This is a genomic window from Novosphingobium gossypii, from assembly GCF_050433305.1.
GTDB classification, from domain to species: domain Bacteria; phylum Pseudomonadota; class Alphaproteobacteria; order Sphingomonadales; family Sphingomonadaceae; genus Novosphingobium; species Novosphingobium gossypii.
On sequence record NZ_JBNPXM010000001.1, the window covers coordinates 834333 to 890977 of the forward strand.

53 protein-coding genes and 1 other RNA gene (2 of these 54 cut by a window edge) are annotated in these 56645 nt (G+C 65.5%); 21 read left to right on the forward strand and 33 right to left on the reverse strand.

Features of this window, described 5'->3' with window-relative positions; all coding sequences use genetic code 11:
- The 4 genes from GGR40_RS04290 to GGR40_RS04305 form a co-directional block, all read left to right on the forward strand.
- Positions 1–888, forward strand: partial view of a BtaA family protein gene (locus GGR40_RS04290; RefSeq protein WP_429274940.1) — the 3' portion only. 327 nt of this gene lie to the left of the window's left edge; the window shows 888 of its 1215 coding nt (coding positions 328–1215); the start codon falls outside the window, past its left edge; its stop codon occupies positions 886–888.
- A 40-nt stretch (positions 889–928) separates the two neighbouring features.
- Positions 929–1534 (forward strand): class I SAM-dependent methyltransferase, encoded by a 606-nt coding sequence (locus GGR40_RS04295; RefSeq protein WP_429275220.1) that lies wholly within the window; start codon positions 929–931, stop codon positions 1532–1534.
- A gap of 93 nt (positions 1535–1627) precedes the next feature.
- Complete coding sequence (locus GGR40_RS04300) at positions 1628–1858, forward strand: hypothetical protein (RefSeq protein WP_429274941.1); 231 nt, start codon at positions 1628–1630, stop codon at positions 1856–1858.
- Between the two features lie 32 nt (positions 1859–1890).
- Positions 1891–2151: a hypothetical protein gene (locus GGR40_RS04305; protein WP_429274942.1), complete on the forward strand. Its 261-nt coding sequence runs from the start codon at positions 1891–1893 to the stop codon at positions 2149–2151.
- On the opposite strand, the gene GGR40_RS04310 is transcribed toward GGR40_RS04305, so the two are convergent.
- From GGR40_RS04310 to GGR40_RS04325, 4 genes are all read right to left on the reverse strand, one after another.
- Entirely contained in the window at positions 2148–3407 is a 1260-nt protein-coding gene (locus GGR40_RS04310) for a class I SAM-dependent RNA methyltransferase (RefSeq protein ID WP_429275221.1), read from the reverse strand. The two genes, GGR40_RS04305 and GGR40_RS04310, sit on opposite strands and share 4 nt — an antisense overlap.
- Positions 3408–3421: 14 nt before the next feature.
- Positions 3422–4843, reverse strand: coding sequence for an NAD(P)H-hydrate epimerase (locus GGR40_RS04315; RefSeq protein WP_429274943.1), 1422 nt, complete (start codon positions 4841–4843; stop codon positions 3422–3424).
- Positions 4830–5195 carry a hypothetical protein gene (locus GGR40_RS04320; protein ID WP_429274944.1) on the reverse strand — a complete coding sequence of 122 codons (366 nt, stop codon included), beginning with the start codon at positions 5193–5195 and terminating at the stop codon, positions 4830–4832. Before GGR40_RS04320 ends, GGR40_RS04315 begins: the two co-directional genes overlap by 14 nt.
- 80 nt (positions 5196–5275) lie before the next feature.
- Positions 5276–6928 carry an electron transfer flavoprotein-ubiquinone oxidoreductase gene (locus GGR40_RS04325; RefSeq protein ID WP_429274945.1) on the reverse strand — a complete coding sequence of 551 codons (1653 nt, stop codon included), beginning with the start codon at positions 6926–6928 and terminating at the stop codon, positions 5276–5278.
- Between GGR40_RS04325 and GGR40_RS04330 the strand changes: the two genes are divergently transcribed.
- The 4 genes from GGR40_RS04330 to malQ all read left to right on the forward strand — a co-directional run bounded on the left by GGR40_RS04330 (position 6927) and on the right by malQ (position 12289).
- Positions 6927–7769 (forward strand): uracil-DNA glycosylase family protein, encoded by an 843-nt coding sequence (locus GGR40_RS04330; protein ID WP_429274946.1) that lies wholly within the window; start codon positions 6927–6929, stop codon positions 7767–7769. The two genes, GGR40_RS04325 and GGR40_RS04330, sit on opposite strands and share 2 nt — an antisense overlap.
- A gap of 59 nt (positions 7770–7828) precedes the next feature.
- A complete protein-coding gene (locus GGR40_RS04335; protein ID WP_429274947.1) occupies positions 7829–9616 on the forward strand; it encodes a lytic transglycosylase domain-containing protein in 1788 nt (595 codons plus the stop codon).
- Entirely contained in the window at positions 9600–10127 is a 528-nt protein-coding gene (gene moaB, locus GGR40_RS04340) for a molybdenum cofactor biosynthesis protein B (protein WP_429274948.1), read from the forward strand. Before GGR40_RS04335 ends, moaB begins: the two co-directional genes overlap by 17 nt.
- A gap of 173 nt (positions 10128–10300) precedes the next feature.
- Positions 10301–12289 carry a 4-alpha-glucanotransferase gene (malQ, locus tag GGR40_RS04345; protein WP_429274949.1) on the forward strand — a complete coding sequence of 663 codons (1989 nt, stop codon included), beginning with the start codon at positions 10301–10303 and terminating at the stop codon, positions 12287–12289.
- 12 nt (positions 12290–12301) lie between these two features.
- Here malQ and GGR40_RS04350 read toward each other — a convergent pair whose 3' ends face one another.
- Positions 12302–12766 carry an Lrp/AsnC family transcriptional regulator gene (locus GGR40_RS04350; RefSeq protein WP_429274950.1) on the reverse strand — a complete coding sequence of 155 codons (465 nt, stop codon included), beginning with the start codon at positions 12764–12766 and terminating at the stop codon, positions 12302–12304.
- Positions 12767–12840: 74 nt separating this feature from the next.
- Between GGR40_RS04350 and GGR40_RS04355 the strand changes: the two genes are divergently transcribed.
- A complete protein-coding gene (locus GGR40_RS04355) occupies positions 12841–13788 on the forward strand; it encodes a DMT family transporter (protein WP_429274951.1) in 948 nt (315 codons plus the stop codon).
- 131 nt (positions 13789–13919) lie between these two features.
- Here GGR40_RS04355 and lon read toward each other — a convergent pair whose 3' ends face one another.
- From lon to hrpB, 6 genes are all read right to left on the reverse strand, one after another.
- Positions 13920–16319 carry an endopeptidase La gene (gene lon / locus GGR40_RS04360; RefSeq protein WP_429274952.1) on the reverse strand — a complete coding sequence of 800 codons (2400 nt, stop codon included), beginning with the start codon at positions 16317–16319 and terminating at the stop codon, positions 13920–13922.
- 387 nt (positions 16320–16706) lie between these two features.
- Positions 16707–17042: a YbaB/EbfC family nucleoid-associated protein gene (locus tag GGR40_RS04365; RefSeq protein WP_008830943.1), complete on the reverse strand. Its 336-nt coding sequence runs from the start codon at positions 17040–17042 to the stop codon at positions 16707–16709.
- 1 nt (position 17043) lies between these two features.
- Positions 17044–18918 carry a DNA polymerase III subunit gamma/tau gene (locus GGR40_RS04370; RefSeq protein WP_429274953.1) on the reverse strand — a complete coding sequence of 625 codons (1875 nt, stop codon included), beginning with the start codon at positions 18916–18918 and terminating at the stop codon, positions 17044–17046.
- 121 nt (positions 18919–19039) lie between these two features.
- An RNA gene (gene ffs, locus GGR40_RS04375) (signal recognition particle sRNA small type) lies at positions 19040–19134 on the reverse strand.
- A gap of 82 nt (positions 19135–19216) precedes the next feature.
- Entirely contained in the window at positions 19217–19495 is a 279-nt protein-coding gene (locus GGR40_RS04380) for an ETC complex I subunit (RefSeq protein WP_429274954.1), read from the reverse strand.
- Positions 19496–19540: 45 nt separating this feature from the next.
- Entirely contained in the window at positions 19541–21997 is a 2457-nt protein-coding gene (gene hrpB / locus GGR40_RS04385) for an ATP-dependent helicase HrpB (protein ID WP_429275222.1), read from the reverse strand.
- 213 nt (positions 21998–22210) lie between these two features.
- On the opposite strand from hrpB, the gene GGR40_RS04390 reads away from it, so the two are divergent.
- Positions 22211–24106 carry a putative bifunctional diguanylate cyclase/phosphodiesterase gene (locus GGR40_RS04390; RefSeq protein WP_429274955.1) on the forward strand — a complete coding sequence of 632 codons (1896 nt, stop codon included), beginning with the start codon at positions 22211–22213 and terminating at the stop codon, positions 24104–24106.
- A gap of 7 nt (positions 24107–24113) precedes the next feature.
- On the opposite strand, the gene GGR40_RS04395 is transcribed toward GGR40_RS04390, so the two are convergent.
- Together GGR40_RS04395 and GGR40_RS04400 are read right to left on the reverse strand one after the other, a co-directional pair.
- Positions 24114–24890 carry an energy transducer TonB family protein gene (locus tag GGR40_RS04395; RefSeq protein WP_429274956.1) on the reverse strand — a complete coding sequence of 259 codons (777 nt, stop codon included), beginning with the start codon at positions 24888–24890 and terminating at the stop codon, positions 24114–24116.
- A 120-nt stretch (positions 24891–25010) separates the two neighbouring features.
- Entirely contained in the window at positions 25011–26027 is a 1017-nt protein-coding gene (locus GGR40_RS04400; protein WP_429274957.1) for a polyprenyl synthetase family protein, read from the reverse strand.
- Between the two features lie 108 nt (positions 26028–26135).
- Between GGR40_RS04400 and GGR40_RS04405 the strand changes: the two genes are divergently transcribed.
- Complete coding sequence (locus GGR40_RS04405) at positions 26136–26450, forward strand: chorismate mutase (RefSeq protein WP_429274958.1); 315 nt, start codon at positions 26136–26138, stop codon at positions 26448–26450.
- 154 nt (positions 26451–26604) lie between these two features.
- Here GGR40_RS04405 and GGR40_RS04410 read toward each other — a convergent pair whose 3' ends face one another.
- The 4 genes from GGR40_RS04410 to GGR40_RS04425 all read right to left on the reverse strand — a co-directional run bounded on the left by GGR40_RS04410 (position 26605) and on the right by GGR40_RS04425 (position 29400).
- Positions 26605–26808: a hypothetical protein gene (locus GGR40_RS04410; protein WP_429274959.1), complete on the reverse strand. Its 204-nt coding sequence runs from the start codon at positions 26806–26808 to the stop codon at positions 26605–26607.
- 117 nt (positions 26809–26925) lie between these two features.
- Positions 26926–28242: a sensor histidine kinase gene (locus GGR40_RS04415; protein WP_429275223.1), complete on the reverse strand. Its 1317-nt coding sequence runs from the start codon at positions 28240–28242 to the stop codon at positions 26926–26928.
- A gap of 61 nt (positions 28243–28303) precedes the next feature.
- Positions 28304–28981, reverse strand: a complete 678-nt coding sequence (locus GGR40_RS04420; RefSeq protein WP_429274960.1) for a response regulator transcription factor — start codon at positions 28979–28981, stop codon at positions 28304–28306.
- A gap of 113 nt (positions 28982–29094) precedes the next feature.
- On the reverse strand, positions 29095–29400 hold the full coding sequence (locus GGR40_RS04425; RefSeq protein ID WP_429274961.1) for a PepSY domain-containing protein: 306 nt from the start codon (positions 29398–29400) through the stop codon (positions 29095–29097).
- Between the two features lie 143 nt (positions 29401–29543).
- Between GGR40_RS04425 and GGR40_RS04430 the strand changes: the two genes are divergently transcribed.
- The 4 genes from GGR40_RS04430 (at position 29544) to GGR40_RS04445 (ending at position 33654) form a co-directional block, all read left to right on the forward strand.
- A complete protein-coding gene (locus GGR40_RS04430; RefSeq protein ID WP_429274962.1) occupies positions 29544–31328 on the forward strand; it encodes an ABC-F family ATP-binding cassette domain-containing protein in 1785 nt (594 codons plus the stop codon).
- Positions 31329–31420: 92 nt separating this feature from the next.
- Positions 31421–31993: a helix-turn-helix domain-containing protein gene (locus tag GGR40_RS04435; RefSeq protein WP_429274963.1), complete on the forward strand. Its 573-nt coding sequence runs from the start codon at positions 31421–31423 to the stop codon at positions 31991–31993.
- A 5-nt stretch (positions 31994–31998) separates the two neighbouring features.
- The gene (locus GGR40_RS04440) at positions 31999–33219 is read left to right on the forward strand and encodes a glycosyltransferase (RefSeq protein ID WP_429274964.1); all 1221 of its coding nucleotides are present in this window, start codon (positions 31999–32001) and stop codon (positions 33217–33219) included.
- A gap of 69 nt (positions 33220–33288) precedes the next feature.
- On the forward strand, positions 33289–33654 hold the full coding sequence (locus tag GGR40_RS04445; protein WP_429274965.1) for a putative quinol monooxygenase: 366 nt from the start codon (positions 33289–33291) through the stop codon (positions 33652–33654).
- Between the two features lie 4 nt (positions 33655–33658).
- Here GGR40_RS04445 and GGR40_RS04450 read toward each other — a convergent pair whose 3' ends face one another.
- The 3 genes from GGR40_RS04450 to GGR40_RS04460 are packed head-to-tail and all read right to left on the reverse strand — an operon-like array spanning position 33659 to position 35912.
- Entirely contained in the window at positions 33659–34075 is a 417-nt protein-coding gene (locus GGR40_RS04450; RefSeq protein ID WP_429274966.1) for a nuclear transport factor 2 family protein, read from the reverse strand.
- On the reverse strand, positions 34072–35397 hold the full coding sequence (locus tag GGR40_RS04455) for an aromatic ring-hydroxylating oxygenase subunit alpha (protein WP_429274967.1): 1326 nt from the start codon (positions 35395–35397) through the stop codon (positions 34072–34074). Before GGR40_RS04455 ends, GGR40_RS04450 begins: the two co-directional genes overlap by 4 nt.
- A 29-nt stretch (positions 35398–35426) precedes the next feature.
- Positions 35427–35912: a nuclear transport factor 2 family protein gene (locus GGR40_RS04460; protein WP_429274968.1), complete on the reverse strand. Its 486-nt coding sequence runs from the start codon at positions 35910–35912 to the stop codon at positions 35427–35429.
- Positions 35913–36211: 299 nt separating this feature from the next.
- Here GGR40_RS04460 and GGR40_RS04465 point away from each other — a divergent pair, with 299 nt between their 5' ends.
- Positions 36212–36904 (forward strand): TetR/AcrR family transcriptional regulator, encoded by a 693-nt coding sequence (locus GGR40_RS04465; RefSeq protein ID WP_429274969.1) that lies wholly within the window; start codon positions 36212–36214, stop codon positions 36902–36904.
- Positions 36905–37006: 102 nt separating this feature from the next.
- Positions 37007–37693: an SDR family NAD(P)-dependent oxidoreductase gene (locus GGR40_RS04470; protein ID WP_429274970.1), complete on the forward strand. Its 687-nt coding sequence runs from the start codon at positions 37007–37009 to the stop codon at positions 37691–37693.
- Positions 37694–37720: 27 nt separating this feature from the next.
- Here GGR40_RS04470 and GGR40_RS04475 read toward each other — a convergent pair whose 3' ends face one another.
- Positions 37721–38491 (reverse strand): SDR family oxidoreductase, encoded by a 771-nt coding sequence (locus tag GGR40_RS04475; protein ID WP_429274971.1) that lies wholly within the window; start codon positions 38489–38491, stop codon positions 37721–37723.
- Between the two features lie 102 nt (positions 38492–38593).
- Here GGR40_RS04475 and GGR40_RS04480 point away from each other — a divergent pair, with 102 nt between their 5' ends.
- Positions 38594–38989 carry a winged helix-turn-helix transcriptional regulator gene (locus GGR40_RS04480; RefSeq protein WP_429274972.1) on the forward strand — a complete coding sequence of 132 codons (396 nt, stop codon included), beginning with the start codon at positions 38594–38596 and terminating at the stop codon, positions 38987–38989.
- Between the two features lie 3 nt (positions 38990–38992).
- On the opposite strand, the gene GGR40_RS04485 is transcribed toward GGR40_RS04480, so the two are convergent.
- Together GGR40_RS04485 and ndk are read right to left on the reverse strand one after the other, a co-directional pair.
- Positions 38993–39127 (reverse strand): hypothetical protein, encoded by a 135-nt coding sequence (locus GGR40_RS04485; RefSeq protein WP_429274973.1) that lies wholly within the window; start codon positions 39125–39127, stop codon positions 38993–38995.
- A gap of 120 nt (positions 39128–39247) precedes the next feature.
- Positions 39248–39670 carry a nucleoside-diphosphate kinase gene (ndk, locus tag GGR40_RS04490; RefSeq protein ID WP_160985741.1) on the reverse strand — a complete coding sequence of 141 codons (423 nt, stop codon included), beginning with the start codon at positions 39668–39670 and terminating at the stop codon, positions 39248–39250.
- A 303-nt stretch (positions 39671–39973) separates the two neighbouring features.
- Here ndk and GGR40_RS04495 point away from each other — a divergent pair, with 303 nt between their 5' ends.
- From GGR40_RS04495 to zapE, 3 genes are read left to right on the forward strand one after another with little or no spacing between them, the layout of a single operon-like run.
- On the forward strand, positions 39974–40756 hold the full coding sequence (locus GGR40_RS04495; protein WP_429274974.1) for a succinate dehydrogenase iron-sulfur subunit: 783 nt from the start codon (positions 39974–39976) through the stop codon (positions 40754–40756).
- A gap of 31 nt (positions 40757–40787) precedes the next feature.
- Positions 40788–41246 carry a PaaI family thioesterase gene (locus GGR40_RS04500; protein ID WP_429274975.1) on the forward strand — a complete coding sequence of 153 codons (459 nt, stop codon included), beginning with the start codon at positions 40788–40790 and terminating at the stop codon, positions 41244–41246.
- On the forward strand, positions 41243–42358 hold the full coding sequence (zapE, locus tag GGR40_RS04505; protein ID WP_429274976.1) for a cell division protein ZapE: 1116 nt from the start codon (positions 41243–41245) through the stop codon (positions 42356–42358). Before GGR40_RS04500 ends, zapE begins: the two co-directional genes overlap by 4 nt.
- 423 nt (positions 42359–42781) lie before the next feature.
- On the opposite strand, the gene GGR40_RS04510 is transcribed toward zapE, so the two are convergent.
- The 10 genes from GGR40_RS04510 to GGR40_RS04555 form a co-directional block, all read right to left on the reverse strand.
- Positions 42782–45085: an EAL domain-containing protein gene (locus tag GGR40_RS04510; protein WP_429274977.1), complete on the reverse strand. Its 2304-nt coding sequence runs from the start codon at positions 45083–45085 to the stop codon at positions 42782–42784.
- A 225-nt stretch (positions 45086–45310) separates the two neighbouring features.
- A complete protein-coding gene (locus GGR40_RS04515) occupies positions 45311–47206 on the reverse strand; it encodes an XrtA/PEP-CTERM system amidotransferase (RefSeq protein ID WP_429274978.1) in 1896 nt (631 codons plus the stop codon).
- Between the two features lie 11 nt (positions 47207–47217).
- Entirely contained in the window at positions 47218–48789 is a 1572-nt protein-coding gene (xrtA, locus tag GGR40_RS04520; RefSeq protein WP_429274979.1) for an exosortase A, read from the reverse strand.
- The gene (locus tag GGR40_RS04525) at positions 48779–50017 is read right to left on the reverse strand and encodes a TIGR03087 family PEP-CTERM/XrtA system glycosyltransferase (RefSeq protein ID WP_429274980.1); all 1239 of its coding nucleotides are present in this window, start codon (positions 50015–50017) and stop codon (positions 48779–48781) included. Before GGR40_RS04525 ends, xrtA begins: the two co-directional genes overlap by 11 nt.
- A gap of 12 nt (positions 50018–50029) precedes the next feature.
- Entirely contained in the window at positions 50030–51106 is a 1077-nt protein-coding gene (locus GGR40_RS04530; RefSeq protein ID WP_429274981.1) for a FemAB family XrtA/PEP-CTERM system-associated protein, read from the reverse strand.
- Positions 51103–51984, reverse strand: coding sequence for an XrtA system polysaccharide deacetylase (locus tag GGR40_RS04535; RefSeq protein WP_429274982.1), 882 nt, complete (start codon positions 51982–51984; stop codon positions 51103–51105). Before GGR40_RS04535 ends, GGR40_RS04530 begins: the two co-directional genes overlap by 4 nt.
- Positions 51985–51999: 15 nt before the next feature.
- On the reverse strand, positions 52000–53304 hold the full coding sequence (locus GGR40_RS04540) for an XrtA/PEP-CTERM system-associated ATPase (protein WP_429274983.1): 1305 nt from the start codon (positions 53302–53304) through the stop codon (positions 52000–52002).
- Between the two features lie 14 nt (positions 53305–53318).
- Entirely contained in the window at positions 53319–55043 is a 1725-nt protein-coding gene (locus GGR40_RS04545; protein ID WP_429274984.1) for a preprotein translocase subunit YajC, read from the reverse strand.
- On the reverse strand, positions 55040–56053 hold the full coding sequence (locus tag GGR40_RS04550; protein WP_429274985.1) for a P-loop NTPase family protein: 1014 nt from the start codon (positions 56051–56053) through the stop codon (positions 55040–55042). Before GGR40_RS04550 ends, GGR40_RS04545 begins: the two co-directional genes overlap by 4 nt.
- Before the next feature lie 11 nt (positions 56054–56064).
- Positions 56065–56645: the end of an XrtA system polysaccharide chain length determinant gene (locus GGR40_RS04555; RefSeq protein ID WP_429274986.1), read on the reverse strand. 943 nt of this gene lie beyond the right edge of the window; 581 of the gene's 1524 nt are visible here — the last part of the coding sequence; the start codon falls outside the window, past its right edge — the gene reads right to left on this strand; its stop codon occupies positions 56065–56067.

Sequence of the window (56645 nt, forward strand, 5' to 3'; positions counted from 1 at the left end):
CGCCGCTTCATCGCCGACGCCGATCGGCCCGAGAACATCGCGCTCTACCGCGAGAAGCTGGCCCCGCATCTGGACGAGGCAACCCGCCGCTACTGGGAAGGCCGCGATCTGGTCGGTCGCCGCCGCATCGGCGCCTTCACGCGCGGCGTCTATCGCCACGGCCTGCTGGGCGGCTTCATCGGCGCGGCCCATGTCATCGCCCGCCTGCACAAGGTGAACCCGGCGGAAATCCTGAACGCCGGCACTATGGAAGACCAGCGCCGCGTGTTCGATGAGCGCATCGCCCCGGTGTTCGAGCGTCCCTTCGTGCGCTGGCTGACGCGCCACCCCGCATCGCTTTTCGGTCTGGGCATTCCTCCGGCACAGTACGACGCGCTGGCCGGCGGCCAGTCCATGGCCGACGTGCTGCGCGGACGGCTCGAGAAACTGGCCTGCCACTTCCCGGTCAACGACAACTACTTTGCCTGGCAGGCGTTTTCGCGCGGGTATGGCAAAGGAGAGGAAGCGCCCCTGCCCCCGTATCTGCAGGAACCCAACCTGCCGCAGGTACGCGCCCGGCTGGACCGGCTGGACCTGCGCCATGCCAACTTCACTCATGTGCTGATGGCAGCGGACGATGCCAGCTATGACCGCTACGTTCTGCTCGATGCGCAGGACTGGATGACCGACGTGCAACTGACCGAACTGTGGACGCAGATCACCCGCACTGCCCGCCCCGGCGCCCGCGTGCTGTTCCGCACCGCTGCCGAACCCTCGCTGCTGCCGGGCCGCGTGCCCGATGCTCTGCTTGACCGCTGGGACTACCGCACCGACGAATCGCGCACGGCCACGCTGGCGGATCGCTCGTCGATCTATGGCGGCGTCCACCTCTACGTGTTCAAGGGCTGACACCGTGGCATCGACCGTGACGGACGGCCACGCCGCGCTGATGGACCGCATCTATCGGTGGCAGCGGCCCATCTACGACCTGACGCGCAAATACTACTTGTTCGGGCGTGACCGGCTGATCGACGAACTCGATGCCCGGCCCGGCATGGCGGTGCTGGAGATCGGCTGCGGCACCGGGCGCAATCTGGCACTGGTGGGCAGGCGATGGCCCGGCGTCAGGCTGTTCGGCCTCGACATCTCGACCGAGATGCTGCGCAGCGCCAGCGCCACGCTGGGCCCGCAGGCCACACTGGCACAGGGTGACGCCACCCGCTTCAACGCCGGCGCGCTGCTGGGCCAGCCGGGTTTCGAGCGGGTGATCCTGTCCTACGCGGTGTCCATGATCCCGGACTGGCAGGGTGCGCTCGAACAGGCCGCAACGACGCTCAAGCCCGGCGGTTCGCTGCATGTTGTCGACTTCGGCGACTGCGCAGGCCTGCCGCTGCCCCTGCGAAAGGCGCTGCTGGGCTGGCTGGCCCGCTTCCACGTCAGCCCTCGCCTCGATCTGGCGATCGCCGCCGCCCGCATCGCCCGCGAACGGGGGCTGCTTATGGAGCACCGGCGCGGCGCTTGCGGCTACTACCAGATGGTGCGCCTGTCCCGCTGAGGGACGGCGCGTACCACGTAAAGTTCCCATGGAACCGGCAACGATTGCAGCGTATATCCCGAGGTAAGAAAAACACATCGGGAGCATCAGATCGTGGCCAAGGGACTCTCTTTCCGCGCCGTCAGACCTTTCAAGGTGCTGTTCGCCGTCGTGGTTCTGGGTGTCGTGACATTGACGCTGGCGGCGCTGGTGGAGGTGCTGCTCGGCGCGAACTGGGGATTGGGGCTAAGCGTCTTCCTGCTTGGTCTGGTGGCCAGCGTCTGGGGCCTGTTCGCCTATCCCATGTGCGGCGGCTGCTGCGGGTGGGACCGCAAGGGCGATTGATCGCCCTGCCCACCGCCTGCTAGAGCCGCGCGATGGATTTCGACGACCAGCTGCGCCGCTACTTCGCCACCGAAGACCTTGCCACCGTCACTCCGTCCGGGCTTGAGGCAGGGCTTGAGCGGATGAAGGTCGACTTCGGCATGGAGCAGGACAAGGGTCGCCGCTTCGCGTTGTGGGCGCTGATGTACATCCTGGGCGCCGCACCCGACCTCGACGTTGCGTTCGAACATGAGGACGAACGCAACGCCGCGCGCGATTTCATGGACATGATGGATCAGGCAGGCGGCGGTTAGTCCCGCACGAAGTAGCTTGCCAGTTCCACATGGGTGGACCAGCGGAACTGGCCGACGGGACGCAGTTCCTCCAGCCGGAAGCCCGCCTCGATCAGGCGCGCTGCATCGCGGGACCAGCTGGACGGGTTGCAGCCGATGTAGACCACGCGGCCGACTGTCGAATCGGCGATGCATTCCACCTGCTCACGCGCTCCGGCGCGGGGCGGGTCGAGCACGACGGCCTCGAACTTGCTCAGTTCGTCCGGCTGCAGCGGATTGCGGAACAGGTCGCGGTGTGCGCTGAACACCGGCAGCTGCGCCCGGTCCGCTCCGGCCTTGCATGCCAGATGGACGTCGCGCGCAGCCTCGGCGGCCAGAACCCGCGTCTGCGGCCCGGCGAGTGCGAAAGCAAAGGTGCCAAGACCGGAAAACAGGTCCGCCACCGTAGACGCGCCGGTCAGCCATTCCTGCGCAGCCCCTACCAGCGCGGCTTCACCATCCAGCGTCGCCTGCAGGAACGTGCCGGGCGGGAACGGCACCTTGGTCTGGCCAAGCGTGACGGTGACCTGCTGCGGCTCCCACACGGTTTCAAAGCCATAGCCGCCGTCCATCGTCAGCCGCGCCAGCTTGTGCTCGCGGGCGAAGTCGAGCATCGCCTCGGTCGCGGCCAGACCTTCTGCGGTCAGGCCCTTGACACCAAGGTCGATGCCCTGATCGGTCAGCGTCATCTCGATATCGGCAGCCATGCGCGGGGCGGACTTGCCGGGCTGTACCTTGCCGTGACGGCCCTTTTTGGCCGGAGCCGCCTTGCCCATGGTGATCAGCAGCTTGCGCAGCGGCCCCAGCAGCGCCACCATTTCCGGGACGAGGACATGGCATTCCTCCAGCTCGACCAGCCGGTGCGATTTCGCTTCGCGAAAGCCGATGACGATGCGCCCGCCCGAACTTTCCGCCCGCAACGAAGCCCGGCGACGCGAGGACGGGGGCGAGAGGTGCGGCGGCGCCAGCCGCTGTGCGCCCAGTCCTTGCGCGGCAGACGCATTGGCCACGCGGCCCTCGACGAATGCGGTCAGGCTTTCCTCGTCAAGCTGCTGCAGCTGGCAGCCGCCGCACTGGCCGAAGTGGCGGCACGGCGGGGTCACGTGATGCGGCCCCCATTCCAGAGTGCCATCGATCCGCAGCTTGTCGCCGGGCGCCGCGCCCCATGCAAAGCGGCCGGATGCAGTTACGCCATCGCCCTTGGACGCGATGCGCAGGATTTCCTCGACGCGGAGAATTTCGGTTTCTTCAGTCACAGGCAGGCCGCTAGCGCAGCGGGCACCATTCGCGCAAGCTGTCCCGCCGTGAAACCGGGCGGGCAGAGCCGCGCCGCCTCTCCATGAAGCCACACGCCCTCGCATGCGGCGGCGAAAGCGTCCTGCCCGGTGTGCGCCGACACGGCAAGGCGGCTGGCGATCGTTCCGGCCAGCACGTCGCCGGTGCCCGCTGTCGACAGCCACGAGGTGGCGCGGGTGGAGAAAGCCAGCCTGCCATCGGGAGCGGCGACCACTGTGTCCGGCCCCTTGGCGACGACGATCATCCCGCTCGACCGTGCCAGAGCCCGCGCCCGGTCCGGCTTCGTCCCCGCCCCGCCGAGATCGAAGGCGCGTTCCAGTGCGCCCAATTCGCCTTCATGCGGGGTGGCGATGGTCGGCGCGGCCCGTTCGCCTAAATTGTGGGGGCTGAGCAGCACCAGCGCATCGGCGTCCAGCACCACCGCGGCGCGATCGACCAGCGCCACCGCCAGCCGCCCGCGCGCGGCGGCATCGCGCCCGAGCCCCGGCCCGACCAGAACCGCCGCGTTGCGATCGTCGTTCAGCACCTCTTTCAACGCGCCGTGATCGACGACCAGATCGGCGGGCACGTTGCCCGTATCTTCCGCGAACAGCTTCACATAGCCTGCGCCTGCGCCTTGCGCGGCGATGGCGGCAAGGACCGCCGCACCCGGCATCGCGCCGCCGACAACCGCCAGCATTCCGCGCCGGTACTTGTGCGCATCCGCAGCGGGCGCGCTCAGCTGGGGCTGGGCGATGACCTGCGCCGCGTCCGGCACCCCGTCGATGCCGATGGGGATCAGGCGCAACCGCCCCATCAGAGCACTTGCGGGGATCAGGAAATGCGCAGGCTTCCACGCGCCCAGCGCCAGGGTGAGGTCGTATGCCACTTCGTCGCCGAGCAGCGCGGCGGAATCTGCGTGGACGAAGCCGGGCACGTCGATGGCGATCCGGCGTGGGTGCGCAGCCGCCAGCCGCGCGAGCAGAGCACCGTCGCCTGCCGACAGGGGGCGGTTCAGGCCGCTGCCGAACAGGCAGTCGACCAGCACTTCGCCGTGAACTTCGGCCTCGCGGGCCAGCACTTTCCCGCCATAAAGCGCGCGGGAATTGCGGCAGGCGCCGCTGGCCGGGGCTGCGGAAGCCACGACGGTGACTTCTCCACCTCGTGCTCGCAATGCCTCGGCAATCACATAACCGTCGCCGCCGTTGTTGCCCGGCCCGCACAACACCGTCACCGGACGGCGACCCGCCATGCGCCAGACCCACTCCGCGGCGCCGCGCCCCGCGACCTGCATCAGCGCATTTACGCTGGACCCGGCATCGATGAGCGCAGCTTCGGCCTCACGCATCTGCGCAACGGCCAGAACCTGTTCAGCCAGTGCCTGATCAACGCGAGGCATCGGGCGTGACCGTTACGGGAAACAGATAGCGGTCCGCGCCGACGGTCACCTCCAGCCGGTGATCGACCAGCCTTGAGCGGCTCGGCTCTGCGCCCTTCTGCGGAACGAGGCCGGTGCCGTCAGTCCTCACCACGAAGCGGCGTTTAACCCCGTCGGGGTGGTGGACCACCAGCGTCAGCCCGCCCTCACCCTCGAGCCGCTCCACCGAGCAGGCGGGTTTCAGTTCACTCGAACCGCCAAGCGCGCAGTCGATGTGTTCCCGGGCGATGTCGACGGGGCCGGGTTCCTTGTCCCCGGAGCAGGCGCTCAGACCAAGGACAGCGAATACGGCGGGAAGAAAGAATTGTCGCATGCCCTTTTGATAGGGCCTGCCCCGCCATGATGAAAGGGCGCGAAGCTCGCCTGCGCCCTTTCCGTCAAAAGTATGGCCGGTCACATGTTCGGATAATTCGGCCCGCCGCCGCCTTCGGGCGTTACCCAGGTGATGTTCTGGTTGGGGTCCTTGATGTCGCAGGTCTTGCAGTGGACGCAGTTCTGCGCGTTGATCTGGTAACGCGGCTGGCCGGTGGCATCGTCGGTCAGCCATTCGTAGACGCCCGCCGGGCAGTAGCGCGCGGAAGGCCCGGCGAACACGCCCAGCTCGCTGGTTTTCTGCAGGTCCATGTCCGCCACCTTCAGGTGGACCGGCTGATCCTCCTCGTGGTTGGTGAACGAGTAGGACACGCTGGTCAGGCGGTCGAAGCTGATGACGCCGTCAGGCTTGGGATAGGCGATCGGCTTGTAGAGGTCGGCGCGCTGCAGCGCCTCGCTGTCGCGGTGGTGCTTCATCGGCTTGGCCACGCCGAAGCCGAACAGCGTGCGCAACCACATGTCGGCGCCCGCCAGGATCGTGCCCAGTTCGCCGCCCCACTTCGCCACCAGCGGCTCTGCGTTCTGGACGAGCTTCAGTTCCTTGGCGATCCAGCTTTCGCGCACGGCGGTGTCGTATTCCTGCAGGGTGTCCTGCTCACGCCCCGCCTTGATCGCGGCCGCGATGGCTTCGGCGGCCAGCATCCCGCTTTTCATCGCGGTATGCGTGCCCTTGATGCGCGGCACGTTGACGAAGCCCCCCGAACAGCCCGCCAGCACGCCGCCGGGGAACGCCAGTTGCGGCACCGACTGCCAGCCGCCCTCGTTGATGGCGCGCGCGCCATAGGCCACGCGCTTGCCGCCTTCGAGGATAGCGCGGATTTCCGGGTGCTGCTTCCAGCGCTGAAATTCCTCGAACGGGTAGATGTAGGGGTTCTTGTAATCCAGCGCCGTCACGAAGCCGAGCGCCACCTGGTTGTTCGCCTGATGGTAGAGGAAACCGCCGCCCCAAGCGTCGTTCTCGCTCATCGGCCAGCCCTGGGTGTGGATCACGCGGCCCGGCACGTGCCTGTCCGCCGGGATGTCCCACAGTTCCTTGATGCCGATGCCGTAGATCTGCGGCTCCGCGTTCGCTTCAAGGTCGTACTTCGCCTTGAGCCGCTTGGTCAGGTGGCCGCGCGCGCCTTCGCAGAAGACGGTGTACTTGCCCAGCAGGTTCATGCCCGGCTGGAAATCGCCCTTGGGGTTGCCGTCGCGGTCGACGCCCATGTCGCCGGTCTGCACGCCGATCACGGCCCCAGCATCGTCGTAAAGGATCTCTGCCGCCGGGAAGCCGGGGAAGATCTCGATCTCCAGCGCTTCTGCCTGTTCGGCCAGCCAGCGGCACAGGTTGCCCAGCGACCCGGTGTAGTTGCCCTTGTTCGACATGAAAGGCGGCTGGATCAGGTGCGGCAGGGCGAACTTGCCCTTCTTCGTCAGATGCCAGTGCCAGTTGTCGGTGACCGGGGTTTCCGCCAGCGGGCAGCCGTCCTCGCGCCATGTCGGCAGCAGTTCGTCGAGCGCCTTGGGATCGATCGTCGCGCCCGACAGGATGTGGGCGCCGATTTCCGACCCCTTCTCCAGCACGCAGACCTGCAGTTCGGGATCCACCTGCTTGAGCCGGATCGCAGTCGCCAGACCTGCAGGCCCGCCGCCGACGACGACAACGTCGTAAGGCATCTCTTCGCGTTCGATCATGGAAGCCCCGTGCAATCTTTTTGTGTTTAGCCGAGCGATTAAATTCATGAATGCCTTGATTGCTCCCGCGCGTCAGGTCAAGACCCACGCGATGGATCAACCGCCAAATCCGCAATTTCTGGAAGAAATCACAGGTGCGCTCGACTGGTGGCGGGACGCCGGGGTGGACTGCGACTTTCTGGACGAGCCGGTCGAATGGCTGGCTCCGCCCGAACCCGCACCCGATGCGCCCGCGCTGCGGCGTCGCCCGGAGCCCAAACAGGTCGCAGATGCTGCACCTGTGGCAGCAAAGCTGGACCGGGCCGCACTGCCCGCAGATCTTGCCGCCTTCACGCCATGGTGGCTCAACGAACCGCTGTTGTGCGAAGGTGGTCCCGCCGCCCGCGTAGCGCCGCAGGGGGCGCTGGGCACCGACCTGATGATCGTAGTCGAGGAACCCGAGGCCGAGGACGGCGACACACTGCTGTCCGGCCCGCAGGGTCAGTTGCTGGATGCGATCCTTGCAGCATTCGGTACGCGTCGCGCCGACGTTTACCTTGCCAGCGCCTTGCCCCGACATACACCGGGGGTCGACTGGGCAGCGATGTCAGAGCGCGGAATCGGCCAAGTTCTGGCGCATCACATCAGGTTGGTGGCTCCAAGGCGCCTGTTTGTCCTTGGTGGAAACGTCCTACCGCTTATCGGCCACGAATCGCCGCATCGGCCTGCCATGTTAAGGACTTTCGAGCATGAAGGGGGCTCGATACCCCTGCTCGCCTCCTGGGCGCTGCCTGCCTTGCTCGCGCAACCGCGCGCAAAGCCGGTGCTCTGGAGGGCCTGGCTGGAGTGGACCGCTTCCTGAGAGGTGCGGCCGCCAGCCAGCCGGAACAGACGGATCGCACAGGATCGCGGGGAATACCTTTGAAACGACTTATCAGGGCCGGACTGTCAGCAGGCGCATGCATCGCCGCATGTGCATCGGCGGCACCGGCCTTCGCCAACAGCGCTGCGGTCGATTACTTCCGCACCCGCGCCGACCGTACGGCAGTACCTTCGCTGCTCAGCCAGGACGACCGGACGTACTACGCGCAGATCTTCAAGGCCATCGACGGCAAGGATTGGGCCACCGTCCAAAAGATGCTGGCAGACCGGCCAGACGGCCCGCTGCACCAGCAGGCTCGCGCTGAATACTACCTTGCGTCGGGTTCGCCCAAGATCCAGCTTACCGAACTTCAGAACTGGCTGGCTCAGGGCACCGAACTGCCCGGCGCCGACCAGATCAGCCGCCTTGCGCTCAAGCGCGGCGCTGCCAGCGTGCCTTCGCTGCCCAGCGAACAGAGCTTCGCCCGGCTGCCGACTATCGCCAAGCGCGTGCGTCCCTCGTCGATCGAAGACGGCTCGATGCCCGCCAGCATTGCCAGCAGCATCAACGACCGCATCAAAAACGACGATCCGATGGGCGCCCGCGTCCTGCTCGACGGGATCGACGCCAGCCTCAGCCCCTCCTCGCAGGCCGAATGGCGCCAGAAGGTGGCGTGGAGCTTCTACATCGAGAACCAGGACGCCAGCGCCTATCAGATGGCCCAGATTGCGGCCATGGGCACCGGCCCCTGGGTGGGTGAGGCGTGGTGGACCGCAGGCCTTGCGGCATGGCGCCTGGGCGACTGTGACGGCGCGGCGGATGCCTTCGCCAAAGCCGCCCGTTCTTCCGACAACGCCGAACTTACCGCCGCGTCGCACTACTGGAACAGCCGCTCGCTGGTTCGCTGCCGCAAGCCCGAGCAGGCCAGCGCCGCGTTGCGGCTTGCTGCGGCGCGTGACGAGACTCTGTATGGCATGCTTGCCGCCGAGCAGCTTGGCCTGAAACTGCCCGAACAGCACGCCGCCGCCGATTTCACGCAGGCCGACTGGCAGCAACTGCGCGCCAGCCCGAACGTACGCACCGCCGTAGAACTGGCCGAAATCGGTCAGGACGGTCTGGCCGACGAAGTGCTGCGCCATCAGGCCCGCATCGGGGACGCTTCGCAGTATGCGCCACTCACCCGCCTTGCGCGTGATCTCGGCCTGCCTGGCACGCAGCTGTGGATGGCCTACAACGCCCCCTACGGCGGCAAGCCCGAACCTGCGACCCGCTTCCCCACGCCCAAGTGGACCCCCGTGGGCGGCTGGAAGGTCGATCCGGCGCTCGTCTATGCACACACCCTGCAGGAATCCGTGTTCCGCGCAGGTGCCGTAAGCCCCGCGGGCGCCCGGGGCCTGATGCAGATCATGCCTGCCGCCGCGCAGGACCACGCCGGATCGCTGGGCTATTCTGGCAACGCGTCCGACCTCAACAAGCCCGAGGTGAACCTTGCCTTCGGCCAGCGCCATCTGGAAACGCTGAAGAACGACCCCGGCACGCAGGGCCTGCTGCCCAAGGTCATGGCCGCCTACAACGCCGGGCCGTTGCCGGTGCGCCGCTGGAACACCGAAGTGAACTGCCAGGGCGACCCGCTGCTGTGGATCGAATCCCTCCCCTACTGGGAAACGCGCGGCTACGTGAACATTGTGATGCGCAACTACTGGATGTACGAACGCCAGGCAGGCGGCGCTTCGGAAAGCCGCATGGAACTGGTGCAGGGCATGTGGCCGACCTTCCCCGGCCTTGCCGGTTCCGAAGGGGTACGCATCGCTGCGAACGGAGCGATCATACGTGGCCATCGACCTTGAGCGTACTTTCAAGCCCATCAACATAGCCCTGCTGACCGTTTCCGACACGCGAACGGCTGAAAACGACACTTCCGGCGACATCCTGGCCCAGCGCATCACCGATGCCGGGCACAGGCTGACGCGCCGCCGCATCGAACGCGACGATGCCGACACGATCGCGGCACTGTTCAACCAGTGGATCGATGATCCGGAAGTAGACGCGATCGTTTCCACCGGCGGCACCGGGCTGACCGGGCGTGATGTAACGCCCGAAGCACTTGGCAAGCTAGGCGGGCGCGAGATTCCTGGCTTCGGTGAACTGTTCCGCTGGCTCAGCTACAAGACCATCGGCACTTCGACGGTGCAAAGCCGCGCCATGGCGGTCGTCGCCAAGGGGACGTACCTGTTCGCGCTGCCCGGCTCCAACGGCGCGGTGAAGGATGGGTGGGACGGCATCCTTGCTGAACAGCTCGACAGCCGCAACCGCCCCTGCAACTTCGTGGAACTGATGCCGCGCCTGCTGGAGGTCTGAGTTGCAGGCTGTGTCCAAGTCTGTGGACAACTCGGGCATGACCTGCGGAAAACCGGTGCAGGGCGGGTGATGCCGCAGTTGAGAACGACAACTTGCGTTGTTCTCCCGGCGATTGCGGGAAACCGCTCCCCTCGCCAGCCTTTGCGCCAGTCATGAAAGGAGCCGCCGGACGGATGGAGGACTTGCACGCGCTTGCCGAAGCGATTGGCCTGTGCCGAATCTGGTGGGACGCCGATGGGCGGGATCATGTCGTCAGCGACACCTCCCTACGCAGGATCGCCGCCGCGCTTGGCTATCCTGCCGAGACTGACGCCGAGATCGCCGCCAGCCATAGTCGCCTTGCGGAAGAACGCGCCACCCCTCCTGCAATGATCGTCACCGAAGCGGGCGCGGCGACATCCCTGCCCCCTTCGCTGGTTGGCGCGGAACTGACTGCGCCGGACGGTTCCGTGCAGCACATCGACACATCGACATGGACCCTGCCCCCGATCGCAGAACCGGGATACTATGCCCTCACCGTCAACGGCCATGCCTTGACCCTGGCCGTAGCACCCCGCTCGGCACCCACTGTCGCTTCGCTTGGCGAGCCACGGATCTGGGGACCGGCCATCCAGATACCCTCCCTGCGCGGGGCGCGTCCGCAGGCCTTCGGCACCTTCGCCGAACTGGCCGAAGCGGTCGAGGCATTCGCGGCGGAGGGGGCCGATGTGGTGGCGATCAACCCTGTCCACGCTCTGTTCGCCGGCCATGGTCATGATTTCAGCCCCTATTCCCCATCCAGTCGCCTCTACCTGAACACCGCGATGGGAGACCCCGCGCTGGTCGGGCTTCCTGCCCTTCCCGTGGACGGTTGCGATACGGATGCGGATCTGATCGACTGGGAAACCGCCCTCCCCCGCCGTCTCTGCCAATTGCGCGCCCTGTTCGCCAGCCTCGATGCCGAAACCCGCCTCCGCATTGACCGTGAAAACGAGGTTTACGGCGCGGCCCTGCGAAGGCAGGCGCTTTACGATACGCTCGACGTGCATTTCCGTAGGAAGGGCGCCAAAGGCTGGCAGGACTGGCCGTTACCCTATCAAGACCCTGATGGCGAAGCCGCCGCTGCATTCGCGCGTGACCATGCCGCCGAAGTGGACTTCCATCTGTTCACGCAATGGCTGGCGCGGGAAAGCCTGGCGCAAGTCCAGCAGCGCGCGCGCAATGCAGGGATGACTGTTGGCCTGCTGGCGGACCTGGCCGTGGGCGTCCACACCGGCGGCGCCGACGCATGGGCTATGGGCGACACCATGCTGCGCGGCCTGACGATCGGCGCCCCGCCCGATCCGCTGGGGCCGCTGGGCCAGAACTGGATGCTGACCGGCTTCTCCCCGCACGGTCTGGCACGATCGGGCTACGCGCCGTGGATCGCCACCTTGCGCGCGGCTCTTGCCACTGCCGGAGCGCTGCGTATCGACCATGCTTTCGGCCTCGCCCGGCTTTGGGTCGTGCCCGAAGGCGCAGAATCCAGCGATGGGGCCTACCTTCGCTATCCGTTCCACGATCTGATCCGGCTGGTGACGCTGGAGGCGCATCTTGCCGGCGCACTGGTGGTGGCAGAGGATCTGGGAACGATGCCGCAGGACTTTGGCCCGGCGATCGCGGCCCGTGGCATCCTGGGCATGCGAGTTCTCTGGTTCGAACGCGCGGCGGACGATGGCTTTATCGGTGCGCGCGATTACGACGCGCAGGCTGCGGCAATGACCGGCACACATGACACCGCCACCGTCGCCGGATGGTGGACGGGGCGCGACCTTGAATGGGCCGAAGCCCTGGGCCGCCTGCCCACCGACACGACGCCGCAGGAAGCTGCCCTTCGCCGCGCCTGGGAGCGGGGCCTGCTCTGGGCAACGTTGACCGGCGACACGCAGCCGCGGCCCGCTCCCGAAGATCCCGCACCGGTCGTGGACGCCGCCCTGCACCATATCGGCGCCACACCTTGCGCGCTGGCGATAGCGCCGCTGGAAGATCTGCTGGCCGAGCCCGATCAGCCCAACCTGCCCGGCACGATCACCGAGCACCCCAACTGGCGCCGACGATGGGCCGTGCCGCTGCCGGACCTGCTCGCGCAGCCCGACACTGCGGCAAGGCTGCGCACGCTGGATAATGCGCGCCGCAATTCCTGACGTGATCGCGCTTCAAGGCACGATCACGGCAGTATCGCTCTTTACCCTGTCCAGCGCGACGAGAGTACGAAAGCTGGCCACCCATTCGTGGTCGGAAAACAGCCGTCGCGTCAGCCCCTCGTACGCCCGCATGTCGGTCGTGACGATGACCAGCACGAAACTGGTGCCGCCGGTCGTGTAGTAGCACTGCTGCACCTCCGGCGTTTCGCGGAACAGTGTCTTGGCGCGATCGATGCTGGCGGTGCGTTCGTCACGCAGGAACACCTCGACCACTGCGGTGACAGTCAGCGCCAGAGCATCCGGGTCCACAAGCGCAACATTCGCACGGATGACGCCCGCCTGCTCCATCGCTGCGATCCGCCGCTGCACCGCCGCCGCGGACAGGTTCACCGCATCCGCGATGGTCCGCTGGGGTGTCTTGCTGTCGCGCTGAAGGATCCGCAGGATCTGGCGGTCAAAGGAGTCGAGTGCACGCATGCGTGAGGTTTTGTTGCATTCCATCCCCGAATCAAGAGCACACAAATCACAAGCCGGGTGATATTCGCCAGTTCATGACGCAGATGACACAGACCGCACCCCAACCCTCCACGCTTGTACCGGGCCTGCTCAGTGGCATCGGCGCCGGGGCGCTATGGGGTCTGGTCTTTCTGGCACCCGAGATCGCGGGTGGCTTCTCTCCCCTGCAACTCACCATCGGACGGTATCTATGCTACGGCGTGACTTCCGCGCTACTGCTGGCGCCACGATGGCAGCACGTCCGTGCCTCGCTCACCCGCCATGACTGGCTAAGTCTGGTCTGGCTGGCGATGGCCGGCAACACGTTGTATTTCATATTCCTCTCCGCAGCCGTACAGAGCGCCGGCGTCGCCACCACTTCGCTGGTCATCGGGTTTCTGCCGGTTGCCGTGACGATCGTGGGCAGTCGCGATCATGGGGCGATACCGCTTCGTCGATTGACCCCCTCGCTGCTCCTATGCGTCGGTGGTGCCGTTTGCATCGGTTGGCAGGCAGTCGTGGCACCTGCATCCAGCAATCCGGTCGAGCAGTTGACGGGACTTGCCTGCGCGATCGGCGCGCTGGTGTCCTGGACGGCATTCGCGGTCGGCAACACCCGCGCCCTCGCACGGACACTGGTGTCTGTGCACGAATGGAACCTGTCAGCCGGGTTGGTCACCGGAGCGCAGGCACTGGTTCTGCTACCGGCTTCTTTCCTGTTGGACGACTGGAGCCATCCCGCCCCGCAATGGCTGACGTTCGCTGCCGTCAGTGCAGGTGTCGCCATTTTCGCCTCGATCCTCGGCAATGCGCTATGGAACCGGATGAGCCGCCTGTTGCCGCTAACTCTCGTGGGCCAGATGATCCTGTTCGAAACGCTGTTCGCGCTGCTCTACGGTTTCCTGTGGGAGCAGAGACTGCCCACGGCGATGGAACTGATCGCCTTTGCGTTGGTGGTGGCAAGCGTGGCGACCTGTCTGGCAGCCCACCGCGCGCAGCGATAGCCCGAATCCAAAAGCAAAGACCCGGGGTGACGTTCGTCGCCCTGGGTCTTCGGTTTCATGGACTCGACGTACTTGCGCCGATACGGCATCCGCGAGCGCCCGGGGCATCATCTGCCCCGGACGTCACCATTTCAGTGCGCCGTCGCGCCCTGCGCAGGAGTGTGTGCTGCCGGAGCCGCAGCAAGTTCGTCTGCCTCGGTCCATTCGATGGCGGTCAGCGGCTCAGTCAGCGCCTTGGCCAGAACTTCGTCGACATGACTGACCGGAATGATTTCCAGCCCCTGTTTCACGTTGTCCGGAATCTCGGCCAGATCCTTGCGGTTCTCTTCCGGGATCAGCACCAGACTGATGCCGCCACGCAGCGCCGCCAGCAGCTTTTCCTTCAGCCCACCGATCGGCAGCACCCGGCCGCGCAGGGTCACTTCACCCGTCATGGCCACGTCTTTGCGCACCGGATTACCGGTCAGCGTTGATACGATTGAGGTAACCATCCCGATGCCGGCCGACGGCCCATCCTTGGGCACCGCACCTTCGGGAAGGTGGATGTGGATGTCCTTCTTGTGGAACACGCTGGGCTTGATGCCATAGGCGGGCGAGCGGGCGCGCACGAAGCTGAACGCGGTCGAGATCGACTCGTTCATCACGTCGCCCAGCTTGCCGGTCGCCTTGATCTGCCCCTTGCCCGGCACGGTCACGCTTTCGATCGTCAGCAGTTCACCGCCCACTTCGGTCCAGGCAAGGCCCGTGACGGCGCCTACCTGATGCTCTTCCTCGCCCACGCCATGGCGGAACTTGCGCACGCCAGCGAAGTCGGAAAGGTTTTCCGGCGTGATCGTGATTTCCTTGGCCTTGCCTTCCAGGATCTGGCGCAGCGACTTGCGCGCCAGCCGGGCAACCTCGCGCTCCAGCGTACGTACGCCGGCTTCGCGGGTATAGTAGCGGATCAGATCGCGCAGTCCGTCCTGCGTCAGGGTGAACTCACCCTTCTTCAGACCGTGCGCCTCCACCTGCTTGCGGATCAGGTGACGCTCGGCGATCTCGACCTTCTCGTCCTCAGTATACCCCTCTAGACGGATGATCTCCATGCGGTCCAGCAGCGGCTGCGGCAGGTTCAGGCTGTTCGCGGTGCACACGAACATCACATCCGACAGATCGATGTCGAGTTCCAAATAATGATCCTGGAACTTGGCATTCTGTTCGGGATCGAGCACTTCGAGCAGGGCCGAAGCCGGATCTCCGCGGAAGTCCTGACCCAGCTTGTCGATCTCGTCCAGCAGGAACAGCGGGTTCGACTTGCCGGCCTTGCGCAGGTTGGTGACGATCTTGCCAGGCAGTGAGCCGATGTAGGTGCGGCGATGGCCTCGGATCTCAGCCTCGTCGCGCACGCCGCCCAGCGACTGGCGAATGAATTCGCGCCCTGTGGCCTTGGCGATCGACTTGCCCAGCGATGTCTTGCCCACGCCCGGCGGGCCGACGAGGCACAGGATCGGTCCCTTCAGCTTGTTGGTACGGGCCTGCACTGCCAGATATTCGACGATGCGGTCCTTGACCTTGTCGAGGGCATAGTGATCCGCATCCAGGATTTCCTGAGCGGAGGAAATGTCGCGCTTCAGCTTGCTCTTCTTGCCCCAGGGCAGGCCCAGCAGCACGTCGAGGTAGTTGCGGATGACGGTCGCCTCCGCGCTCATCGGCTGCATCGACTTGAGCTTCTTCAGCTCGGTCGTCGCCTTTTCGCGCGCTTCCTTGGACAGGCGGGTCTTCTCGATCCGCTCGGCCAGTTCCTGCAGTTCGTTACCCTCGTCGCCTTCGCCGCCGCCGAGCTCCGACTGGATCGCCTTCAACTGCTCGTTGAGGTAATATTCGCGCTGGGTCTTTTCCATCTGCCGCTTCACACGGCCACGGATCTTGCGCTCCACCTGCAGGACGCCAAGTTCGCCCTCCATGAAGGAATAGACCATTTCCAAGCGCCTGAGCGGATCGGATTCAGACAGCACCGCCTGCTTGTCGGACACCTTTGCGGATAGCTGCGCGGCCACCGTATCGGCAAGCTTCGCCGCATCCTCGATATCGCCGAGCTGTTCACCCGCATCCTGGCTCAGCTTCTTGTTGAGCTTGGCATATTCGTTGAACTGATCGACGACCGTGCGCATCATCGCGGCGACTTCGGTCCCTTCGGCTTCGGTCGGCTCGATCGCCTCAACCCCCGCGACCAGCATCTCACCCTCGTCGGTCGTCTCGGACCTCAGGGTTTCCAGACGCGCCCGCTCCTGGCCTTCGACCAGAACGCGCACGGTGCCGTCAGGCAACTTGAGCAGTTGCAGGACGCTGGCGACCACGCCGGTGTCGTAAAGGTCATCCCGATCGGGATCGTCGCAGCCCGGATCCAGCTGCGCGAGCAGGAAGATGTCCTTATCCCCGGCCATCGCTGCCTCCAGCGCGGCTACGGATTTTTCACGGCCCACGAAAAGCGGCACGACCATGCCAGGGAAAACGACGATGTCACGCAGCGGCAGAAGCGGAAGCAGGTTCAATGCACTTGTCCAATCATCACGCGCGGAGCAGGCATTGTGGCCCACCCCGGCTTACCGGCAGGATATGGGGCGTTTTACCGGCCTTGCAATCTTTTCGAGGCGAAAGACCGTGGAAACCCGTGCCTGCTGGCCGAATCTACCCCCTCTACGCGCTCAGGGCATCTACGGATGGGTCCGATTTCGAGGTATGATGGCCCCAGCGCCACCGTTTCAGATCAATATCCCACTTTCAGGCCAACGGCCAAATGGTAGCGTCAAGCCTTCGAGAGGCTCAGACCGAGCGGCTTTGAAGCAGGTAGATCGCGTGATTGAGGTTAAAAGAAAACCCAGCCCGAGATCCGGCTCAGGCTGGGTATGTCGTGGCCCCGTCTTACTGGCGGGCCCGGCTCAGAACGGCAGCTTGAAGCCCGGCGGCAGGCCCATGCCCTGCTGTGCCTTGGCCAGCTCCTCGTTCGCCACCGAGTCCGCCTTGACCCGTGCGTCGTTGTAGGCCGCCGCGATCAGGTCTTCCAAGATCGGCTTTTCCGATGCGACCATCAGACTGTCGTCAATCGCCACGCCGATGACGCGGCCCTTGGCGGAGCAGCGGATCTTGACGAGCCCGCCGCCCGAAAGCCCTTCGACCTCAAGCTGGTCCAGCTTGCCTTGGGTTTCGTTCATCTGCTTCTGGATGGTTTCGGCGGCAGCTTGCGCGGCCTGGATCATCTCTTCCATCGACTTCATTTCAACGTCTCCAATTGCGTCCGCCGCCGCCGACGGCGGCCTGGCGATCTTCCTGAATGAGTTCGGCGCCGGGGAATGCCGCCAGCGTCGCTTCCACCAGCGGGGAACTGCGCAGCGCCTCGGCGTCAGCAGTCTTCCTCACCTCGTGCACTTCGACAAGCGTGGGAGCACCTTCTCCGACGACCTTTTCCACCTGCCAGCGTTCGCCGGTGGCGGCCTGAAGGCCGTTGCGCAGGACCGTGACAATGTCTTCGTTGAAGCCCGGCGGCTGGGCATAACGCAACAGGCCCGGCGCCAGTTCGACTACCCGCACCTGCATGCGCATGGTGTTGGCAGCAGACATTTCCCCGGCATGTTCGACGTCATCGACCAGCGCTTCCCAGCGCGGCGAGGCAGCGGATGGGGTGAGCGTCGCTGGCGCATGCGCAGCGCTGCCGCCGTGAGCCACCGGCGCGACCGGCGCTTGCGAGGCGATTTCCTCCAGCTTGCGCACCAACGATCCGGGATCTGGCATGTCGCTGGCGTGCATGATGCGCAGCAGCGCCATCTGCGCCGCCACCAGCGGATCGGGCGCGGACTTCACTTCCTCGTGGCCCTTGAGCAGCAGTTGCCACAAGCGATGAAGCTGGCCGGCACGCAAGGACTTTGCCCAGCCCTCGATGGCCTCGCGCTCCTCCATGGAGTGCGCGTCCGCGCTGCCGCTGACCTGCGCCACGGCAACGCGGTGCGACAGGTCCATCAGGCCGCGCATCAGCGCGATCGGCTCCACGCCGAGCGCGAACTGGTGTGCGACCAAATCGAGCAGGTCCGCGCCCTTGCCGTCCAGAATCGCGGCAAGCAGCTTGCGCTGCACGCTCTTGTCCGAAAGGCCGAGCATGTCGCGAACCTTGTCGGCACGAACCTGCCCCTCACCGTCGAGATCGGCATGAGCGATGGCCTGATCGAGGATCGACAGGCCGTCACGCACCGAACCTTCGGCGGCGGCGGCCACCATCGCAAGTGCCTCGTCCTCGGCCTCGACGCCTTCCTTCGCGCAGATGCCGGCGAAGTGGCCCGCCAGCAGCGGCGAGGGAATGCGCCGCAGGTCGAAGCGCTGGCAGCGCGACAGGACCGTCACCGGCAGCTTGTCCACCTCGGTCGTCGCGAAGAGGAACTTCACGTGCGCGGGTGGTTCCTCAAGAGTCTTCAGCAACGCGTTGAAAGCATTCCGCGAAAGCATGTGGACTTCGTCGATGATGTAGATCTTGTAGCGCGCCGAAACGGCGGCATAGCGTACCGCCTCGATGATCTCGCGCACGTCGTCGACGCCGGTGTGGCTGGCGGCGTCCATCTCGATGACGTCGATATGACGCCCCTCGGCGATTGCGATGCACGGTTCGCACTGGCCGCAGGGGTCGATGGTCGGGCCGCCCTGCCCATCCGGGCCGATGCAGTTCAGCGCCTTGGCGATGAGGCGCGCGGTTGAGGTCTTGCCCACCCCGCGCACGCCGGTCATCAGAAAGGCATGGGCCAGCCGGTCGCGCTTGATCGCGTTGGCGAGGGTCTGCACCATCGCCTCCTGCCCGATCAGTTCGGCGAAGGTCTGCGGGCGATACTTGCGCGCCAGGACGCGGTACGGCTGAGCAGTTCCCCCGGCGACGCTTTTCGCTGTGGGGGCTGCGACAGGCTCAGCCTTCGCCGGTTTCGGAGCTGGAGCTTCAACGGGTGCCGCGGGCGCCTCCCCCGCCTGCTCGGGGTTGGCGGCGCGCACCGGTTCGGGATCGCCGAACATCGACTGCTGCCCGGCCGCCTCAAGTTCGGCGGCGTCGGGCGTATCGTCGGCATCGTCGTCTTCCCAGGGGGGCGTGTTGCCGAACATGTCGCGTGAATCGTCCATCGTCGCCCAAACTAGGGGTTCATGGCCGGGATGTCAGGGGGAAAGCGGCACAGCGGTCGTCATGTTCCACAGCCTTCGCACCCTCACGGGCACAAAGCGCGAAAAATTCAGCGATGTGAGAAATGAAGGAGCCGAACGACCCGCCGCAACCCGTTGTGGCTGCTTCCTTCCGGACCTGACCAAGTTGGCGGACGCAAACGCCCGTCCGACTCCCGGTGCGCCCTATGACGGGGGTTTGACCGGATTGCAAGCGGTTAGAACGACATCGCCCCGGAAGCGGTCCGGGGCGATGGAAAACTCAGCGGAAGTTGTCGGCGTAGGCCTGGATCTTCAGGCGGCGCGGCGGTGTGGTGTGGATGGCCGCCTCGATGCCGTACCTGTCGGCATAGGCCTTCGCCTCTTCGGCGGTGGGGAAGCGCAGGACCACCTGCTGCTGCGTATCGCCCGATCCGGCCCAGCCCATCAGCGGATCGGGCTTCTTCGCCTCGGCCGGGGTGAACTCAAGGGTCCACTGGTCGAGCAGCGCCTTGCCGGACTGCATGGCGTTCTTCGGGCGTTGATAGATGCGTGCGCTCATGAGGCAGCGCTTTGCCCCCGAATCAGGGCCGAAATCAAGCGGGAATCACCTTTTGCGCGTTGCTTCGAAAGCATTGCGTGTCTTGAGGCTGGGATCTTCGGTCCACGGTTCGTCCGGCCAGCGATGGCGGGGGTAGCGGCCCTTCATGTCGCGCTGCACATCGCGCCACGATCCGCGCCAGAAGCCCGGCAGATCGCGCGTGGTCTGGATCGGACGCCCGGCGGGAGAGGTCAGCTTGAGCAGCAGCGGCTGCGAGGGCTGGCCGAAGCCGGGGTGTCGATCCAGCCCGAACAGCGCCTGCACCCGCACCTCTACAGACGGGCCGCCCTCGTCCTCGTAGTCGATGGGATGAGTCGAGCCGGCGGGGCTACGAAACTCGGGCGGGGCAAGCCGATCCATAGCCTGCTGGTCGTCCCAGGTCAGCCGATTGCGCAGGGCCTGCGCCACTGCGCCGCCGTCAAGCGCATCCAGCCTGCGGCCCAGCAGCGGGCCAAGCCAGTCTTCGAGATCGGCCAGCAGCGCTTTCTCGGACAGCGCGGCAATCCCCGCATAGCGCGCGCGCCGCAGGAACGATTGCGCTCCCTTGCCCAGTGGCACCAGCGAAAGACCCCTGGCCCTTACCCGCTCGATCAGGAAGGCGCGGATAGCCTGCGGATCGGGCGAGGGATCAGGCCCGCTGGCCAGCGTAATCGCACCCAGCCGCCGCTCCAGCCGCGCTTCCACCCGCGCATCGGCATCGTTCCAGCGCAGCACCGTGCGCCGTTCGATGGCCTCGCCCAGCCATGCCTCCACTTCGGACGGTTCCAGCGACGCGCCAGACAGGATGCGCGCGCCTTTCGCCTGTCCCTGCGCATCACCGATGACCATCCACTCCCTCGCAGCGAGGGGCGAGGCCGGGTCCAGCACATAGCCCCTGCCCCCGGCGCTCAACCAGGTTTCGCCCGAGCCGTCACGACGCCGCGCGATCATGTCCGGGCGGCCCAGCGCCAGCAGTACACCGACAGGAATTTCGTCCCTCTCCGCTGCGGCTACCAGTCCCGCGGCGCGCCTAGCCCAGCCCGACGCCAGCTTACGCGATGCCTGTGCGCGGGCCGAGCGATCATCATTCCAGCGTGACAGCCGCTGCGCCAGATCGTCGCTCCGCCCGCCCCGGCCCTGGCCCAGTCCGCGCTCCTGCAGCAACAGCGCCAGCTTTGCGGCATCATCTGCAGCACCGTGCTCGGCAGCGCGAAGAATCATCGCCGCCTGGGCAGGGTCCATCGGCAGGCTGGCGACCTTGCGCCCGAATGCTGTAATGCGCCCTTCACCGTCAAGCGCGCCCAGTGTGCACAGCCCCTTGCGAGCGGCCTCGAGCGCAGGCGGCGGCGGCGGATCGAGCCAGGCCATCGCCTCTGCATCGCCTGCGCCCCACTGCGCCAGCGACAGGGTCAACGGCGAAAGGTCGCTCGTCAGCATCTCGGGCGGATCGAACTCGGGCCGACCGGCGTGCGCGGCCTCCTCCCACAGGCGGTAAGCCACGCCAGGGCCCTGTCGCCCCGCACGACCTGCACGCTGGGCAGCGGAAGCGCGGCTGGCGCGATGAGTGACCAGCCGCGTGACGCCTGCGGCCTTGTCGAACTCGGCCCGGCGCGACAGGCCCGCATCGACCACCACCGAAACGCCATCCAGCGTCAGTGAAGTCTCGGCTATGGCCGTCGCCAGCACGATGCGGCGGCGGCCTTCGGGGTCGCGGCGGATCGCGGCACGCTGGGCGCCCGGTTCGCACTGGCCGTGCAGCGGCAGGACGAGCGCCGTGGGCAACCTGCCTGCCAGCGCCTCGGCCACCCGCTCGATCTCTCGCACCCCGGGGAGGAAGGCCAGCACATCGCCCTCCTGCTCGCGCCATGCGGTTAGCAGGGCAGAGGTCATCGCCTCCTCGATGCGTTTGTCTGGTGCATGACCCAGCCAGCGCAACTCCAGCGGCCATGCCTTGCCGGCGCTTTCGACTACCGGCGTACCTTCACCCAGCAGGCGGGCGAAGCGGCTGCCGTCAATCGTCGCGGACATCACCACCACGCGCAAATCCTCGCGCAGGACCGCCCTGCTTTCGATCGCCAGCGCCAGGCCCAGATCGCTGTCGAGGTGGCGCTCGTGCGCCTCGTCGAACAGGACGGCGGAGATGTCGGGCAGTTCCGGGTCGGCCAGGATCGAGGAGACGAAGATCGCCTCCGTCATGACCAGCACGCGCGTGCGGGCCGAGCGCTTGACGTCGAGACGCGTGACGTAGCCGATCGTCTCCCCTGCGGTTTCGCCCAGTTGCTCGGCCATGCGCTCGGCTGCGGCCCGGGCGGCTACGCGGCGAGGGGACAGCAGGATGACCGTGCCGTCGCACCACGGCTCGGCCAGCAAAGCGGGTGCCAGCGCGGTGGTCTTGCCGGCGCCCGGCGGCGCGATCAGCACGGCTCCGGTTGCGTCGCGCAGCGCAGCGAGAAGGTCCGGCAGGACGGCATGAATGGGAAGCATGTTCACTTCGGAGGCATCTAGAGCGCAGATCGCTGCGGGGAAAGGCCAAGCCTCGTCTGGCCGCCGCAAATTACATCACATCCGGTGCAATCTCCATATTCGATGCACCCTTCCTCAAGACTCGAACGTTATGCAGGCGGACTTGGCGTCCTCCCGTTGAAAACAGGCCAAGACAAGCAACACATGTATACTGCCGGCCAATACCCCCTTCACGTGGCGCAATATCTGCGCCTGCGTGAACACATTCCGCCGCTTTATGTGCTGCTGTCGATCAACGCGGCAGTGCTGGCCTTCACGCATCGTATGCTTGCCCCGGCCCTGCTGGTCTATACCGTGCCGGCCATGTTGATTGCGGCCTGCCTGTTTCGCATGATGATCTGGCGCCGGCCCGTCACGCAGCACGACCTTCAGCCGGAAGTCGCACAGGCCCGGCTCAGGCGCACGCATATTCTGGCCATCGTGCTCGCGCTGGCGTTCGTCGCGTGGGCCCTGGCCCTCGATCGTTACGGCGGGCCTTATGAGCATGGCCATGTCGCGGTGTTCATCTCCGTGACGGTGCTGGGCTGCGTGTTCTGCCTCAGCTTCCTGCCGCGCGCGGCGGTCATGGTAAGCGTGACCGTGCTGGGCACGTTCATGCTCTATACGCTGCTTACCGGCACATCGGTGCTGATGGCCATCGCCACCAACATCGCGCTGGTATCCGTGGGCATCCTCAAGATGCTGCGCGATTCCTATCACTCGTTCGTGAACCTCGAAGCCTCGCAGCGCGCACTCGACGCGGAACGACGGCAGGCGCAGGCGCTGGGCGAGGAGAACGCCCGCCTTGCCCAGACAGACGCGCTGACCGGGATGCCCAACCGGCGCTTCTTCTTCGCCACGCTGGAAAGCCTGCTGGAGCGGTCCGACGCCGGGGACACGTTCAGCGTCGGCCTCATCGATCTCGACCGCTTCAAGCCGATCAACGACACCCACGGCCACGCGCACGGCGACCGGCTGCTGCAGATCATCGGGGACCGCATGACCGGCAGCTGCCCTGCCGACGCCATCGTCGCACGGCTGGGCGGGGACGAGTTCGGGCTGATCGTCATGGGCGGCGCACAACGGGGGGAAGCGGTCGCCAACGATTTGTGCCGCGCGATCCGCGAACCGGCCCGCATCGGTGACAGCATGGTGACGGTAGGCTGTTCGGCAGGGCTGGCGGTGCATCCGCAAGCCGCCGGAAGCGCCGACCTGCTTTTCGACCGCGCCGATTTCGCACTCTACCACGCCAAGAACCAGAAGCGTGGGCAATGCGTGCTGTTCTCGCAGGAGCTGGAACGCCTGATCCGCACCGAGCAGGCGCTCGATTCGGCACTGCAAGCTGCGGACCTGCCACGCGAACTGTCGCTGAACTTCCAGCCGATCGTCTCCACCGACGATCTGGAGACGATCGGCGTCGAATGCCTTGCCCGGTGGCGTTCGCCCCGGTTGGGAGACATCGCGCCCGAACTGCTGATCGCCTCGGCGGAACGCGTCGGCCGCGGCCGCGAGGTGACGATCACGCTGTTCGACAAGGCGCTGGCGGCGCTGGCGGTGCTGCCGCCCGCCTTGCGCGCCTCGTTCAACCTTTCGGGCAACGACATCTGCAACCCCGAGACAATCGACGCCCTGCTCACGCGCCTCGTCGCCTCCGGCTGCGATCCGCGACGACTGCTGATCGAGATCACCGAATCGTCGCTGATTTCAGAGTTCGATACGGCCAGTGCAGCGCTTGAACGACTGCGCGAAACGGGAATGCGCATCGCTCTCGACGACTTCGGAACCGGCTACTCCAGCCTGTCGTCGCTGCATCAGCTGCCGCTCGACATGGTCAAGATCGACCGCAGCTTTGCCACGCGGCTCGACGAAGCTGCCGGGCGCAGGCTGATTACCGCGATCCGGCATCTCGCCCGCTCCCTATCGCTGGAGTGCGTGATCGAGGGCATCGAAACGGAAAGCCAGCTGGTTAGCGCACGGCTTGCGGGGTTCTCGCTTGCGCAAGGCTATTTCATCGCGCGACCAATGACGCTGGATGCCATGCTGGCGCGCCTTGAGCAGCCCGGCGAAGTACGCTGGAGCGCGGCTGGCTGAACCTGCCCTAGCCCGCGCCCGCTTCTGCGCCGCGCGCCCCGTATTCGATGCGGATGCGCACCCACTCACCGACCTGCGGCTTGCCGTTGACCCGGGGCGGCAGCACCTGGAACTGCCACGCGGCATTGAGCACTGCCCGGCCAAAGCCCGACCCGCGCGGCGATTCACCCAAAATCTGGCAGTTCTCCACCCGGTAGCGCTCGATCGTCTGGCAGGCGATCATGCCCCAGCCCGAGCGAGGCGAATTTGCCGGCAGGTAGCCGCCCAGCTGCGCATCGGTCGGCTCGCGATACCATGCCGCATTGTAGAGCGTCGCCCCGCCCGGCCCCTCGCCCGGTCCGTAAGTCGAACCGCTGCTACCGCCGCCCGAAGGACTGCCGCTACCCGACGATTTCATCGCTCCGATATCGGCGGCGGCCATGTCGGCGCGCGATACCTTCAGGAAAGAGAATGCGGGCTTTTCAGGAGCCGTGGTCGGCTTTTCCACCGGCGTGACCGGCGTCTCGACCCGTACTTCCTGCTGCGGAGTCTTTTCCTCGGTCTTCTTTTCGGCCTGTTTCGTCTTCTCGGGGGATTTCGCGCCGCTGTCGGCGTCTTCACCCTCGATGTTGAAGGTGACCGGGTTGCTGGCCTTCTTCTTCAGCTCCGGCGCCACGGCGGTCTGGTAGATCGCTATGAGCAGGGCAATGATGATGATCGCCGCCGAAAGCAGCGAAGAGATCAGACGTTGGCGCGGCGACCCGGACTGATATCCGGAAACGTCCCGATCGGCGAAGGAAGGCATGGCGCGCCTCAATATGCGAGCCGCGCTCACACGGCAATTGCAGCTTTGTTGCAGACTGTCGCAAACCGGGCGGGTCCGGCGAAGATGCCCCCGACCCCGCCTGCCCGACCTGTCGAACCTTCAGTACCTGCGGGCGACCGCGAACTCGACTGCTTCGGCCATGGCAGTGCGCGCCTCGCCTGCCGGGAAACCGGCGATGGCATCGATCGCACGCTGGGCATAGAGCCGCGCGCGTTCGCGGGTGGCCTCTACGCAGCCGTGGCGGTTGATGAGTTCCACCGCGTGGGCAAGATCTTCGTCCTCGGTCCGGAAGCCGGCGATGGCGTCCTCCCAGAACTTGCGCTCCTCGGCGTTGCCGCGCGCGTAGGCGAGGATCACCGGCAGGGTCATCTTGCCCTCGCGGAAGTCGTCGCCCTTGTCCTTGCCCGATTCGGTGACTTCCGAATCGTAGTCGATCGCATCGTCCACCAGCTGGAACGCGATGCCCAGGTTGCGACCATAGGCGTCGAGCGCCAGTTCCTCCGCCTCGCTCTTCTCCGCGACGATGGCGGAAATGCGGGTGGCGGCGGCAAACAGCGCGGCGGTCTTGGAACCGATGATCTTGAGGTAGTGATCCTCGCTCGTCTCGATCCGGCGCTGGGCGGTCAGCTGGTCCACCTCGCCCTCGGCGATGATCGAGCTGGCCTTGGAAAAGACCTTGAGCACCTTGAGGCTGCCGTCCTCGACCATCAGTTCGAAGGCGCGGGTGAACAGGAAGTCGCCCACCAGCACCGTCGCCGGATTGCCGAACACGATATTGGCCGCGGCCTTGCCCCGGCGCATGTCCGAACCATCGACGACGTCATCATGCAGCAGGGTGGCGGTGTGCAGGAATTCGACGGCTGCGGCCAGCTTGTGGTGCCGGGTGCCCTGATAGCCGCACAGTTCCGCCGCCGCGACCATCAGCATCGGGCGCATCCGCTTGCCGCCCCCCGCGATCAGATGTCCCGCGAGCGCCGGTATGAGCGGAATTTCGCTCTGCATGCGGTCGAGAATGACGGAGTTGACGCTGTTCATGCCCGGCGCGGTCAGCGCCAGCATGGGAGCGAGGGAGGGCTGCTGCCTGCGCGTCTGCAGGGGGACGACATCTGCACTCATCGCTGGGCGCTTTGGGGCGAAGCTGCGGCCAACGCAAGCGCAAACGGTATCAAACGGTGTCGTTACCCGACTGGAAGAGGCGAAAAAGCCGTGCTAGCGCGCTTGGCGATGACTCAGGAAACCTCTCAGACTGTCGGAACCGTGGACCCGGTCCTCGCCGGCTTCCGCTCCAGCATCGACAATATCGACGCGGCGCTGATCCACATGCTCGCCGAACGCTTCCGGATCACCAAGGCGGTGGGCGAATACAAGGCGAAGACGGACCTGCCCGCGTCCGACCCCGGCCGCGAGGAACGCCAGATAGCCCGCCTGCGCAAACTGGCCGAAGACGCGAATCTGGACCCGGATTTCGGAGAGAAGTTCATCCGTTTCGTGATCGACGAAGTGATCCACCATCACGAACGGGCGAAGAACGAAGTTTGATGGGGACGGGCGACCCGTTCTAGTTGCGCCCGGCGGAAGGATTTCCCGTTCGGCAATGCGCGCCTTGATCGGGCTTCCCTTCCGGGCAGCCCTTCCACCATCCGCCGCGCCGGCGGTGCCTCCCCGAAACAGGATCGGGGAGGAAATACCTGGCTTATTGTTCCACCAGCGCCTGCAGGCGCGCCATCAGCGTCTGGATGCGGGTGGCTGCTTCGGTGAAAGTGGCAACGTCGTCGCGGTTGCCGTTGCCGCGCGCTTCCTTGGCGGATTCGAGGTAGCCCTCAAGGTCCACTTCCAGCGCGTCTACCAGCATTTCGATCTCGTCCGAAGTCAGCGGGACGTTGATGGGATTGCTCATGAATGCTCCTCAGGTCAGATATGCGCCGCAGATAGTTACCCTGCCTACGACCGCAACCGTGGCGCGACAGCTTACCCCGGAAAAATGTCAGGTGAACGCCAGTCAGGCGAAAGCCCATCAGGCAAAGGCTCTCGGAAGCTTCAGCTTCACCAGCAATCCGCCCAGATCCTCGCTCTCGTCCAGTTCCACCGTGCCGCCGTAGATTTCGACCACGTCGCGCACGATCGCGAGGCCAAGGCCGGTGCCGGGCTTGCCGGTGTCGAGCCGCGCGCCGCGATCGAAGATTCGGATGCGCTCTGCCTCGGGGATGCCCAGACCGTCATCCTCGACCCAGATTTCGCAGAAGCGCTCATTGCGCGCCGCATCGACGGTGACGAAGACGCTGCCGCCGCCGTACTTTGCCGCGTTCTCAATGAGGTTGCCCAGCATCTCCTCCAGATCCTGCTTCTCCATGGCGACGGTGACGTCATGGTTGCCATCGAGGTCGAAGCGGGCCTTGTCGTAGAGCCGCTCCACCGCGCGCAGCACCGCTTCCAGGCTGGGCCAGACTTCGGCGCGGGACTGCCCCACGGCACGGCGCCCCACGGCGCGGGCGCGGGCGAGGTGATGGTCCACCTGCCGCCGCATCACCGCCGCTTCGCGGATCACGGTATCGGCAAGGTCGGGCGCCTGCGCAGTGGCCGCGTTCATCACCACCGTCAGCGGCGTCTTCAGCGCATGGGCGAGGTTGCCGGCATGGGTGCGCGCCTCTTCCGCCTGCCGCTCCGTATGCGAAAGCAGTGCGTTCAGTTCGTTCACCAGCGGCTCGACTTCGCGCGGGAGAGGGTCGTTGACGCGGCTGGCGCCTGTCGTGCGCAGCTTCTGGATCGCGCGGCGGACGTGGCGCAGCGGGAACAGGCCGTACCACGTCTGCATCGCTGCCATCAGCATCAGCCCGAAGCCCAGCGCCACGAAACTGTAGACCAGGATCGAGCGGATCATCTTGATCTGTTCGTTCAGATCCTTGCGGCTGGCGGCGACGGTGAACATCCACTTGGTGTCGCTGCCGGGCAGGATGATCGACCGCTCCATGACGCGCAGCGGTTCGTTCTCGAACTGGAAGCTGTCGTAGATATGGGTTTCGGCGTCGAAGTGGTTGTCGGGCACGTTCAGGCTGCGGTCCCACAGCGAACGAGAGGGCCAGTCTTCATGCCCCTTGGCGCGTATCTGGTAGTAGAGGCCGGAATTGGGCTCCAGAAAGCGCTGGTCGCCGAGCGGGCGGATGAAGAACACCTCCCCGTCCGGCCCGATCTCCGCCGAGCCGATCATCCCCGTCAGCATATAGCCCAACTGATCGTCGAAGTTGCGCGTGACGATGCCGGTTACGGTATGGTCGAGCGCCAGCCCCCCCGCGAGCAGGAGGAACGATATCCACCCCGCCGCGATCAGCATCATGCGCCGCGCAAGCGAACCCGTGCTGGCGGGCCGCCGCGCGGTCACATCCTGGGAGGCGGCCTCAGCCGCGGCCGGGTTCGGCGGGATCGTCGAGACTGTAGCCAAGGCCACGGATCGTCGTGATGACATCGGCACCCAGCTTCTTGCGGATGCGCGTGACGAAGACCTCGATCGTGTTCGAATCGCGGTCGAAATCCTGATCGTAGATGTGCTCGATCAGTTCGGTGCGGCTGACCACCTTGCCCTTGTGGTGCATCAGGTAGGACAGCAGCTTGTATTCCTGCGCCGTCAGCTTGACCGGTTCGCCGGACAGGGTGACGCGGCCCGAACGGGTGTCGAGGCGCACCGGCCCTGCCGTCAGTTCGCTGGAGGTATTGCCGGAAGCGCGGCGGATCAAAGCGCGCAGACGGGCGATCAGTTCCTCCGTCTGGAACGGCTTGGCGAGATAGTCGTCGGCACCGGCATCGAGACCGGCGACCTTGTCGGACCAGCTGTCGCGCGCGGTGAGGACCAGCACGGGGAACGTGCGCCCTTCGCGCCGCCACATGCCCAGTACGGTCAGGCCGTCGATCTCGGGCAGGCCGAGGTCGAGGATGACCGCGTCGTAGTCTTCGGTGGAGCCAAGGAAGTGCCCGTCCTCGCCATCGACCGAGAGATCGACCGCATAGCCGTTCTGCTCCAGCGTGGTCTTGAGCTGGTTGCCCAGGGTGGGCTCATCCTCGACGATCAGGATGCGCAATGGTCGGTCCTCCTAACATGAACGGAGCTGAGATGGGCCGAAAGGCTGTAACCGTCAAGCAACGGAAACCGCGTAAGTTCCCCGAATGTTGCCGGAGCGTTCCGCCCTGTCGCCTATCGCGACTGGCTGATGACGCGCCCGGTCCGGGCATCCACATCGACGAAATAGACCTTGCCGTTCTTGATGAACTTCAACCGGTACACCATCGCCGACGGATCGTATTCCGGGCCAAGGTACTGCATTCCGGCCATGCGCGGCAGGATGTCCTGCTCGATCTCGCGCGGGGGGAGGATGTTGCCGGCGCGGCGATCGCGGCGCAGTTCCCCCTGCTCGCCGCCCGAATTGGCATTGGCCGGGGTGGCTGAAAGAGCGGGAAGCACGGCCAGCGCCGCCAGAAGAAGAGAGGCAATCCTGTTCATCACGGCTTCGGTGCCTAAACTTGCGGCGTTGAACAAGTCCTGAATGTGGCGGGAAGGTAGCAGACAGGTTTCCGGTGTTGCGCGGGCGCAACGGCACGCTGGTCCCCTTCCCTTCCCCGCCACTCCCCTGTAGGGCGCGCGCCATGGCACTCGCACCGATCCTCAGCTGGGAAAACCTCGGCCTCGTCCAAGGCAATGGCTGGCTCTTCCAGGGCCTCGACATCAACATCGGTCCGCGCGACCGGCTGGCGCTGATCGGGCGCAACGGCGCAGGCAAGACCACGCTGCTCAAGCTGATCGCGGGGATCGTCGATGCCGACAAGGGCACCCGCTCGGTACAGCCCGGCACGCGCGTGGTAACGCTGGAGCAGGATCCGTTCTTCACCGGCTACGACACCCTGCTCGACTTCACCATCCACGGCGACGACGCTCCTGCCCAGCATGAGGTGGAGGCCATCGCCGACCAGCTCGGCATCGACCTTTCGCGCGAGGCGAAGAGCGCGTCGGGCGGTGAACGCCGCCGCGCCGCGCTGTGCCGCGCGCTGGCGATGGAGCCCGACCTGCTGCTGCTGGACGAGCCGACCAACCACCTCGACCTTGCCGCGATCGACTGGCTGGAATCCTGGCTCCAGCGCTACAACGGCGCCTTCGTGGTCATCAGCCACGACCGCACTTTCCTGACCCGGTTGACCAACGCCACGCTGTGGCTGGATCGGGGCGGCCTGCGCCGCAAGGACATCGGCTTCGGCGGCTATGAGGCGTGGGAAGAGGAAGTCTACGCCGAGGAAGCGCGCGCCGCCCAGAAACTGGACGCCAAGCTCAAGATCGAGGCGCACTGGCTGGAACGCGGCGTTACCGCGCGCCGCAAGCGCAACCAGGGCCGCCTTGCCAAGCTGTGGGAAATGCGCGCGGAACGCGCCGCCATGGTCGGCCCGCAAGGCGCTGCCAAGCTGGCGGTGGTCGCCAACGACAGCAAGACCAAGTCGGTGATCGTCGCCGAAAAGGTGACGAAGACCTTCGGAGACCGCACGGTCATCAAGGACTTTTCGCTCCGCATCCAGCGCGGTGACCGCATCGGCATCGTCGGCGCCAACGGTTCGGGCAAGACGACGCTGCTCAAGCTGCTGATGGGCGAAATGGAGCCCGATAAGGGCACCATCACCCGCGCCGCGACGATGGATGCGACGGTGATCGACCAGCAGCGCAGCCGCATGAACCCCGAAGCGCGCATCCGCGACGTTCTGGCCGAAGGCAGCGACTGGATCGACGTGCGCGGGGTCCGCAAGCACATCCAGGGCTATCTCAAGGACTTTCTGTTCGATCCGGGTCTGGTCGAAGCAAAGGTGGGGACGCTTTCCGGTGGCGAGCGTTCGCGCCTGCTGTTCGCGCGCGAATTCGCCACCACCTCAAGCCTGCTGGTGCTGGACGAGCCGACCAACGACCTCGATCTCGAAACGCTGGACCTGCTGCAGGAAGTCATCGCCGACTACGATGGTACCGTGCTGATCGTCAGCCACGACCGCGACTTCCTCGACCGCACGGTGAACATCACGCTGGGCCTCGACGGATCAGGGCACATTGACGTGATCGTCGGCGGCTATGCCGACTGGGAAGCCAAGCGCCGCGAACGCACCGTCGGCGCGGCGAAGAAGGCCAAGGCCGAAACCGCCGCAGCCGCTCCGCAGATGCCTGCGAAGAAAGCCAAGCTTTCGTACAAGGATCAGCGCGACTACGAACTGCTGCCCAAGCGGATCGAGGAACTTGAAGCCCTGATCGCGCGTGACGAAACGGCTCTCTCCGACCCGGCGCTGTACACCCGCGACCCGGCGAAGTTCGCCAGCCTGACCGACGCCATAGCGAGGGCGCGGTCTGAGAAGGACAGCGCCGAGGAACGCTGGTTGGAGCTGGCAGAGCAGGTCGAAGGCTGAGGGTTTTCGCATGTCGGACGCCATCGCTCTTGCCAAGTAGCGTCAATCGTAGGATAGGCTTACAAAAACCAGATCGGTTATAGGGGCATGCCATGATCAACCGCATCCGCGACATTCGTCGTCAGAAGAACATGACGCTGGCGGACGTCGCTCTCGCCTGCGATCCGCCGACGACGGCGCAGACCATCGGCAGGCTCGAAACCGGAATGCGCAACCTGTCGCTGGTGTGGATGAACCGTATCGCCGCCGCGCTGCAGGTGGAGCCGGAGACGCTGCTGCGCTCCGAAGGGGCGGAACCCGCACGCCTCGTCGCGACGCTGGGCACCAAGGGCGCCGAAGCCCTGCGCAAGCCCATTGATGCGGTGCTGCCCAACGACCTGTCGGCAGACGCGCCGTGGGTTGTGGTTTCGGTGGAAGGCGCCGTGGGCGAGTATCGCGAGGGCGATCAGCTTTGGCTGCGCCAGTACGCGCCCGAAGACGCCGCCGAACTGCTCAACCGCGATGTGCTGGCGCCGGTGCCGGGCGGGCGTTTCGCGTTCGGGCGGCTGACCGAGGCCAGCGCGCAAGTCGTCACCGTGCTGCCGCCTGCCAGCGGCAAAAGCCCGGTCAAGGTGGAACAACCCGCATGGCTGGCCGTTGCCGAGATGCTGGTCCGCAAGCTCTAGGATTTATGCGCGTCCTTTCCATCGCCACGCTGTTTCCCAACCCGGTGAAGCCCTCGTTCGGGGTTTTCGTCGGCAATCAGATGCGCGCGGTCGTGGCGCGGGGTGAAGTGGACCTGACCGTTGTCAGTCCCATCGGCATCCCGCCCTGGCCACTGTCGATGCGCGAGCCCTATGTCCGGCTGAAGGACGTGCCGGAGGTCAGCGATGTGGCGGGCCTCAGCGTCTACTATCCCAAATTCACCACGTATCCCAAGGTCGGCGGCGACACCAATCCTGGGCGCATCGCCCGGGCCGTGCTGCCGCTGGTCCGCAAGCTGCACCGGGAGAAGCCGTTCGATCTGGTCGATGCGCAGTTCTTCTTTCCCGATGGCCCGGCAGCGGCGATCGTGGCGCGCGAACTGGGCCTGCCGCTGACGATCAAGTCGCGCGGGGCGGACATCCATTTCTGGGGCCAGCGCCCCCACGCGCTGAAGCAGATGCTGGATGCGGCGAACGGTTCCGCCGGTCTGCTCGCCGTCAGCCAGGCCCTGCGCGAAGACATGATCACGCTGGGCATGCCCGCCGACCGCATCGAGATCCATTACACCGGCCTCGACCGGGAAAAGTTCCACCCGATCGAACGCGGCGCTGCACGGGCGCTGGTGTCCGCCATGCCCAACCTTGGCATCTGGTCCGAAGGTCCGCTGATCGTCACGCCCGGCGCACTGATCCCGCGCAAGGGACAGGCGCTGGTGATCGAGGCCCTGCCCCGCCTGCCTCAGGCGCGACTGGCGCTGGCGGGCGCTGGGGAGGATGAAACGAGGCTGCGTACGCTGGCAAAGCGGCTTGGCGTGGACGAGCGTGTGCAGTTCCTCGGCCTTGTCGATCATGAACTGCTACCGCATGTGCTGTGCGCGGCGGACGTGCTGGTGCTGCCTTCCGCAAGCGAAGGGCTGGCCAATGTCTGGGTCGAGGGACTGGCCTGCGGCACCCCCATCGTCATCCCCGACATCGGCGGTGCGCGCGAGATCGTCAGCGATGCCAGCGCCGGACGGATCGCCGCACGCACGCCCGATGCCATCGCCGCGGCGGTGGAGGATATTCTTGCCGACCCGCCCAGCCAGGCGCAGGTGGCCGAGCATGTCAGCCGCTTTTCCTGGGGCGTGAACGCGCAGAACATCGTCCGCTTCTGGAAGGGCGTACTGGGAGAGCGGGTGCCGGAACCGACCGAGCCCGAACTCGCCTAAATACCAGCGGTGCGGCGTCGATGCGCGCCCTATCCTCTTTTTCGCGAACCAGCGAGAGAGGACATTTCCATGCGCATCATAGTGGCCGGATGGCTGCGTTACGCAGGTGACGACAGGACCTGCGCCGAGATCATCACCACCGGCCGCGACTACATCCTCGCCGCGCGCGAGGAACGGGGCTGCGTGGCCTATACATGGGCCGTGGACCCGATCGATCCCGGTGTGATCCAGGTCTACGAGGAGTGGGAAAGCGAGCAGGATCTGCTGCGTCACTTCATCGACCCCGCATACGCCCAGATGCGCGACCACCTGGGCCAGTGGGAGATCACCGGCTTCGGCGTGCAGATGTACGGCGCCGGCAGCGTGGAGCCGGTGTATGGAGACGATGGCTGGCCGCGCAGGGAAATCTTCGGGGTGACGCTGGCCCAAGCCTGACCTGTCACCCCTCTGGCGGCAGCAGGAAGTCCATGGTGTAGCGTCTGGCCTTCCACCCTGCCGCCGTACGCACTACGTCGAAGTAATAGCGCCCCTGCACGGTGATGCCGCCGCCCGCCCTGTACCTGCCGATGCCGGTCACGTAGGCCCGCACCGATGCGCTGTCACCGTCATAGGCGGTGACGGCGAAGTTGCTGAGATAATGCGCCTGCGCCGCCATTGCCGCAAACGTGTCCGCGAAGAAGCGTTCGATCTCGGCGTGGCCGTTCAGGATCGGAAAGCCGATCCCCGACAAGTCGAACACCGCATCCTCGACGAAGACGGCACGGATGCCGTCGACGTCGAAGCTGTCCACCGCATGGGCGTAGGCGACGAGCAGATCCTCGATCGCCAGCCGGTCCTCGACGGGACATGCCGTCATTCGGGCGCGCCCTTCACGTAGTCGTTCAGCAGTTCGTGAAAGCGCTGGATGCGCTTTTCCTGGCCGGGCAAGATGCAGCCCTTGAAGCCGCGCGAATTGAGGCCCTGCTGCTGGCTGGTGCCGATCGACAGATCCTGATCCGCGACATAGCCCACCGACACGCCATCGCCATAGACCGAATGGCGCGCCACCGCGTCATGCTGGAGCGGCAGCATGCCCAGCGGCGTGAACACCTCCTTCATGCCTTCCACCGGCGGATAGAGGCACCAGTGCTGGAACACGCACTTTTCCGGGTCAGTCGGATGCGGTTCGGTGCGCAGAACCTGCAACTGTTCTGGGCTCATGGTAAGCGTAAGGTTGGGGAACAGCGTGCAGTGGAAGTAATCCACCAGCTGCTGATCGCTCATGTTGTCGTAGTTGGTATAGCCCCGGCCCGGCCCCAGACGGCGCTTGGCCTCTATGATGGCTTCGCGCAGATCGCCGGTGCGACCGTTGTATTCTTCCGGATCGATGCCCCATGCGCGCGCCGCTTCGCCCAGCGGAGCGGGCACTTCGGTGGTGTGATAATCGACGCGGGTGGTCGCCTGGTGCCCCTTCATCCACATAGAGTTATGGCCGGAGGGGTACATCTCGAACAGGGTATCGGGCAGCCCGTCGTTGATGAAGGTCGCCAGTTCCGGGTGGATCGTGGGGAGGTGATAGCTCTCGTTGAAGTTGTCGCGGATGATCTTCCAGTTGAAATCCGCGTCGGCAGAGACGTTGAGCACGCGCACCCAGTTGTCGATGCCATAGCCCTTCAGTCGCTCCGGGAACGGCGAGAGCCACTCGTGCAGCGGGGCAACATCATCGTCCATGCACCAGAACACGAAAGGCCCCCACGTTTCGCAACGTAGCTCGGAGAGATGGACCTTGCCGCAGGGGCTACCACCCTCGAAGTCGTCGGGATCCTGAACTTTGGCCAGCGTCCCGTCGAGGTCGAAGGTCCAGTTGTGATACCCGCACACGATGCGTGGAACACTGGCCATTTCACCCAGCACCAGCCGGTTTCCGCGATGCGGGCAGGAATTGTAGAACGCCTTGATGGAATTGTCTTCCTGGCGGACCATGATGACCGATTCCTTGGCGAAATTGTGCCGGATGATGTCCCCCGGCTCCTCCAGTTCCGCCAGCAGACCGCCAAGGTGCCAGACCTTGGGCCACAGGTTCTTCATCTCGCCGTCCATCCACTCTTTCGAGATGTAGCGGTCGGCGGTGATGGGATCGCCGCGCACCGGCGGATCGAACTCCTGCGAATAGCGCGACACTCTGGTCTGGACGTTCATGGCTGGAAGGTTCCTCTCGATTATCGTTGTCAGGTCTGGCTCGGATCGGCGCCCTTGCGGCCCCCGCGCGGGGCGGCAGGATTGGCGGCGAAGAAGTCGAGCGTGCCGGGATCGTCCTTTACCCAGTCGGTCACCAGAACCCGGCTGACGATGCGCCAGTCGCCATTGCGGCAGGCATATGCATCCAGATAGCGGCCCGAAATGAACAGGTCGCGCACCCCGCCGTCTGCCGACGGCACCGAATGCCAGGCCTGGAAGTACCACTCAGCGCGGGCCGTCTGGCCTGTCACCTCGATGCGGGACTGGCCCAGCAGGTGGTGCGTGGCGTTCATGTCGGCCAGAAAGCCCTGCGCGAAGGCCACGAAGTCGTCGGCTCCGCCCTTCATCAGCCCGCAGTCGATCACGGCATCGTCGTGAAACGCGCTGCGCTGGAGTTCGAGATCGAGCCGGTCCAGCCCGCGCATGTAGCGCGCGGCCGCGTCCGCGATGTCGCGCCGGGCGGCAAGATCACGCACTTGCGCCTCAAGGTCGAAGCCGGCGGCAGCGGGAGTCGGGGTCAGCGCATCCAGCGGACCACCCTCCGGACGGATTGCACGCGGGTGCCTTGCATGCCGTTCACTCTCCCGTTCCCGGCCACGGCGCGTCTGTTTCTGCGCACCTTGTGACCATGATGTACAGCGCCCGGCACATAAACCGACTCAACTGCCGGTTTTTTATGCTACGCCCTGTGACACAGGCCTACCTGCGACTTTAGTCAGGTTCAACGCAGCCTCTTCGTGGCGCAGGACGACAGGGTCAGAACACGCGAGGAAGCATGAAGGCGCAGGCCTTGCAGGACCGGATGCTCAGTGCGCTCATGCCAGAACTGCACGCGCGCCTGCCTGACAGCGGCGCGCCCGGCAAATGGCAGCAGCGCAAGAGCGCCCTGATGCGCGACCGGCTGGTGAGCGCCGCCATCGACTGCCTCGTCAACGGCGGCTATGCTGGCCTCACCACGGCGGCGGTGGCGGCGGCGTGTGATGTGTCGCGCGGGGCCATGCACCATCATTTCCAGACCCGCATGGAACTGGTTTCCGCCGTCGTCGACCATGTCGTCTACCACCGGATGCGCACCTTCCTCGCCGACTACTTCGACACCGTCGCACGGCGGACGGACGAACCGATGATAGAACTGGCCTGCGATGCGCACTGGCGCTCGGTCCAGACGCGGGACTATGCGGCGTGGCTGGAACTGGCGCTGGCTGCGCGGACCGACCCTGAACTGGCGACGATCTTCGAGCCTGCCGCACGCCGCTACGACGCGGTGTGGACCAGCGAAATGATCGAGGCTTTCCCCCAATGGCGCGACGATTGGGAAAACCTGAAGCTGGCGCACGATTTCACCAGCGCCATGCACGCCGGGATGCTGCTGCATCAGCCGATCTTCGCCAGCGCAGAGCGGATCGACCGCCTGCGCCGCTTCGCCGCTCGCACCATGCAGCGGCTGAGCGAGCAAGGGCGCGAGTGAGCGCTTCTCTCAAAAGTTACAGCTGTCCCCATCGCACTGCGTCTTCCAGACTGGCATGACTAATCGGGCAGAACCGGGCAACTTCCAGGAAAGGCACCTCTGATGGCGACAGTAGCAATAACCGGCGCGGCGCGCGGCATCGCGTATGAACTGGTGAAGCAGCATGCACAGCGCGGCGACCGTGTGCTGGCATTCCCGCGCGATCCCGCACAGGCCGACGCGCTGAACCGGCTGGCGGCAGAATCGAACGGGCTGGTCAGCATCCATGCGATGGACGTGGCGGACAACGCATCCGTTGCCGCAGCCACAGCCGCGACCGGAAACGAGCCCATCGACATCCTCTACAACGTTGCAGGCGTCATCGGCAGATCGGAGCCGCAACTGGACGGCGTCGACTGGGCCGACTTCGACAATTCGATCGAGATCATGCTGAAGGGCCCGCTTCGGGTGTTATCGGCGTTTCTGCCACGCCTTGGCAGCGGGTCCAAGGTGATCAACTTCTCCAGCCAGATCGGCGCCTCTACCTGGCCTTACGGCGGCTTCTGGTCCTATGCGGCCGTCAAGGGCGGGCTGAACCGCCTGATGCGCTCGGTGGCGTTCGACCTGAAGGACCGTGGCATCATCGTCGGCATCATCCATCCGGGCTACGTTCAGACCGACATGGGCGGCGCCGGTGCCGACATCGCGCCACAAGACAGCGCGGCCTCGATCATCCAGCTGACGGACGGCTGGACGATCGAGGAAACCGGCGAGTTCTTCAAGTGGAACGGCGAGCGTCACCCCTGGTAGGCCAGTGGAGGACGCCACGCCGCTCGTTCAGACGTCCAACTGCTCCAGCATCTGCGTGCTGGCGGCGGTGAGATGGCTCATGACCTGCGCGTGATTGCCCTGCGCCTCGGCATGGCGCAGCGGCTTCACGCGCTCCACCAGGATCTCCTCGGGCGTAGGATCCTGCGCAAACAGGGCGATGACCTCGTCCGCGAACTCTTCCAGCGGCTGGTACCCTTCGCGGGTGCTCTGGCCGGGGGTAAGGTCGGTCTGCACCGCCGGCGGGGCCAGTTCGATGACTTCGACGCGCCCCCGCAGCATCTCGCGCAGCGACTGCGTGTAGCTGTGCATCGCCGCCTTGGTGGCACTGTAGGTGGCGGTTCCCGGCAGCGGCACGAACGCCAGGCCGGACGTCACGTTGACGATCGCCCCGCCCTGCTCCGCCAGATGCCCGACCAGCGCGTCGATCAGCCGGATCGGACCCAGCAGGTTGGTGGTGATCTGCGCCTCGGCATCGGCAAGGTCGCGGGCTCGGTCGAGCCGCTCGTACCGCATGATCCCGGCATTGTTCACCAGCACGTTGAGCGCCGGGAAGCGTTCCAGCACCGTCGCCGCGAAGGCCGCCACGCCGCCCGCGCTTTCCACGTCGAGGGTGACGGCATGCATGTTTTCCCGCCCCGCGCAGGCCGCTTCAAGAGCATCGAGCCGTCGCCCGGCGACGATCACAACATTGCCCTGATCGTGGAACCGCTGCGCCAGCGCGGCACCGATGCCGGATCCGCCGCCAGTGACGAGGATCGTGTTGCCGGTCGTTTTCATGAAGACACTCCTTGGTTGACGCCTGCCGATGTAGCGCTTCACATTCTCTCGGGTAGAAGGCACCTGAAAGATTGATACTTACCCCAAAGAGAGCGATCTGCGATGGCCACCCGTGCACCAAACCCGGCCCCCACCCTTCCCTGCGACGAAATCGATCCGCGCGTGGAGGCGCTCGTTACCGAACTCATAGGCCGCGTGGCCGACAAGTGGACGATGATCCTGCTCGAACTGCTGGAGGACCATGGCCAGTTGCGCTTTACGCAGATTGCCCGCCTCGTCCCCGACATCAGCCAGAAGATGCTGACGCAGACCCTGCGCCGCATGGAACGAGACGGCATGCTGACGCGCACCGTCCATCCCGTGGTGCCACCACGCGTGGACTACGCCCTCACCCCGCTGGGAGCCAGCCTTGGCGAAGCGTTCTGCGGCGTGTGGATGTGGGCGGCGGCAAACCTGGAGCGGGTGCAGTCGGCACGCGACGACTTCGACGCGCGTTGACCCTCAGCGCATGCCCGACGTGGCGGCGCGTGCCGCAAGCGGGCCATTCGCCGACGACGAATCCGGCGCTGCCACTTGCGCCATCAGCACCGCCCCCAAGAACGAGAGGGTTGCCGCCACCAGAATCGTCCTTGCCACCGAAAGCCCCCAAGTTTCAGGATTTCTCTAAGTATAAACCCCAAGCTGCTTTGCGGGCAAAGAAAAAGGCCGCCGTAAGCGGCGACCTTCCTCTGAATTACCAAGAATTAATCGCGGCAATCAGCCGACGATCTCTTCCGGCTTGAAGAAGTAGGCGATCTCGATCGCCGCGTTCTCTTCCGAGTCCGAACCGTGGACCGAGTTTGCCTCGATCGATTCGGCCAGTTCCTTGCGGATGGTGCCGGCATCGGCGTTCTCGGGGTTGGTGGCGCCCATGATGTCACGGTTGCGCTTCACGGCGTCTTCGCCTTCCAGAACCTGCACGACCACCGGGCCGGAGATCATGAACGAGACGAGGTCGTTGAAGAACGGACGCTCGGCATGGACGGCGTAAAAGCCCTCGGCCTGCTCCTTGGTCATCTGGATGCGCTTGGAGGCGACGACGCGCAGGCCGGCTTCCTCAAGCATCCGGGTCACGGCGCCAGTCAGGTTGCGGCGGGTGGCGTCGGGCTTGATGATCGAGAAGGTACGGGTGACCGCCATGGGAATGTTCCTTGCGAAAGGGCGTTATCGTTGCGCGCGCCCCTAGCCGGGAACGCGCCGGATCGCAAGGAGCGGGTTTGCAGCCGCCCTGCATCATGAAGAGTCATCATGGCACCGCCGCGAGTTTCGCAACCGCACTTGCAAACGCCGCTGCACCAAATGCGCTCACATCGCGGTAATCGGGACATTTACCGGGTTTGCACGGCCTTCCTCTCCATAGTCACCCCTTGCCCTGCGCAGACGAATCGCTAGAGGGGTCCACAAGCGGCTCATGCCGCAATGCAAGATCACGGGGATTCTACCATGGCGACCTTCACCCTCCCGGCGAACAGCAAGATCGGCAAGCGGGGCAACGTCCACAAGGCCGAGGGCGCCACCAAGGTCAAGAAGTTCACCGTCTATCGCTACGACCCGGATTCGGGCGAGAACCCGCGCTACGACCAGTTCGAGATCGACCTCGACCAGTGCGGCCCCATGGTCCTCGACGCGATCATCAAGATCAAGAACGAGATCGACCCCTCGCTGACGTTCCGCCGCTCGTGCCGCGAAGGCATTTGCGGCTCGTGCGCGATGAACATGAACGGCAAGAACGGCCTGGCCTGCACCACCGCGATCGAGGATCTGAAGGGTGACATCCGCATCACCCCGCTGCCGCACATGGACGTGATCAAGGATCTGGTCCCCGATTTCACGCATTTCTACGCTCAGTACGCCTCGATCCGGCCCTGGCTGCAGACGGTGTCCACCACTCCGTCGGGCAAGGAGCGCCTGCAGAGCCCCGAGCAGCGCGAAAAGCTGGACGGCCTGTACGAGTGCATCCTGTGCGCGTGCTGCTCCACCTCCTGCCCCAGCTACTGGTGGAACTCCGACAAGTTCCTCGGCCCGGCGATCCTGCTGCAGGCCTACCGCTGGCTGGCCGACAGCCGTGACGAGATGACTGGCGAGCGCCTGGACGAGCTGGAGGATCCCTTCCGTCTTTACCGCTGCCACACCATCATGAACTGCGCCAACGTCTGCCCCAAGGGCCTGTCGCCTGCACGCGCCATCGCCGAAATCAAGAAGATGCAGGCAGAGCGCCAGGTCTGATCCGGGCCTGATCCGGCAGGACTGCGTCAACATGGTGCAGGGCATGTTCGTCCATGAGCCGGACCCGGAGTTTCCGGGCTGGCACAGCTGGACGCTGAACGAAGGTCGGCGCTTCAACTCGCACGGGCTGGGACGCATGATCGTCCGGCCCGAGGGAGAGCGCGGCGCCCGCGTCCGCCTTGTCGACGTCAATGTGCAGCACAGCAACGTACTTGACGCGGTTCACGGCGGCGTCACCCTGGCGCTGATCGACACGGGCATGTTCGCCACCGCCTTCGTGGTTCTGGGCCCCGAAGCGATCGGCGGCGTCACACTTGAACTGAGCAACCAGTTCATCGGTGCCGGCCGCCTGGGCGAACCGCTCGATGTCGTGGGCGAAGTGATGAAGGAAACCCATCGCCTGGTCTTTGTGCGCGGCACGGTCGAACAGGGCGATCATCTCGTCGCCAGTTTCATGGGCACCCTGCGCAAGCCGGGCGCGCCACGATGAGCGCCATGCTCGAACGATACGAGACGCTGGTCGCCACAGGCGAACTGCGCTCCGATCCCGAGCAGGCAGCTGCAGCCGAGCGGCTGAACCGCCTCCAGCGCGAATTCTACAAGGCGGGCTCCTCGACCGGCCTGTTCGGCAAGCTGCTGGGCAAGAAGGCCGCGGCACCGCGCGGGATCTACATGTGGGGCGGCGTCGGGCGGGGCAAGTCGATGCTGATGGACCTGTTCGTCCACACGCTCGACATCGCCGAAAAGCGCCGTGTGCACTTCCACGCCTTCATGCTCGAAGTGCATGCCCTGCTGCGTGAGGAACGCAAGAAGGAGACCGGCGATCCGATTCCGCCGGTGGCCGCAACCCTCGCCCGCGGCATGCGCTGCCTTGCCTTCGACGAAATGGTGGTGAACAACTCCGCCGACGCGATGATCATGAGCCGCCTGTTCACGCACCTGATCGTGAACGAAGGCGTGACGATCGTGACCACTTCGAACCGCGCTCCGTCCGAACTCTACAAGGACGGCCTCAACCGAGAGCATTTCCTCCCCTTCATCAGCCTGATCGAAGAGCAGTTGGACGTGCTGACGCTAAACGGCCCTACGGACTACCGGATGCAGCGCCTGGGCGGGATGGACACTTGGCACCAGCCGTTGGGAGAAACCGCGACCGAAGCGGCGCGTGAAGCTTTCTACCGCCTGACCGACTATCCGCCCGAAGACGCCGAACACGTTCCGTCCGCCGATCTCGACGTCGGCGGCGGGCGCCTGCTCCACGTCCCCAAGAGCCTCAAAGGCGTGGGCGTATTCAGCTTCAAGCGCCTCTGCGGCGAAGCGCGCGGCGCGGCGGACTACCTGGCGATCGCCCGTGCCTATCACACCGTGATCCTGGTAGGCATCCCGAAGATGGGCCCGGACCGCCGCAATGAGGCCGCCCGATTCGTCACGCTGATTGACGCCCTTTATGAACACCGCGTCAAACTGATCGCCGCTGCCGATGCTGCCCCCGAGGATCTGTATCAGGCTGGGACCGGGCGTTTCGAATTCGACCGCACCATCAGCCGTCTTAACGAGATGCAGAGCGCCGACTATCTGGCGCTTGGCCACGGCGAAGACTAACTAAGTTAGTCACGCGTTAATACAAAGGTTAACGGGTCTCGAATCGGGAGGCCGTCGGCTTGCCTACCGTCGCACTTGTCAGGCGGCGTTGAGGTAAGTTGAAAAAGTGCCCCGCCGCTCGCCCAAGGAGCTTACGTAGGAGGCCACTTTGGCGATCTCCACACGAAGCTCGAAAATCACGGAAATCAGACAAAGAAAAAGCGCTTTCCAAAAGACAGGAGTTCTTCTGGAAAGCGCTTCGTTTCTTTGCAGTGGCTCAGGTTATCAAACCTGAACTAGCGCAACAGAGTCTCTATCAGAGACCGTTGCCCCACCAACCACCGCCCCAGAGGTCCTTGTTCATCATTATTCCCCATGTGAACGACCGCACACATGCGGTCGACCTCATGGATAATAGTTAGTTAACAAGTCATCAAGAATTTTTTAACCAATGAGCCGGGCCCTTCTTCCGGACACGAAGTCCAGAAAATCCCGAAATGGGACAGGCCGGCTGACATGATAGCCCTGCACCAAGTCGCAGTGCAGCCCTGAGAGCATTTCGAGAACCTTTGCGGTTTCCACCCCTTCAGCCACCACGACGCGGTCCAGCGAGTGCGCCATCTCGATGATGGATTGCACGAGCAACAGGTCTTCCTTGCTGCCTTCCATCGACGAAACGAAGGTCTTGTCGATCTTCACCTCGCTTGCGGGCAGGTACCGCAGGTAGTCAATGGTCGCGTTCCCGGTGCCGAAATCGTCGATCGACAAACGAAGGCCGGACTGCACCAGGCGTTGCAACATCTGGAATGTCTTGGAACTGCGATCGAGGCGGTCGGTCTCAGTAATCTCAAGGATCAAACGATTGGGCGACAATCCATGGGCTGAAAGAATTTCTGCGATCATCCCGGGAAGCCCCGGATTGCGCAGCAGCTGGGCAGAGATGTTGACGGACATCGTCATCTCATAGCCGTGACGCTCCAGTTCGACTGCTACGCGCACCGCGTCATTGATGACGAAGCGCGTGATACGCTCGATACGGTGGAATTCCTCTGCGATGCGGATGAACTTGTCCGGGCTGATCGGCCCGCGCTCCGGATGGGTCCAGCGGACAAGCGCCTCCGCGCCGCTGATGCGGTTGGAGCGCAGATCCAGCTTTGGCTGGTAGGCGACCCACACTTCGCCATTGTCTATCGCACGATCGAGCGAGGTGAGCAGCGAGATTTCCCACTGCGCCTCATGCTTGCGGTCGTCGTTCTGATAGACGAGTTCGTCGTTGCGCACCGCTTCCTCTGCCGCCTGCATGGCACTGGCGACGCGTCCGGACAGCGGACGGTCAAAATCGGAATCGACGCCACAGTTGAAAGACAGGTCGATGTCGATCCCGCCAACCTGGATCCCGTTCTGAACGATCCTGTGCAGCCCTTCGAGATTCTCGAAAAGATCGAAGGTGCTGCGGATCGACGAAAGCCACACGAACATGCCGCCTTCGTGGTAGATAAGAACGCTTTCGTCGCTGATGCGGATACGCCGGACGATCTCTTTCGCCAGTTGCCCCTCCACATGCTCGGCAAAGCTGCCGATGATGCCGCCATAATTGCGGATCTTCAGCGCTACGAGGATGCGGGTCGAAAGGTCAGGTGAATTGCGCAGCGCCTGAACGCTAGGCAGGCCTGACCCTGCATTGGTTTCGCCCGCTTCCTCCACTCTGTCGAGGTTGCGCATGCGAATGACGGCGACCAGCGCTACAGAAAAGGCCGGGATAATCTCAACCTGCACGTTGGCATAAGCTAAGAGGAATGGCACGGCACCGACCACCGCGACGAGGCCCGAAAAACGATAGACGTCAAGAACTCGTCCCCGGCCTAACCCAGACGCAATCACCACCAGCACGAGCAGAAATGCCGGGAACCAACCGTAATCGCGGGGCGTGCCTAACCGCAGAGTGTCGGCGCCTATGGCCTGAAAGTAACCGCCGGGGGCATTGATGCGCTGACCGGGGATCGAATGAATGTCGTTCAGGGTCACGGCTGCCGGGACAATAAGCACATCGCGACCGCGAACCAGTGAACGATCGAAATGCCCCCGTAGCACGTCAATGTAGCTCAACGACGGATACGAACCGACAGCGATCGAAAAATCGGGAAAGAACAATTCGTCCGGCTCTCCGGCCACCCCTGCGATTGCGGCGGCGATCGACGGAATCTTTCCTATTGGGCTGTCTGACGCATATGGCAGCTGGACGTTCTGGTTCAGCGGGCGATGGCGGACGATCATCGATGCGACCGCCGCGTGATCCCTGTAGGCCGCGAGCGGCACCTTCCCCGCGTAGTTACCGCGGCGGCCTTCAGCGTCCAGACCTGCACCAAGCACCACTTGTCCAGGATGAGCCTTCAGTGCGGCAATGAACTTGGCATCGTCTACAGCACTGCCGGGCATCGCGAAGGAACGCGTAAAGAAAATGCGCTTGGCACCCGCCGAAAAAAGCTGATTTATGGTATCGGCGTCATTGCCATGAGAGATGTCATTGGCGCCTAGCTGGATCAGGGTCTGTGTATCCTGCTGGACAACAGCGATCGTACCGCTGGCTTCCTGCGTGCGGGACATCCAGCGGACATTGCGCAGGTAATCCTCCAACGGCAGCCCCAGGCCGCTGATGCCCATGGCCAAGCCGGTCAGCGCCGCCCAGAACACGATCCGGACGCGCGGCTTCTTCCAGAAATCGCGGATTTGCCCCCAGGCCCCTGTCATGTCGCCTCTCCTGGGCAAGCGCAGACACGGTGCGGGACACAGGTCTTCGACGCGGGGATAATCCGCTCCGAATACCGGCAATGGCGACCGTGTCTGTTCATTCATGCCCTGCGAAAGAGGCTTCGATGCGCATGGACTAAGACAAAGGTACTAAGAATCCGTGTAGTTAATCGCAGGCGCTGTCACCCACCGGGTTTGCACAGGGAATGGCAGAAAAACGGCGCTTTAACTGATACCTAACCCGGTAAACGCCTTGTCAAGCATCAGCATCTGCCACAACAAGCGCGAATTATCTGCGGTTCCGGCAACGTGCGCATCCACCAGCGACAGCATCCGCCGCTGATCGAACCACCCTGTCCGCGACAGGGCCGCACCGCCCGCGATCTCGCGCGCGGTCTGCGCCAGCGGGCCGCGGAACCACTGCGCGATCGGCGTCACGAAGCCCTGCTTGGGGCGATAGAGCACATCGTCCGGCAGATAGCGGCGCATCGCGCGCTTCATCAGCCATTTGCCCTGCCCGCCCTGCACGCGCATTCGTTCCGGCAGGCTGGCGGCGAATTCGATCAGCCGGTGATCCAGCAGCGGCTCGCGCGCTTCAAGACTGACCGCCATGCTGGTGCGATCGACCTTGGTTAGGATGTCACCGGGAAGCCAGACCTTCAGATCCGCGTATTGCGCGCGGTCAAGCCCGGAACGTGCGGGAGCATCCCGCATCCGCGCGAGCACGGGATCCTCTGCCCTGTACTCACCGCGCAGGCGCAGGAACTCGTGGGAATAAAGGCCGTCGCGCTGCTCCGGCGCAAGATAGGCCATCGACCGGGCATAGCCGCTGGCCGAATCGCCTGCGAGCGACAGCAGCGTGGACTTTGCCCGCAATGGACGCGGTGCCCAGTCGGCCTTGGGATAAGCGCGGCCCAGCGTGCCGAACACCGGTCCGCGCAGCGCCTGGGGCAGCAGGGCACGCACCTTGTCCTCGCCGGCCTGGAACACATGGCGGCGATAACCGGCAAGCGCTTCGTCCGCGCCGTCACCGGAAAGCGCGACAGTCACCGATTCGCGCGCGAGCTGGCACACCCGCCATGTAGGCAGGGCAGAGGCGTCCGCGAACGGCTCGTCGAACATGGCGGCCAGCGTGTCCACGGCCGCGAAATCGTCAGGCGATACCATGCGTGCGGCGTGGTTGGTCCCGAACAGCCGGGCGACCTTGCCAGCATAGGCGCTCTCGTCCAGCGCGGCGACGTCGAAGCCGATGGAGCAGGTCTGGACCGGATGCCCGCTGGCTTCGGCCATGAATGCGACGACGATGGAACTGTCGACCCCGCCGGAAAGAAACGCGCCCAGCGGCACGTCCGCCACCATGCGCGACGATACCGCCTGTCGCATCAGGTGGAGGAGTTCGGCTTCCAGATCGGCAGGCTTGCCCTTGCGCCGGTCTGCGAAGGAAACATCCCACCACTGCGACGGGCGCGGCAGGGGCGCGCCGTGACGCAGCAGCAGCGAATGACCGGCGGGCAGCTTGCACACGCCTTTCAGGATGGCGCGATCGTCGGGGACATAACCCCAGGTGAGGTAATCCTCCACCGCCAGCGGATCGATCTCGCGCCGCAGCAGCGGATGCGCGGTCAGGGTCTTCAGTTCGGAACCGAATGCCACGCTGCCGTCGCTGAGCTGCGCGTAATAAAGCGGCTTCACGCCCAGCCGATCGCGCGCAAGGAACAGCGTGCGGGCATCGACGTCGTAGATGGCGAAGGCGAACATGCCGTGCAGTCGGGTCACGCATCCTGGCCCCCATCGCCGCCATGCCGCAAGGATGACCTCGCTGTCGCCGTCAGTGCGGAACTGCTCTCCCAGCATTGCCAGTTCGTGGCGCAGTTCGCGGAAGTTGTAGATCTCTCCGTTGAAGACCAGCATGGCGCGCCCATCGGGCGAAGCCATCGGCTGCGGCGATCCGGCAATGTCGATGATCGACAGGCGGCGATGCCCCAGCGCAACGCCGGGTGCGGTCCACACCCCGTGCCCGTCAGGCCCGCGGTGGGCGATCGCATCGCACATCGCCTCCACTCGGGCGGGATCGACCGGCTTGGGCGTTTCCAGATGATATATCCCGGCGATACCGCACATGCGAAGATGCCCTACCTGACCTGCGCGATACCGTCCATCCAGCCTTCGATCGGACCGGTGGACTGGCGGAAAGCGGCGATGGAGGCCTGAGCGACCCCGCGCGGCGCGTCTTCGGCGGACAGTATGAGCATGGTCGTGGGTTCGGCGCGGAACAGCAGGTGATCGGCGATAACCGCCAACTTGAGCCGCGCGTTGCTGCCACTCAGCAGTCCGCCCTGCCGGTACCAGGTCATGGCCACGCGCTCCACCCGGCCATTGCCGAGCAGACGCTCGCCCTTACCGCCGTCGAACGCCGGTGCAGTGGATTGCCACGACCACGGACTGTTCGGGATCAACGCGCCCTGACCGAAGCCGCCGGCCTCACGCCCCTCGCCCTGGCTGGCGTAGAGGGCGACGAAGACGTCCACTTCGTGGCCATGACGGTCCCGGTAACGACCCAGAAGCCGGTGATCGGCGCCCTCTGCGCGGGGTGCCCAGGCAATCGTCGGAGCATAGTCCACGCGGGTCCAGCCCGGTACGGCAGGAAGGTCGATCCGGTTCGGCATGGGCGCTTCGATGGTGTCTGCCGCGTAGGCCCAGCATTGCCCGGTGCCCAGCACCAGCACGAAGCCCGCCAGTGCCGCGCGGTGAGAAATGGAGAAGCGCTCCGCCCGGTCGATCCACGCCATGCGCCCGATCGCGGCAATGTCCACCGCCGGGCCATCCAGCGGGCGGTCGAAGAAACGCCAGGCGGAGGCGATCACCAGCGCCAGCACGATGGCGAAGAAGAACCAGCCGTAGATGATGTGGTCGATCCCTGCGGCGGCCTCTATGCCGAATATCTGCGCGGCGTAGATCGTCCCCCAGGCCCTGATGCCGTTCGCAAGGATCGGCACCACGACGCAGGCCACCAGCATCGCCACCCGGCGCGACCACCGCATGAAACAGACATTGGCCGCCAGCGTCCCGAAGGCGATCATCGCGATCAGGAACTTCACGCCCGAACAGGCTTCCGCCACTTCGAACAGGCCGGCGGGCGTGTCGATGAACACACCGTCGATCACCGCCTCGATGCCGCTCAGATGGGTAAGTGCGATGGTGATGTCGGCGGTGATCGTCTGCAGAACCTTGACCAGTTCCTCTCCCACCGGGACGAGGAAGGCGAGGTAGCACAGCGGAAACAGCAGCGCCGTGCTGACGCGGACACCCAGCAGCAGCGGCACGCAGGATCCCAGCATGGCAACCGCACCAGCCTGTCGTGCAAGGTCGAGGCCCGACATCGCGCCCAGCAGCCACAGGAAGCAGGCACCGCCCAGCAGCACCAGTCCGAGCCACCACGCAGCGGGCGCCAGCTGGCGCAGTTGCGGCCAGCGCTGCCACACCAGCCAGCCCACGATCAGCGGCACCAGCAGGATGTGGTTGTAGGTGGAAATATCCCACCACTGCCGCGCCATCGTCGCCCAGTCGGGAAGGAAGACGACAAACAGAGCCAGCCAGCCCCCCGCCAGCCGCAGCAGCGCCGCGCGCCACGCCGGCGTCAGCGCTTGCTGCCTGCGTGAAGCCAGAGCAACGCCGGTGTCGGCACCGGGCAAGTCAGACTGCATCGGTCATGCCTTCCCGTCTGTCTGCGGGACACCTGCCGAGATGTTCTGGCAGGCGCATCAGGGCGGCTTCCCAGCTTGCGTTGCCCAGAATCCATGCGCGGGCGGCCCGGCCGATCCCGGCTGCGGTTTCCGGCGCGTGTGCAATGTCGACAACTGCCTGCGCCATCGCCGCGTCGCTATCCCGGATAGCGAAATCGCGTCCATCCAGCGCCTCTATCCCGGTCGCAGCACCGGGGGAAAGCACCACGGGCAACGCCATCGCCATCGCTTCCAGCACCTTGTTCTGGACCCCGCGCGCGATCTCCAGCGGTACCAAGGCGACGTCGGCGGCAGCCAGCCAGGGGCGAATGTCGTCCACCCTGCCCCATACCTCGATGCCACCGCTGCCGGACCGAGCGGTGAGTGACGGCGACGGGTTGCGACCGACGATGTGCAGCGTCGCGTCCGGGCAGGTGCCCCGCACCAGCGGCATGATCCTGTCGATCGCGCGGGTCGCCGCCTCGATGTTGGGCGCGTAGTCCATCTGCCCCGTGAACACGATGCGCGGCCCCGCGTGCGCCAGCATGCGCGGTTCTGGCGCAACCCCTGCCGGGTCGAAGAACGCGGCGTCCAGACCGTTGCCCATCGCCCGAACGCGCGATCCGTGTTCGCCCACGCGCAGGCGCAGAAGGTCTGCCTCGGCGCGGCTGACCAGAAGCGTCACGTCGGCGCTGGCGCAGATGCGCGCTTCTTCGCGGTGCAGAAGGCGGGCTTCGCGGCGCTCCATCCACGACCGGAAGCCACGGCCACGGGCACCGTAAGCCTCGAACTTGGCGGAATCGACATCGACCAGATCGGCTACCACGCGACCCGCGAAATCGGCGGGCACGTACTGCGCCATCTGGCCGGAGAAGACGTAGATCGTGTCGATGGGATGCTCGGCGAGAACCCGGCGCACGTATTGTTCCAGAGCGCGGTCATGGAACGCTGCAAGGCTGAGCGGCTTGCCGGTCGCCAGCGCTTCCAGACCCGCCACCGGCAACGACTTGCTGCGGGTAATCAGCCGATAACTGGCCGCTACCTGCGCCATATCGCGCTCGAACGCGCGGTCCTGCGCATCGTCGCAGAACGTCGCGACATGGACGGGCGCCAGCGCGGCCAGTGCCTTGAGCACGTGATGTGAGCGGATCTTGTCGCCGCGATCCGGTGGGAAGGGGATGCGGTGGGACAGGAACAGGATTTCACCCATGGCGCGACTGCCTCACCCGATGCCCCGCGCGATCAGCGGGCCCAGCCGGTTGGCCAGCCCCAGCGGCAGGCGCTGCCATACCTTGATCTGCAGCGAAAGGCCCGCGCTGGTCGGATCGGCTTCGCGCTTTACGCTGCCGGGCGCAGTCCAGGTGGCGTAAGTGAGCGGCTCCGGTTCGAAGCCCCAGTTGCGCTTGAAGTGATACGCGCCGCTGTTCGTCTTCGAGCGTCCGAAATCGAACACCGTGCAACCGCGCCGCCGGGCATGGAGCATCAGTTCGTAATACATGCGGTCGTTGGCCCGCAGCCGCCGGGCATCCCATGTCCCCCCGCCCCAGTACGGCATCACCGCCCCGGCATGATAGACACTGATGACGCTGGCGACGGGTCTGCCTTCATGCCGCACCGTCAGGATGTCGGCATCGCTGCCGAACCCGTTGACCACCGCATCCAGCAGTGCGCGGGGAAACACAGGGGTGCCGAGATTGCGGTAGCTTTCGCAGAACACGGCGTAATGCGCGGCGCGGTCCCGCTCGGCGGTGCCCACGTCAATGGTCAGGTCGATACCCAGCGACCGGCGTACTTCGGCACGCTGCTTTCGCGGAATGTCCAGCAGTTGCGCTTCATCGTCGGCGGCAAGGGCGCGCGCGAAGTTGGCGTGCGATTCGGTCTTGAGCGCCCAGCCTCCACCGGCGTCAGGCAGAACGCCGCCGCGCAGTTCGATAGTCGGGCAGGACAGGCGCACCGCCAGTTCCTTGGCCGCCGCGAACATTGCCTGCGGCACCGCGCCTTCGGTCACCAGCAGCCCGCCGCCCACCGCAAAGCCGGTGGACGCCAACAGCCGCCCGAACACGGGTGAATGGATGGCGTCGAGCGGCAGGAAGGCGACGATCTCTCCCGCGCGCTCCTGCACCAGCGCCAGCGCACCGTTGCCGGTGGCATGGGCGACCGACACGAACCATGCGGGCCGGTGGAACGGCGTGCCTTGCGGATGGCGCGAAACGAAGCCTTCCAGCCGCACAATCTCGCCCGGATCCGCAAGGTCGACAAGGCGCACCTGCGGCGTAGTCAAGGCAAAGGGTGCGTTCACGCGGACAGCGCCGCCGCTGGCAGCGGCTCTGCGCGCAGGGCTTCGCGGGCGGCCAGTTCGTCCATGCGGCCCCAGCGGAACTCACCGACCAGCCGGCTCAGCTTGGCCGCCATGACCGACAGGTTGGTGTAGTGCCGCAGCCGCGAGCGCAGCGGTGCGCCTTCGACGCGCGGCTGGCCGGGATCGATCTCCCACGGATGGAAATAGAACACCGCAGGACGCTTGTCCTCGCGATTGACCTGCCGGATCGCCCAGCGCGAAAAGCCGTAGGGCAGCACGCGGAAGAACCCGCCACCGCCCGCCGCCAGACGGCGTCCGGCGAACTGCGCCGTGGTAACGGGAATCTCCACCAGCTGGGCATCGGCGATGGGCCGGAACGCAAAGCGCGGCGCCTCGCGCCAGCCGTAGTGGTCGTGCGCGATCGGGGCCACGCTGGAGCTATAGGCGTAGCCCTGTTCCGCCAGCACGTCGAACGCCCAGGGCGTGCGCGCATCGATGGAGAAGCTGGGCGCGCGGTATCCTTTCACCGCTTGGCCGGATGCATCCTCGATCACCTTGCGCGCACGCTCGATGTCGGCGGCGAAGGCTTCCTGGCCCAGCCGGAACACGCGTTCGTGATCCCATCCGTGGCTGGCAACTTCGTGCCCCTCTGCGGCAATGCGGCGCATGAGCGCGGGATGGCGCTCCGCCACCCAGCCCAGCGTGAAGAACGTGCCCTTGACCCCCGCATCCGCGAACAGCTGCAGGATCTCGTCGCAGTTGCGCTCCACCCGCGTTGCCAGCGCGTTCCAGTTCGCGCGGTCGATCACCTTTTCAAAGGCGCCGACCTGGAACCAGTCCTCGACGTCGACCGACAGGCCGTTGATCGGCACCGACATTCCCGTGATGCTCCCTCAGGCGACGTTGCGCTGACCGTCGCCGCTTTCGATCCACTCGATCAGCATGGTCAGCGTGTGACGCAGGGTGCGCTCGGTTTCGGCCAGCCGCACTTCCAGCTTTTCCGCGCGGGCGCCGGTATCCGCGAGCTGTGCCTGCAGTGCCGCGACCTGATCGGCGTGGCCGGTCTGGTCGGCACGCGCCTGTGCGGCGGCGGCCTCGCGTTCCTCGGCAACGGAAGCAAGTTCCACCACCGCAGACTGCAATTCGCCGATCTGCGCATCACGATCTGCCAGCGCATCCTCGATCAGGCGGATGGCAGCGGCGCTGTCCAGCCCATCGCGACCCGCAAGCGCGGCGTCGATCATGGCGGAAACTTCCGCCTCGTCGATGCCCGGAGTGGGCGCCGTGAACCCCTGCGCCATTCCGAACTCACCGGACGAGAACGGGGCCTGCGCGAAGGTCGCGGGAACCGCAGGTTCGTCCACGCGGGTGACCACGGCTAGTGCGCCATCGTCGTTCATCTCGTCCAGCACCTGCTGCAGCATCGCCGCGTCCAGATGCTCGCGCCGGTCCACCGCGCCCAGCAGCAGCAGGCGATTGACCAGCTGGTTGATGCGGCGCGGAATGCCGTCGGTGGCGTCATGAATCGCGGGGAAGACTTCGGCATCGAAGCCGGGGTTGCCCTTCCAGCCGACGCAGGCCAGGCGATGCTCGATATAGGGCTGCACTTCGCGCGCCTGCATCGGGCCAAGGTGATGGGTGGCGATCACACGCTGGCGCAGCTGCTCAAGCTGGTTGCTCTGCAGCAGCGTTTCGCGGAACTCGGGCTGGCCCAGCAGCAGCGTCTGCAGCAGCGGCTGCGACCCCAGCTGGAAGTTCGACAGCATGCGCAGTTCTTCCAGCGCGCTGACCGACAGGTTCTGCGCCTCGTCCACGATCAGCAGGCAGCGGCGACCGGCGCGTGCTTCCTCGTGGAAGAATGCCTCCAGCGTGCCGAGCGCCGAGGCCTTGTCGTGCCCCTGCACCGGCAGGCCGAACGACTGAGCGACGACGTGGACGATCTCCTCTCCGTCGAGCGCGCTTGTCACCACGTTGGCGGCGGTCATCCGCGCCGGGTCGATGGTGGCCATCAGGTAGGCGACCAGCGTGGACTTGCCCGCGCCGACCTCGCCGGTGATGACCACGAAGCCCTCGCCCTGCGCGAGGCCATAGCCGAGGTAGGACAGCGCCTTGCGATGGGTGCTGCTCTCGAAATAGAACGCGGGGTCGGGGGTCAGCTGGAAGGGTCTGGCGTCGAGCCCGTAGAAGTCGTCGAACATCGGATTGCTCCTTCTCAGAACGTGTAGCGCAGACCTGCGAGCGCCGAAGCGGTCCACAGGTCGTCGATGGAGGGGGCGGCGGATTGCTGTCCGTAGAGGGACACCGCAACGGTGCCGCGCAGGCGCGGCGCGAACATCTTGTAGTAGCTGGCAGTCGCGCCGTAGCCGGAGACATCGGTGGTCAGCGGATCGTTGCTGTCGATCCAGTTGGCGTAGACGTTGGCCGACCAGCCCGCATCCCGGCCCAGATCGCCGCCGACATAGGCGGTCATCCACCAGTTTTCGTCCACCACGCCGTTGGCCGATGCCAGGATGGTGCCCTCTGCGGCGATGTACCGGCGGCGGTCGTAGCCCGCGCCGATCCCCGCGTTGATGCGGCCGATCTGCATCGTGTAATTCGCCGCCACGCCGCGCGCGCGGAACACCGAAGAGCGCACCGAGCCGAGCACGCCCGACAGGCAGTTGCCGCTTTCCAGCGAAGACACGCAGCCACGCAGTTCGCCGGTGACGGGATCGCGCACGACTTCGAAATCGTCCGGCAACTGGTCCAGCGCGCGGTTCAACTGACCGCCGAAACCGGCGATGTTGTCATAGACGTTGACGCTGAACTGGCTGCGGTCGTTGGGCGCATAGGCCAAAGTGCCGCCGTAAGTGGTCGATCCGTAGCGACGCCCGACATGCGCCGACAGCGAGGTGCGGCGGCTGGGCCGCCACATCACCGCGACGTCCCAGATCAGACCACTGACATCATACGACAGCTGGCGCGGCACCGACTTGTCGGTACGGTATCGCCCGTCAGAGCCGATCACCGGAACCCCGTCATCACCGCGCAGGACGTCGCGGTTGGACACCTCGACATCCTCATAGCCGATCGCGCCGACCACCTGCACGGTGCGGCTGACCGGCACCGTCACCAGCGCGCGGGCCTGTGCATCGCGCACCCGCTGATCGAGGTTGGATATGTCTTCCTGATAGAAGCTGCCTGCCGCGCCCATGCCTACTGGCAGCACCGTGCCCGGCGCAAAGCCCGCCTGCACGTCCGCCATATGCGATACGCTCTTGTCGAACACGTCCGCCGCGGCACCCGTCTGCGCGTCCTGTGCGCGGCTGGACTGGTCGACCTTGGTGAAGCCGGCGCGGTAATTGCCCGAAACGTCGAGGTCTCCCACGCGGGTCTGCACCGAAGGCCCGGCATAGGCCGAATAGACCGTCGTCTTGCCGTTGCCGGACAGTGTGCCGGGGGCGAGCGCGGGGCCGCCGTTCTCGACGTTGACCTGCGAGGCAAGCGCGCCCGCCTCGATCGTCACGCCGCGCGCTACGGTGGTATAGCCGCGCACCAAGCCGCTGATCGCGTCTCCATCGCCTGCACGCCGGCCCCAGCCGAACTGCCGCTGGTAGCGGACAGAGGCGGCAAGGCCGTTGTTGCGGCCCTGGATGGAAGCATCGACGCCGACCGCCGCCTGGGTGTAGGTCAGCACCTGATCGCCGGGCGAAAGTTCGGCGGTGACGATCTGGTCGATCTCGATATAGGGCGCGATGTCCACGCGCTTGCCGCCCTGCCCGCGCTTGCGGTCGCGGCCATGGCCGCGCACATCGCGGTCCTTGCCGGACGAGGCCCCGGCATCGCTGCCGCTGCCTGCCCCCGCCGAGCCGATGCCTTGTGCTCCGGCGGTCGCTGGCATGGCAAGCGCGGCCAGCAGCACCACGCCGGCCGATGTGGTGATCCCCCTGAACGTCATCCCTTATATCCGTAGTACGAGCCGAACCGGCGGCCGCTGGGGCTGAACTGCGCCGCGTTGAGCAGCAGTTGCACGTTGGGGCAGGCGTTGAGCAGCGATATGGTGTCGTCCAGCGCACCGCGCCCGGTCCTGTCGGCGCGCACGATCACCACGGTCTGGCCCACGTACTTGGCCAGTTCCGCCGCCGGGGACGCCGCCAGCGCAGGCGGCGAATCGAACACGACCATGCGGTTGGGCGCGCCCTGCGTTAGCCGGTCGAGAATGCGCGCGGTGCGCGAACTGGACAGGTATTCGCTATCATGCGCGGTGGTATCGCCCGCGGGCAGCACCCACAGGCCCGGAATGTCGGTGCCCAGCACGCAGTCGGCCACGTCGATGCTGTCGTCCATCAGCGCGTCCATCAGCCCCGGACCGCCCGGCAGGCCAAGGCCAGACAGGATCGACGGCTTGGCGAAGTCGGCATCGACCAGCAGCACTTCGCTTTCCCGTTCCGCCGCGATCGACAGCGCCAGGTTGAGCGCGCAGTACGTCTTGCCCTCTCCGGGATGGGGGGAGGAGATCAGCACCCGCTGCGCCATCGGCCCGGCCTTCTGGCGGCGCAGGTCGGCGGCCTGTACCAGCAGCTGGCGCTTGACGATGCGGAACTCTTCCAGAAGTTCGGTAACGGCCCCTTCCGGAACGATAAGGCCCTGTTCGCGCAGATGCTCCCGATCCACCGGGTGGAACGTGGTGCTGAACCGCGCCGGTTCGGGAGCAGGTTCAGCCGGGGTGGACTGCACATGGTCGGCCACTGGAGCAACCGGCGCAGGAGCAATCGAAGCAGACGTGGTGGGAGAGCTGCGGACAACCGGCGCCATCGATGCGCCACGGCGCACGGGGCGTTCCGGGAACGTGGTCGGCTTCGCGATCAGGCTGTCGAAGTCGAAACGGCCATTGGCCCGCTCGAACAGCGATTCGCCTTCGGGAGTTTCCGGCTGGTCGGGTACGGGGATCTTGCGGTGATCGGTCATGTCTGCGCCCCTTATGCCACCATTCCGCGCTGGATGAATTCCGCCGCGAGAAGGACCACGAACAGCCCGCCCAGCGCCGCCGTCCCGGCGTAGAAATACTTCAGCCGCTTTGCCCGCAGCGCGCGTGCGCCGTCTGTCAGGCTGTGCGAGATCGCACCCAGCACCGGCAGCCCGGTCGCCCGTTCCAGCCCCCCCGTCGTCGCAAAGACCGACCGGAAGCGACCAAGCGCGAAGGCCGCCGCGCACCCGCCCGCAAGGCCCACGACCAGCACGCCGAACAGCAGCACCGGGCGGTTGGGCGCGATCGGCGCGCGCGGGCTCGTCGGCGGATCGACGACCTGGAACTTCACCGCCTCGCGCTCGGTCTTCACCTCGCCGCGCAGGCGCAGTTCCTCGCGGTCCTGCAGGAGCTTGTCGTATTGCTGGCGCAGCACGTCATAATCGCGGTTGATGCGCTGGGCTTCGGTCGCAAGTTCGGGATCCTGAATCGCCGAGGCGGTCAGCTGCGCGATGTCGGACTGCGCCGCCGCCTTGCGCGATTGCAGCGCCTGCACGTTGGCCTGCCGCTCTGCCCGGATCGACTGCAGCGAGC

What these genes read in the sequence shown, in the direction of transcription:
- GGR40_RS04295 (WP_429275220.1), top strand. Translation starts at nt 929, where the DNA reads ATGGACCGCATCTATCGGTGGCAGCGGCCCATCTACGACCTGACGCGC.
- GGR40_RS04305 (WP_429274942.1), top strand. Translation starts at nt 1,891, where the DNA reads ATGGATTTCGACGACCAGCTGCGCCGCTACTTCGCCACCGAAGACCTT.
- GGR40_RS04315 (WP_429274943.1), bottom strand. Translation starts at nt 4,843, where the DNA reads ATGCCTCGCGTTGATCAGGCACTGGCTGAACAGGTTCTGGCCGTTGCG.
- GGR40_RS04320 (WP_429274944.1), bottom strand. Translation starts at nt 5,195, where the DNA reads ATGCGACAATTCTTTCTTCCCGCCGTATTCGCTGTCCTTGGTCTGAGC.
- GGR40_RS04330 (WP_429274946.1), top strand. Translation starts at nt 6,927, where the DNA reads ATGGAAGCCCCGTGCAATCTTTTTGTGTTTAGCCGAGCGATTAAATTC.
- GGR40_RS04325 (WP_429274945.1), bottom strand. Translation starts at nt 6,928, where the DNA reads ATGATCGAACGCGAAGAGATGCCTTACGACGTTGTCGTCGTCGGCGGC.
- malQ (WP_429274949.1), top strand. Translation starts at nt 10,301, where the DNA reads ATGGAGGACTTGCACGCGCTTGCCGAAGCGATTGGCCTGTGCCGAATC.
- GGR40_RS04350 (WP_429274950.1), bottom strand. Translation starts at nt 12,766, where the DNA reads ATGCGTGCACTCGACTCCTTTGACCGCCAGATCCTGCGGATCCTTCAG.
- GGR40_RS04355 (WP_429274951.1), top strand. Translation starts at nt 12,841, where the DNA reads ATGACGCAGATGACACAGACCGCACCCCAACCCTCCACGCTTGTACCG.
- GGR40_RS04365 (WP_008830943.1), bottom strand. Translation starts at nt 17,042, where the DNA reads ATGAAGTCGATGGAAGAGATGATCCAGGCCGCGCAAGCTGCCGCCGAA.
- GGR40_RS04370 (WP_429274953.1), bottom strand. Translation starts at nt 18,918, where the DNA reads ATGGACGATTCACGCGACATGTTCGGCAACACGCCCCCCTGGGAAGAC.
- GGR40_RS04380 (WP_429274954.1), bottom strand. Translation starts at nt 19,495, where the DNA reads ATGAGCGCACGCATCTATCAACGCCCGAAGAACGCCATGCAGTCCGGC.
- hrpB (WP_429275222.1), bottom strand. Translation starts at nt 21,997, where the DNA reads ATGCTTCCCATTCATGCCGTCCTGCCGGACCTTCTCGCTGCGCTGCGC.
- GGR40_RS04395 (WP_429274956.1), bottom strand. Translation starts at nt 24,890, where the DNA reads ATGCCTTCCTTCGCCGATCGGGACGTTTCCGGATATCAGTCCGGGTCG.
- GGR40_RS04400 (WP_429274957.1), bottom strand. Translation starts at nt 26,027, where the DNA reads ATGAGTGCAGATGTCGTCCCCCTGCAGACGCGCAGGCAGCAGCCCTCC.
- GGR40_RS04405 (WP_429274958.1), top strand. Translation starts at nt 26,136, where the DNA reads ATGACTCAGGAAACCTCTCAGACTGTCGGAACCGTGGACCCGGTCCTC.
- GGR40_RS04410 (WP_429274959.1), bottom strand. Translation starts at nt 26,808, where the DNA reads ATGAGCAATCCCATCAACGTCCCGCTGACTTCGGACGAGATCGAAATG.
- GGR40_RS04415 (WP_429275223.1), bottom strand. Translation starts at nt 28,242, where the DNA reads ATGATGCTGATCGCGGCGGGGTGGATATCGTTCCTCCTGCTCGCGGGG.
- GGR40_RS04425 (WP_429274961.1), bottom strand. Translation starts at nt 29,400, where the DNA reads ATGAACAGGATTGCCTCTCTTCTTCTGGCGGCGCTGGCCGTGCTTCCC.
- GGR40_RS04430 (WP_429274962.1), top strand. Translation starts at nt 29,544, where the DNA reads ATGGCACTCGCACCGATCCTCAGCTGGGAAAACCTCGGCCTCGTCCAA.
- GGR40_RS04435 (WP_429274963.1), top strand. Translation starts at nt 31,421, where the DNA reads ATGATCAACCGCATCCGCGACATTCGTCGTCAGAAGAACATGACGCTG.
- GGR40_RS04440 (WP_429274964.1), top strand. Translation starts at nt 31,999, where the DNA reads ATGCGCGTCCTTTCCATCGCCACGCTGTTTCCCAACCCGGTGAAGCCC.
- GGR40_RS04445 (WP_429274965.1), top strand. Translation starts at nt 33,289, where the DNA reads ATGCGCATCATAGTGGCCGGATGGCTGCGTTACGCAGGTGACGACAGG.
- GGR40_RS04450 (WP_429274966.1), bottom strand. Translation starts at nt 34,075, where the DNA reads ATGACGGCATGTCCCGTCGAGGACCGGCTGGCGATCGAGGATCTGCTC.
- GGR40_RS04455 (WP_429274967.1), bottom strand. Translation starts at nt 35,397, where the DNA reads ATGAACGTCCAGACCAGAGTGTCGCGCTATTCGCAGGAGTTCGATCCG.
- GGR40_RS04465 (WP_429274969.1), top strand. Translation starts at nt 36,212, where the DNA reads ATGAAGGCGCAGGCCTTGCAGGACCGGATGCTCAGTGCGCTCATGCCA.
- GGR40_RS04470 (WP_429274970.1), top strand. Translation starts at nt 37,007, where the DNA reads ATGGCGACAGTAGCAATAACCGGCGCGGCGCGCGGCATCGCGTATGAA.
- GGR40_RS04475 (WP_429274971.1), bottom strand. Translation starts at nt 38,491, where the DNA reads ATGAAAACGACCGGCAACACGATCCTCGTCACTGGCGGCGGATCCGGC.
- GGR40_RS04480 (WP_429274972.1), top strand. Translation starts at nt 38,594, where the DNA reads ATGGCCACCCGTGCACCAAACCCGGCCCCCACCCTTCCCTGCGACGAA.
- ndk (WP_160985741.1), bottom strand. Translation starts at nt 39,670, where the DNA reads ATGGCGGTCACCCGTACCTTCTCGATCATCAAGCCCGACGCCACCCGC.
- GGR40_RS04495 (WP_429274974.1), top strand. Translation starts at nt 39,974, where the DNA reads ATGGCGACCTTCACCCTCCCGGCGAACAGCAAGATCGGCAAGCGGGGC.
- GGR40_RS04500 (WP_429274975.1), top strand. Translation starts at nt 40,788, where the DNA reads ATGGTGCAGGGCATGTTCGTCCATGAGCCGGACCCGGAGTTTCCGGGC.
- zapE (WP_429274976.1), top strand. Translation starts at nt 41,243, where the DNA reads ATGAGCGCCATGCTCGAACGATACGAGACGCTGGTCGCCACAGGCGAA.
- GGR40_RS04510 (WP_429274977.1), bottom strand. Translation starts at nt 45,085, where the DNA reads ATGACAGGGGCCTGGGGGCAAATCCGCGATTTCTGGAAGAAGCCGCGC.
- GGR40_RS04515 (WP_429274978.1), bottom strand. Translation starts at nt 47,206, where the DNA reads ATGTGCGGTATCGCCGGGATATATCATCTGGAAACGCCCAAGCCGGTC.
- xrtA (WP_429274979.1), bottom strand. Translation starts at nt 48,789, where the DNA reads ATGCAGTCTGACTTGCCCGGTGCCGACACCGGCGTTGCTCTGGCTTCA.
- GGR40_RS04525 (WP_429274980.1), bottom strand. Translation starts at nt 50,017, where the DNA reads ATGGGTGAAATCCTGTTCCTGTCCCACCGCATCCCCTTCCCACCGGAT.
- GGR40_RS04535 (WP_429274982.1), bottom strand. Translation starts at nt 51,984, where the DNA reads ATGTCGGTGCCGATCAACGGCCTGTCGGTCGACGTCGAGGACTGGTTC.
- GGR40_RS04540 (WP_429274983.1), bottom strand. Translation starts at nt 53,304, where the DNA reads ATGTTCGACGACTTCTACGGGCTCGACGCCAGACCCTTCCAGCTGACC.
- GGR40_RS04545 (WP_429274984.1), bottom strand. Translation starts at nt 55,043, where the DNA reads ATGACGTTCAGGGGGATCACCACATCGGCCGGCGTGGTGCTGCTGGCC.
- GGR40_RS04550 (WP_429274985.1), bottom strand. Translation starts at nt 56,053, where the DNA reads ATGACCGATCACCGCAAGATCCCCGTACCCGACCAGCCGGAAACTCCC.